Origin of the sequence: Flavobacterium ustbae (genome assembly GCF_003946915.1) — a bacterium.
In the GTDB taxonomy this organism is placed as follows: Bacteria; Bacteroidota; Bacteroidia; order Flavobacteriales; family Flavobacteriaceae; genus Flavobacterium; species Flavobacterium ustbae.
The window spans coordinates 173,015-230,685 of record NZ_RPOC01000005.1; the positions used below are offsets into that span (position 1 = coordinate 173,015).

The 57,671-nt window shown below is 37.3% G+C and carries 50 protein-coding genes (1 of these 50 cut by a window edge); 26 read left to right on the forward strand and 24 right to left on the reverse strand.

Annotation, left to right across the window (positions count from 1 at the left end):
- Positions 1-28 precede the first annotated feature (28 nt).
- Positions 29-2,281 (forward strand): ATP-dependent helicase, encoded by a 2,253-nt coding sequence (locus tag EG814_RS09390; protein ID WP_125721203.1) that lies wholly within the window; start codon positions 29-31, stop codon positions 2,279-2,281.
- A gap of 115 nt (positions 2,282-2,396) precedes the next feature.
- Positions 2,397-2,636 carry a hypothetical protein gene (locus EG814_RS09395; protein ID WP_125721206.1) on the forward strand — a complete coding sequence of 80 codons (240 nt, stop codon included), beginning with the start codon at positions 2,397-2,399 and terminating at the stop codon, positions 2,634-2,636.
- An 87-nt stretch (positions 2,637-2,723) separates the two neighbouring features.
- Here the strand turns inward: EG814_RS09395 and xseB are convergent, their stop codons facing one another.
- Both xseB and xseA read right to left on the reverse strand, forming a co-directional pair.
- A complete protein-coding gene (xseB, locus tag EG814_RS09400; protein ID WP_125721208.1) occupies positions 2,724-2,924 on the reverse strand; it encodes an exodeoxyribonuclease VII small subunit in 201 nt (66 codons plus the stop codon).
- Positions 2,902-4,338, reverse strand: a complete 1,437-nt coding sequence (gene xseA, locus EG814_RS09405) for an exodeoxyribonuclease VII large subunit (RefSeq protein ID WP_125721210.1) — start codon at positions 4,336-4,338, stop codon at positions 2,902-2,904. Before xseA ends, xseB begins: the two co-directional genes overlap by 23 nt.
- A 268-nt stretch (positions 4,339-4,606) precedes the next feature.
- Here xseA and EG814_RS09410 point away from each other — a divergent pair, with 268 nt between their 5' ends.
- The 5 genes from EG814_RS09410 to EG814_RS09425 are packed head-to-tail and all read left to right on the forward strand — an operon-like array spanning position 4,607 to position 7,169.
- Positions 4,607-5,038, forward strand: a complete 432-nt coding sequence (locus tag EG814_RS09410; protein ID WP_235830944.1) for a single-stranded DNA-binding protein — start codon at positions 4,607-4,609, stop codon at positions 5,036-5,038.
- A 44-nt stretch (positions 5,039-5,082) separates the two neighbouring features.
- Complete coding sequence (locus EG814_RS09415) at positions 5,083-5,442, forward strand: DUF7222 domain-containing protein (RefSeq protein ID WP_125721212.1); 360 nt, start codon at positions 5,083-5,085, stop codon at positions 5,440-5,442.
- 26 nt (positions 5,443-5,468) lie between these two features.
- Positions 5,469-5,858, forward strand: a complete 390-nt coding sequence (locus EG814_RS09420) for a Cas9 inhibitor AcrIIA9 family protein (protein WP_125721215.1) — start codon at positions 5,469-5,471, stop codon at positions 5,856-5,858.
- Positions 5,855-6,223, forward strand: coding sequence for a hypothetical protein (locus EG814_RS21190; protein WP_235830945.1), 369 nt, complete (start codon positions 5,855-5,857; stop codon positions 6,221-6,223). The genes EG814_RS09420 and EG814_RS21190 overlap by 4 nt, the downstream gene beginning before the upstream one ends.
- 4 nt (positions 6,224-6,227) lie before the next feature.
- Complete coding sequence (locus EG814_RS09425) at positions 6,228-7,169, forward strand: PcfJ domain-containing protein (RefSeq protein ID WP_235830946.1); 942 nt, start codon at positions 6,228-6,230, stop codon at positions 7,167-7,169.
- Between the two features lie 88 nt (positions 7,170-7,257).
- On the opposite strand, the gene EG814_RS09430 is transcribed toward EG814_RS09425, so the two are convergent.
- Positions 7,258-7,503, reverse strand: a complete 246-nt coding sequence (locus EG814_RS09430; RefSeq protein ID WP_125721217.1) for a hypothetical protein — start codon at positions 7,501-7,503, stop codon at positions 7,258-7,260.
- Positions 7,504-7,724: 221 nt separating this feature from the next.
- Between EG814_RS09430 and EG814_RS09435 the strand changes: the two genes are divergently transcribed.
- The 7 genes from EG814_RS09435 (at position 7,725) to EG814_RS09465 (ending at position 15,881) form a co-directional block, all read left to right on the forward strand.
- Positions 7,725-7,982, forward strand: coding sequence for a hypothetical protein (locus tag EG814_RS09435; protein ID WP_125721219.1), 258 nt, complete (start codon positions 7,725-7,727; stop codon positions 7,980-7,982).
- Between the two features lie 116 nt (positions 7,983-8,098).
- Positions 8,099-11,353 (forward strand): PAS domain-containing sensor histidine kinase, encoded by a 3,255-nt coding sequence (locus EG814_RS09440; protein ID WP_125721221.1) that lies wholly within the window; start codon positions 8,099-8,101, stop codon positions 11,351-11,353.
- Positions 11,354-11,398: 45 nt separating this feature from the next.
- Positions 11,399-11,791 (forward strand): response regulator, encoded by a 393-nt coding sequence (locus EG814_RS09445; protein ID WP_125721223.1) that lies wholly within the window; start codon positions 11,399-11,401, stop codon positions 11,789-11,791.
- 388 nt (positions 11,792-12,179) lie between these two features.
- The gene (locus EG814_RS09450) at positions 12,180-13,346 is read left to right on the forward strand and encodes an IS3 family transposase (protein ID WP_125721225.1); all 1,167 of its coding nucleotides are present in this window, start codon (positions 12,180-12,182) and stop codon (positions 13,344-13,346) included.
- A 19-nt stretch (positions 13,347-13,365) separates the two neighbouring features.
- The gene (locus EG814_RS09455; protein ID WP_125721227.1) at positions 13,366-13,983 is read left to right on the forward strand and encodes an IS3 family transposase; all 618 of its coding nucleotides are present in this window, start codon (positions 13,366-13,368) and stop codon (positions 13,981-13,983) included.
- 126 nt (positions 13,984-14,109) lie between these two features.
- Positions 14,110-15,267, forward strand: coding sequence for an IS3 family transposase (locus EG814_RS09460; RefSeq protein WP_125721229.1), 1,158 nt, complete (start codon positions 14,110-14,112; stop codon positions 15,265-15,267).
- A 23-nt stretch (positions 15,268-15,290) separates the two neighbouring features.
- Positions 15,291-15,881 carry an IS3 family transposase gene (locus EG814_RS09465; protein ID WP_164515303.1) on the forward strand — a complete coding sequence of 197 codons (591 nt, stop codon included), beginning with the start codon at positions 15,291-15,293 and terminating at the stop codon, positions 15,879-15,881.
- A 116-nt stretch (positions 15,882-15,997) separates the two neighbouring features.
- Here the strand turns inward: EG814_RS09465 and EG814_RS21355 are convergent, their stop codons facing one another.
- The gene (locus EG814_RS21355; protein WP_206430297.1) at positions 15,998-16,366 is read right to left on the reverse strand and encodes a DDE-type integrase/transposase/recombinase; all 369 of its coding nucleotides are present in this window, start codon (positions 16,364-16,366) and stop codon (positions 15,998-16,000) included.
- Positions 16,367-16,380: 14 nt separating this feature from the next.
- On the opposite strand from EG814_RS21355, the gene EG814_RS09475 reads away from it, so the two are divergent.
- Both EG814_RS09475 and EG814_RS09480 read left to right on the forward strand, forming a co-directional pair.
- The gene (locus EG814_RS09475; protein ID WP_125721233.1) at positions 16,381-16,626 is read left to right on the forward strand and encodes a ribbon-helix-helix domain-containing protein; all 246 of its coding nucleotides are present in this window, start codon (positions 16,381-16,383) and stop codon (positions 16,624-16,626) included.
- A gap of 7 nt (positions 16,627-16,633) precedes the next feature.
- Complete coding sequence (locus EG814_RS09480) at positions 16,634-16,897, forward strand: type II toxin-antitoxin system RelE/ParE family toxin (protein ID WP_235830947.1); 264 nt, start codon at positions 16,634-16,636, stop codon at positions 16,895-16,897.
- 546 nt (positions 16,898-17,443) lie between these two features.
- Here the strand turns inward: EG814_RS09480 and EG814_RS09485 are convergent.
- Together EG814_RS09485 and EG814_RS09490 are read right to left on the reverse strand one after the other, a co-directional pair.
- The gene (locus EG814_RS09485) at positions 17,444-18,376 is read right to left on the reverse strand and encodes an ISAon1 family transposase (RefSeq protein ID WP_125721237.1); all 933 of its coding nucleotides are present in this window, start codon (positions 18,374-18,376) and stop codon (positions 17,444-17,446) included.
- Complete coding sequence (locus tag EG814_RS09490) at positions 18,357-18,722, reverse strand: ISAon1 family transposase N-terminal region protein (RefSeq protein WP_125721239.1); 366 nt, start codon at positions 18,720-18,722, stop codon at positions 18,357-18,359. Before EG814_RS09490 ends, EG814_RS09485 begins: the two co-directional genes overlap by 20 nt.
- A gap of 137 nt (positions 18,723-18,859) precedes the next feature.
- Between EG814_RS09490 and EG814_RS09495 the strand changes: the two genes are divergently transcribed.
- A complete protein-coding gene (locus tag EG814_RS09495; RefSeq protein ID WP_125721241.1) occupies positions 18,860-19,411 on the forward strand; it encodes a biliverdin-producing heme oxygenase in 552 nt (183 codons plus the stop codon).
- A gap of 263 nt (positions 19,412-19,674) precedes the next feature.
- Here EG814_RS09495 and EG814_RS09500 read toward each other — a convergent pair whose 3' ends face one another.
- Positions 19,675-20,142: a response regulator gene (locus EG814_RS09500; protein ID WP_125721243.1), complete on the reverse strand. Its 468-nt coding sequence runs from the start codon at positions 20,140-20,142 to the stop codon at positions 19,675-19,677.
- 431 nt (positions 20,143-20,573) lie between these two features.
- Between EG814_RS09500 and EG814_RS09505 the strand changes: the two genes are divergently transcribed.
- Both EG814_RS09505 and EG814_RS09510 read left to right on the forward strand, forming a co-directional pair.
- Positions 20,574-21,101, forward strand: a complete 528-nt coding sequence (locus tag EG814_RS09505; RefSeq protein ID WP_125721245.1) for an RBBP9/YdeN family alpha/beta hydrolase — start codon at positions 20,574-20,576, stop codon at positions 21,099-21,101.
- A 246-nt stretch (positions 21,102-21,347) separates the two neighbouring features.
- Complete coding sequence (locus tag EG814_RS09510) at positions 21,348-21,986, forward strand: HAD family hydrolase (protein ID WP_125721247.1); 639 nt, start codon at positions 21,348-21,350, stop codon at positions 21,984-21,986.
- A gap of 66 nt (positions 21,987-22,052) precedes the next feature.
- On the opposite strand, the gene EG814_RS09515 is transcribed toward EG814_RS09510, so the two are convergent.
- From EG814_RS09515 to EG814_RS09570, 12 genes are all read right to left on the reverse strand, one after another.
- Positions 22,053-23,216: a PepSY-associated TM helix domain-containing protein gene (locus EG814_RS09515; RefSeq protein ID WP_125721249.1), complete on the reverse strand. Its 1,164-nt coding sequence runs from the start codon at positions 23,214-23,216 to the stop codon at positions 22,053-22,055.
- Positions 23,217-23,341: 125 nt separating this feature from the next.
- Positions 23,342-24,574, reverse strand: a complete 1,233-nt coding sequence (locus tag EG814_RS09520) for a DUF4374 domain-containing protein (RefSeq protein WP_235830948.1) — start codon at positions 24,572-24,574, stop codon at positions 23,342-23,344.
- Between the two features lie 25 nt (positions 24,575-24,599).
- Positions 24,600-26,993, reverse strand: a complete 2,394-nt coding sequence (locus EG814_RS09525) for a TonB-dependent receptor (RefSeq protein WP_125721253.1) — start codon at positions 26,991-26,993, stop codon at positions 24,600-24,602.
- Positions 26,994-27,060: 67 nt separating this feature from the next.
- Positions 27,061-27,738 (reverse strand): hypothetical protein, encoded by a 678-nt coding sequence (locus EG814_RS09530; protein WP_125721255.1) that lies wholly within the window; start codon positions 27,736-27,738, stop codon positions 27,061-27,063.
- The gene (locus EG814_RS09535) at positions 27,735-28,322 is read right to left on the reverse strand and encodes an RNA polymerase sigma-70 factor (RefSeq protein WP_125721257.1); all 588 of its coding nucleotides are present in this window, start codon (positions 28,320-28,322) and stop codon (positions 27,735-27,737) included. The genes EG814_RS09530 and EG814_RS09535 overlap by 4 nt, the downstream gene beginning before the upstream one ends.
- A gap of 479 nt (positions 28,323-28,801) precedes the next feature.
- A complete protein-coding gene (locus EG814_RS09540; RefSeq protein ID WP_125721259.1) occupies positions 28,802-30,805 on the reverse strand; it encodes a protein-disulfide reductase DsbD family protein in 2,004 nt (667 codons plus the stop codon).
- Between the two features lie 251 nt (positions 30,806-31,056).
- Entirely contained in the window at positions 31,057-33,846 is a 2,790-nt protein-coding gene (locus EG814_RS09545) for a M16 family metallopeptidase (protein WP_125721261.1), read from the reverse strand.
- 121 nt (positions 33,847-33,967) lie between these two features.
- A complete protein-coding gene (locus EG814_RS09550; RefSeq protein ID WP_164515304.1) occupies positions 33,968-35,101 on the reverse strand; it encodes a TlpA disulfide reductase family protein in 1,134 nt (377 codons plus the stop codon).
- A gap of 263 nt (positions 35,102-35,364) precedes the next feature.
- A complete protein-coding gene (locus tag EG814_RS09555; RefSeq protein ID WP_125721265.1) occupies positions 35,365-36,567 on the reverse strand; it encodes a TlpA disulfide reductase family protein in 1,203 nt (400 codons plus the stop codon).
- A gap of 65 nt (positions 36,568-36,632) precedes the next feature.
- Positions 36,633-38,036, reverse strand: coding sequence for a RagB/SusD family nutrient uptake outer membrane protein (locus EG814_RS09560; RefSeq protein ID WP_125721267.1), 1,404 nt, complete (start codon positions 38,034-38,036; stop codon positions 36,633-36,635).
- Positions 38,037-38,053: 17 nt separating this feature from the next.
- The gene (locus EG814_RS09565) at positions 38,054-41,653 is read right to left on the reverse strand and encodes a SusC/RagA family TonB-linked outer membrane protein (protein WP_125721269.1); all 3,600 of its coding nucleotides are present in this window, start codon (positions 41,651-41,653) and stop codon (positions 38,054-38,056) included.
- Between the two features lie 229 nt (positions 41,654-41,882).
- Positions 41,883-43,034, reverse strand: a complete 1,152-nt coding sequence (locus tag EG814_RS09570) for a FecR family protein (protein ID WP_125721271.1) — start codon at positions 43,032-43,034, stop codon at positions 41,883-41,885.
- Positions 43,035-43,314: 280 nt separating this feature from the next.
- On the opposite strand from EG814_RS09570, the gene EG814_RS09575 reads away from it, so the two are divergent.
- The 4 genes from EG814_RS09575 (at position 43,315) to EG814_RS09590 (ending at position 49,175) form a co-directional block, all read left to right on the forward strand.
- The gene (locus EG814_RS09575; protein ID WP_125721273.1) at positions 43,315-43,905 is read left to right on the forward strand and encodes an RNA polymerase sigma factor; all 591 of its coding nucleotides are present in this window, start codon (positions 43,315-43,317) and stop codon (positions 43,903-43,905) included.
- Positions 43,906-44,078: 173 nt separating this feature from the next.
- Entirely contained in the window at positions 44,079-47,387 is a 3,309-nt protein-coding gene (locus tag EG814_RS09580) for a CheR family methyltransferase (RefSeq protein WP_125721275.1), read from the forward strand.
- Positions 47,388-47,390: 3 nt separating this feature from the next.
- The gene (locus EG814_RS09585) at positions 47,391-47,813 is read left to right on the forward strand and encodes a response regulator (RefSeq protein ID WP_125721277.1); all 423 of its coding nucleotides are present in this window, start codon (positions 47,391-47,393) and stop codon (positions 47,811-47,813) included.
- A 354-nt stretch (positions 47,814-48,167) separates the two neighbouring features.
- The gene (locus EG814_RS09590; protein WP_125721279.1) at positions 48,168-49,175 is read left to right on the forward strand and encodes a mannose-1-phosphate guanylyltransferase; all 1,008 of its coding nucleotides are present in this window, start codon (positions 48,168-48,170) and stop codon (positions 49,173-49,175) included.
- Positions 49,176-49,277: 102 nt separating this feature from the next.
- Here the strand turns inward: EG814_RS09590 and EG814_RS09595 are convergent, their stop codons facing one another.
- Positions 49,278-50,690, reverse strand: coding sequence for an MFS transporter (locus EG814_RS09595; protein ID WP_125721281.1), 1,413 nt, complete (start codon positions 50,688-50,690; stop codon positions 49,278-49,280).
- Positions 50,691-50,935: 245 nt separating this feature from the next.
- On the opposite strand from EG814_RS09595, the gene EG814_RS09600 reads away from it, so the two are divergent.
- Positions 50,936-51,895 (forward strand): hypothetical protein, encoded by a 960-nt coding sequence (locus EG814_RS09600; protein ID WP_125721283.1) that lies wholly within the window; start codon positions 50,936-50,938, stop codon positions 51,893-51,895.
- Positions 51,896-51,940: 45 nt separating this feature from the next.
- On the opposite strand, the gene EG814_RS09605 is transcribed toward EG814_RS09600, so the two are convergent.
- Complete coding sequence (locus tag EG814_RS09605; RefSeq protein ID WP_125721285.1) at positions 51,941-52,318, reverse strand: SPW repeat domain-containing protein; 378 nt, start codon at positions 52,316-52,318, stop codon at positions 51,941-51,943.
- Between the two features lie 349 nt (positions 52,319-52,667).
- Here EG814_RS09605 and EG814_RS09610 point away from each other — a divergent pair, with 349 nt between their 5' ends.
- The gene (locus EG814_RS09610; protein WP_125721287.1) at positions 52,668-55,904 is read left to right on the forward strand and encodes a CheR family methyltransferase; all 3,237 of its coding nucleotides are present in this window, start codon (positions 52,668-52,670) and stop codon (positions 55,902-55,904) included.
- A gap of 111 nt (positions 55,905-56,015) precedes the next feature.
- Positions 56,016-56,189 carry a hypothetical protein gene (locus tag EG814_RS21010; protein WP_164515305.1) on the forward strand — a complete coding sequence of 58 codons (174 nt, stop codon included), beginning with the start codon at positions 56,016-56,018 and terminating at the stop codon, positions 56,187-56,189.
- An 88-nt stretch (positions 56,190-56,277) separates the two neighbouring features.
- Here EG814_RS21010 and EG814_RS09615 read toward each other — a convergent pair whose 3' ends face one another.
- The 3 genes from EG814_RS09615 to EG814_RS09625 form a co-directional block, all read right to left on the reverse strand.
- Positions 56,278-56,550 (reverse strand): hypothetical protein, encoded by a 273-nt coding sequence (locus EG814_RS09615; protein ID WP_125721289.1) that lies wholly within the window; start codon positions 56,548-56,550, stop codon positions 56,278-56,280.
- A gap of 111 nt (positions 56,551-56,661) precedes the next feature.
- Positions 56,662-57,279: a YciE/YciF ferroxidase family protein gene (locus EG814_RS09620; protein WP_125721290.1), complete on the reverse strand. Its 618-nt coding sequence runs from the start codon at positions 57,277-57,279 to the stop codon at positions 56,662-56,664.
- Between the two features lie 266 nt (positions 57,280-57,545).
- Positions 57,546-57,671: the 3' portion of a hypothetical protein gene (locus EG814_RS09625; protein WP_125721292.1), read on the reverse strand. Its footprint extends 201 nt past the window's final position; only the last 126 of its 327 coding nucleotides appear in the window; the start codon falls outside the window, past its right edge; it ends in the stop codon at positions 57,546-57,548.

The following is a 57,671-nucleotide window of genomic DNA, read 5'->3' on the forward strand; positions in this document are numbered from 1 at the left end:
AGGGTTCAAAAAAAAATCATCCTTTAAAATGAACGATCCGATTCTTGAAAACCTTAATCCGAGCCAGCTTCAGGCCGTAAAAACCACAGAAGGCTACGTGCGCGTTATTGCCGGCGCCGGGTCGGGGAAAACAAAAGCGCTTACCTCCCGCTTTGCCTACATTGTGGACAGGCTGGGCATCAACTCTTCCAACATCCTCTGTGTGACCTTTACCAATAAGGCCGCACAGGAAATGAAAAAAAGGGTCAAGGCGCTTATCGGGGATCTCTACGATGTGAGTTTCATCACCACCTACCACGGCTTCTGCGTGCGCTTTCTGCGTGAGGAAATCAATAAGCTGCACTATCCAAAGAATTTCATCATACTGGATGCAGAAGACCAGAAAACCATCCTAAGGGAAGTCTTCACAGAATTGGATATCAACTCAAAAAACCTGACCTTCAAACAGGTGCTGCGCTTCATCTCCAAACAGAAAAGCACCTCGGACTATCTGGGGTATATGATTGAAAACAAAAGCTTCACTTCCGATGAGAAGGACTCGCTTTCCAGCCAGGTCTATCAGAAATATCTGGACAAGCAGAAACGCAACTATGCGCTGGATTTTGACGATCTGATCCATTTCACGGCTTTTATCCTGGACAGCAATCCCGATGTGCTCTCCAAGTGGCAGCAAATGCTGCATTACATACAGGTGGATGAGGCGCAGGACAGCTCAGACAGCCAGTTCCATCTGGTGGAAATGCTTTCGCGCGTGCACCAGAACCTGTTCCTTGTGGGCGATCCCGACCAGACCATCTACGAATGGCGCGGGGCAAAGCCCGAGTATCTGGTGGAATTCGACCAGATGTTCCCTGATACCCAGACCATCTTCATGAACCAGAACTACCGTTCGACCCCCAACATCCTGAAAGTCGGCAACCATATCATCAAAAACAACACGGTTAGGGTGGATAAGGATATGGTCACCGACAATCCCGAAGGCGTTGAAGTGGTGCATTTCCACGGCAAAAATGATTTTGAGGAAACCTTTTGGGTGGCCTCGGAAATCAAGGAAATCATGAAGACAGAAAATGCCTCGTATTCCGATATTACCATACTCTACCGCTCCAACCATCTTTCAAGAAATATCGAGCAGGCGCTGATCAAGGAAAATATCCCGTATGCCATATTTGGAGGCATCCGTTTTTTTGAGCGCAGGGAAATCAAAGATGTGCTCTCTTTTCTAAGGCTTATCGTGCAGGGGGATAATTTCTCCTTTCTGCGCATGTTCAACCACCCGACAAGGGGACTCGGCAAAAAGTTCCTCGAAAGGCTGAGCCTGCTGGCAGGCGAACAGAATCTCCCGCTGCTTCACACGCTGGAGAATAATCTCCAGGATAAGAAACTCAATAAAAAAGGGGCTTCCGATTTTCTGGCACTGGTATCAGAATTGAAGAAAGATGCGCAGTCCAACTCTATTTCAGACCTTGTAAAAATCATACTTGATAAAAGCGGGCTTTCCGAACTATACCGCAAGGACGGAGACCAGGACAGGCTCGAGAATATCAAAGAGCTCGTAAGCTCGATGATGCTCTTGGAAAAAGAAAACAACGGCCCTGTAGATATCGTCGAATACCTGCAGGAGATAGCCCTGTACACGGATCTGGACAAAGACACCGAAAATCAGGACAAGGTGCGCCTGATGACCATACATATCTCTAAAGGCCTTGAATTCCCCTATGTCTTTCTGTGCGGCTTCACCGAAGGGGTGCTCCCGAGCGCCTTATCGATCAAAGAAAGAAGAAAGCGCGCCATAGAGGAAGAAAGAAGGCTGATGTATGTGGCGGTAACGCGCGCCGAGAAGCGGTTTTATATGACAGACTCCGAAGGGTTTAATTTCACTACCGGACTTAATAAATACCCGTCAAGGTTTCTCTTTGAAATCAAGGAGGAGTTTTATGTGCGTAAGGGAAAGCTGTCCCCGGAGATCCTTCAGTCCTCGCAGGCCACCGCAGCATCCTTGAAGAACACCCAAGAGACCGCTTTCAAAGAAGGGGATATGGTGGTGCATCCCGTATGGGACAAAGGGGAAGTTCTGGCAGTAGATATCGAAAAAAAACAGTATCTGGTGCATTTTTTTGAGATGGGGAAGGAAAAGCCGATTGATTTCGCTTTCCGATCTCTGGCCTTAGCGCCCGCTTCCGAGCAGCAAAGCGCTTCGCCCGATGCCCTATTGGATCTTCAGGAAAGCCTGAAGAATGCTCCCGATCCATTTGCAGATGATAATGGGCCTGAAAATTAAAAATAGGAGAAGCCATGTCAGCAAAAATGGAAATTAAATAACCTCCAGCTCTCTGCCTGTAAATAAATACCATCCGCTAGCCGTATTTTTATAATTAACTTTAAATTGATCAGTCATGGAAAATACAGCAGAAAATTACGATGATATCCAGAAATGTCCGTATCACAGTGCCCTAAAAGCGCAGGGATATCAAAATCCGCCTGAAAAGAGCAGCAATAAGGATGCAGATGCCAATACAGGGGACTGGGACGATCAGCGCGACGGGTCAGCAGCGGATGATTCCATCTATGATACGGGGCGCAATGATAATTCAGGAGGTGCAGGAAGCACCGCAAGCGCATCTTCTAACAGCTAGAATATGATTAAAACAAAAAAGAGCCTCGGGCTCTTTTTTGTTTTACAGCTGTCAACGTGTACAGGGCTGCTCTATTTTCAAGCCACATTATTCTTTTTCCATGCCGTCGATTATTCTGCCCACTTCAGTCTCTGCGGCCTTAAGCCTGCCCTGGCAGAAGGCGATAAGCTCAGATGCCCTTTTCACCTTAGCGGCAAGCTGGTCCACCGAAATGGTCTCGTTCTCTATTTCTTTTGAAATGGCGGCAAGCTCTTCCCAAGCCTGCTCATAAGTCAGTTTCTCTTCCATCGTATTGTATTTTTTCTTTAACGGTGCTTTTAAGTATGGTATCGTGCAGGATGACTTCTATATCGTCCCCTTCTTTTATATCCCGGGTGCCTGCGGCAATCTTCCCATTGGCTTTCACAATCGCGTAGCCTTTCCTCAGGATATTTTGCGGGGACATCAGTGCAATGCTTCTCTGCATATGCTCCAGATGAAGATTGCTGCTTTTCAGATAGCCTGCGGCAAAAAGCTTTAAATTACCTGTAAGATATTCCATATTGCTCCTTTTGCGGCGAAGCAGGTTCTGTGAAAGCTGCGCCGTTATCTGGGCTTTCAGTGAAAGCCTCCTCTGGTGCCCGTGCAGTATGTCTTTCACGTCCGCCGCGATTCTCTGGTTGGCAAGGGCCAGCTGCTTCTTGTGCCCAGAGAGTGCCTCCCTTGAATTTTTGGATATATTTCTCTTGAGCTCTTCCAGCCCTTTGGAATGCTGCAGCAGAAGCTGCTGGGATTTGATTACGATAAGCTGCTGCAGGGAAAGCAGCCCCATTTCAAAACTGCGGTTATGGGCAATAATGAACTCTGCCGCTTTGGTCGGTGTTTTGGTATGGGTATGGGCCATAAGGTCGGTGATGGTCACATTCTTCTGGTGCCCGATTCCTGTTATGATCGGGATCGGGAATTTAGCCACCGCCCGCCCGATCTGGTAATTGTCAAAGATCAGGAAATCCGACTGTGCGCCGCCTCCCCTTGTAATGACAATGGCATCATAAGGGATTTTTGTATTATAGACTTCAATGAGTTTGCCAAGGAAAAGCTTGGCATTGTTGTCCCCCTGCACTATGGTGTAATAATCGTCAATTTGGAAGGCATACCCAAAATCATTGTGCTGCAGGGTATGGCGGAAATCTTCATTTCCTGCCGAGTTGCTCGCTGAGATAACGGCAACCCTCTGAATGGCAAGGGGCAGCTGCAGACGGCTGTTAAGCGTGGAATAGCCATCGGCTGTTTTGGTGATAAAATCATTCTCTGCAGCAAGCCTTTTAAGGGTCACGTTGCGCTGCTGCTCCAAGACTCCGAGGGTAAAATTCACATCTATATCCAGCACATTTACAGAAAGTCCATACAGCGGATGATAATCCACGCTGACCTTTACCAGCACATGAAGGTTGTTGGTGAATCTCTGGCCGGTCTTCTTCTCAAAATCCGACAGGTGCACTGCCCCCTCTCCCCAAGCCTTTCCCATGATTTTGGCAGTAATGGCGCTGTTCTTCTCGCCTTTCTCCACCAGCTCAAAGTAATGGATCTTCTTATCGGCCTTAAAGGAATGGTTGGTGATATCAGCCACCACCCAGTGCGTCTTTCCCCTAAAACGGGAATTAATCGTGTCCTGGATCTGCTCATTGAGCTGTGAGAGTCTGATATACTGGTCTGGTCCCATAGTTTTTAAGGCCTGCGGTCTGTTTTTTTCTTACTAACCGCTAAGGTAGCTATTCTGTGGCGGAATCTCAAATGCGCAAAAAGCTGAGTTGTAAATTTTCAATTCAAAACGGGTTAAAAGGGCAGCCAAAGTAGTGCCCGCCCTCTCCTGCATGCGCATAACCGCTTTACGCGGCCCTTCGGGGCTTATAGCACTCCGGCTCGTTTCGCACACTGTTCTTCCGCTTTCTTTTTTCCCGTTTTTTCTTTTGAAAAATTTCTTGCGGGGCATGGAAAGAAAACTCGAACAAGTATTCATTTTAAAATTAGAAATCATGGAAATCACAGGACGAATTGTAAAAGATGCCTCAGTGGCGAAAGTAAAAGAAAACCGTGAGGTGGTAAACTTCTCCATAGCGGTCAACGACAGCTACAAACCCAAAGGAAGCACCGAGGTGAAAAAGATTGTAACCTATATCGACTGCTCCTATTGGCTCAGCGCAGGACTGGCGCAGTGGCTTCGTAAAGGCACCCTTGTGCAGCTCTTCGGGCGCATCGGGCTGAAGGTCTATATCGGAAATGATGCCCGCGCGCACGGGACATTGACCTTTCACACCTCGGATGTCAAGATACTGGTATTCGCGCAGTCGGATAACAGCAAGCCTGCACCCGCCCTCAAACAGCAGAAAACCACGGACGACCCCGAGGATCTGCCTTTCTAAACCTTACGCCTTTTAAAAATTATGCACGCCTAAAATATTTTATTATGAAAGCCTTACAAAAATCAAATTACAGCGATTATCGCGTAAGTGATGCCTTTAATGAAATTATCCTTAGAAGCATCACTTCGTATGACGGCAAACGCAGCGTACAGCTGAAATCCTTTTTCCTTGACCTGCAGACTGGCGGTTGCGTAAGCGGGATGATCTCCGAGTTTATCTACAATGCGGACTGCAAAGAATTTTACATCGGGCATATCGATGAGCTTGAAGATATGCGAACCCAGCTTGAAGAAGCGATTGGAGAACCTATCGAGAACCGATTTAGCGCGCCGCACTACACTTTTGTATGCTGGCTCTGTTTTGAAGAGTACTGCTACGACCTTTATTCAAGGCTCTTTGAGTGAAAATTTTCAACCTTAAATCCATTCTTATGAAAGCTTCTGAAAATTTTAGAAAAGCAATAGAGAATTACCTGAGCAGTCTCTCGCAGGGCGACAGCGCCTTTGCGCCCCATTACGCCAAAGCTTCCAAGAACGTCGAATCCTGTCTGCACTACATTGGCGCAGAGGTCAAAAAAACAGGCTTGTGCGCCTTTGACAATCAGGAAATTTTTGACATGGCAGTAAAGTACTACACCGATGATTCCATCCCAACGCCTGCCCCTATAGCCTATAAAGCCGTGGTGCAGACACCCGCCGCTGCCGACCTTTTCTCGCAGCCTGAAATTCCTGCCGCGAAAATCCAAACCCAGACTGTTATCCCCGTAAAGAAAGATGTAAAACCTGCGGCGCAGACCGCCCTGACACTCTTTGACCTATGACACCCAAAACACAAATAGAAAAACAGTTGATCGCTTTAAGCGCAACGCTTTCGCCCATAAATCCTGAGGTTTTTGTTTGGGCACAGAAAAATATCTTCCTGAAATGGGGCGTGCTATCACGCTCCAAATTCTATTGCCTGCAATGCACGCACGTATGGAAGCCCTCCTGCCCAAGTTCGTGCGCCAAATTTACCGCCTGTCCCACCTGCAAAGGCAGGCTTAAAATGATGCCCTATAATCAGGTGCATTTCAAAGAGACTGAATACTATGCCGTGGTGCAGCGCTGCGCAGGGTTTCAGGTGGTGCGCATGGCCATAGCCTATAAGCGCATGAAAAAGAATTTCACACCGACCTATCCACCATGAGGTCATGCAGCATTGGATTAGCCCCGCAGGGGAAGTGCGAACGCTCTCGCGCAGCACCAATGCGTTTTCACAGGCCTGCGATGCGTGGAAATTCTATTCCCCCCTTGAAATAAGGCCAAAGGATTTTGTTCGCAATGCTAAGTGCTTTATTAATCCCTACAAGGTCTTTCCGCAGATCAAAGTGCTGCCCATTTTGAAACGCAACGGCTTTAAGGCTTCGGTGCATGATATAGCGCCCCACCTGCTCTTTGCATCGCTTTTATCCGACCCCATCACCGAAACCCTTTTAAAAGCACGTCAGATAAAGCTTCTGCAGCATTATCTGCGAGTTTCAGGACAGGGCATCCGCCGAAACTGGCAGGCAGTCAAGACCGCCATCAGGAACAGCTACAAAATCGCTGATGTACAGATTTGGGAGGATTATCTCGAATTGCTTCGGCATTTCAAAAAAGACCTCTGCAGCCCCCTTTACGTATGCCCTGAAAACCTCAGCGGAGCGCATGACCGATTGGTGCATAAAAAGCGCGGGCTTTTACGAAAGAAAAAACTGCAGGACCTGCGCCTTGAAATCGAAAAAGCGCAGAGCAGGTACGCAAGCGATAAAAAACGCTTTTTCGGACTGTCATTTCAGGACAAGGAACTGAACATTTCGGTGATTGAAAACGTCAAGGATTTTATGCGCGAGGGCGATGACTTGGGGCACTGCGTATTCACCAATGAATATTATGGCAAAAAAGATTCGCTTATCCTATCGGCAAAAATTGCCGATAAATCAGTGGAAACCATCGAACTATCCCTGAGCCGCATGGAAGTGCTGCAATGCAGGGGGTTCAAGAACAGACCCTCAAATCACCACAAGCAGATACTGCGCCTGCTTTCCCAAAACCTGTATCAGATAAAACAGCGAATGAAAAAAAGAAACGTAAAAGCAGAAGCCGATAATTGAATCGGCTTTTTTTTATGGCCGCATTTTAAGGCTCGAAAGCCCGCCAGCCTGACGGCTGGCGGGCTGTGGATTTAAAAGAGCTGATTAATTATTTGATGCTGATTGCCCCCGAAAGGTTTTCCTGCTCGATGAACGCGGCAATATACTCCAGGGCTTCACCGCTTTTATCTCCATCTGTTTCAAAAGTATTGATATGGAACTGCTCGTCCTGGTCCAGGATATGGATAATCTCGGTATAGCCTTTTGAGATCAGGCTGCCTTTGAGTTTGAGGATAGTATGCTGCTCTCGGGCATCCAGATCTTTTCTCACCTTTAGCTGTATCTCTTTTTCCATTGTGAAATATTTGATATTGAACATCCGTAAATAGAGCATCAAATTTATAATTTTAAACCTTTCCTTAAACATCCCTCCCTGTTAAAAATGAAAAAGCGGCAAATGAGAATTTAACAATTACTCCCAAAAATTATGTAAAAGCCCCCAACCCAAAAGCATTACATTTATGTTGCCGCCGCCTGTAAAAAGGCAGCAGCGCTTAATCAATCCAATATAAGCTCATGACTCCAGAAAACTGCTATCACAGCCTCCCCCAAGACGGTGCCGCCGAATGCTATGAAGAGCAGCTCCTGATGCAGTACGACCACTACCTGCGCACAGGAATATCGGCACTGGCAAAAGCAAAAAGCCGTTTTAATACCCTGCTGGCCAACGCCCGTTTACAAACCGGTGAAGGCAGCCCTGATGAACAAGAAGAGCAAAGCGAGCAGCAGCAGCAGGAAGAAACCGCCTCGGATCCCGGCACATTTCTGATGTGAGAAAAAAATGCCCGCAGCATTACCAAGCCTAAAAACGGGCTCTTTACATTTAATTGGCTATATTTACCTAAATATGCCGCGCCAATATATGCGGCTGGCAACCTGAAAACAAACCTTTGAAACCAGACCTTTACAATTCCGACTATTATTTCCTTCACAATGGAGGTGAAGCTGCCAGAATCATCCAGAGTATCGACTGGGGCGCGCACATTCTCGGCACTCCTGAGAAGTGGCCCGAGAATCTGAAAAATACGCTATCCACACTTCTTTCGTGCAAGTTCCCGATGTTTTTGTGGTGGGGGGAAGAGCTCACCCAGTTTTATAACGACTCCTATTTCGGCATAATGGGAACTGCCAAGCACCCCCATGCAATGGGAGGAAAAGCGGCCGATTACTGGCACGAATGCTGGGACTTTATACAGCCACTGATAGCAAGGGTTCTAGACCAAGGGGAAAGCGTATGGTACGATGACCTTTTGATGCCCATTGAAAGGGACGGAATCCTTAAAGACTGCTACTGGACTTTCAGCTATTCCCCTGTGCGCGATGACAGCAGGCAGATCAAAGGCGTACTGGTCATTGCCACTGAGACTACAGAAAAAGTGCTTCACAGGCAGAAAATAAACCAGAGTAAGGAAGAGCTTGAATTTGCGATCAATGCCGCAGAGTTCGGCACTTTCGACTTGGACCCAAAGACCCAGAGATTCGCTGCAAACCCAAGGCTTAAGGACTGGTTTGGTCTGCAGTCCCAAGATGAAGTGCTCTTGGTTCATGCGCTGGAATCCATAGCGGCCTATGACAGGGAGCGTGTGGCGGATTCCATAAACAGGACACTGGATTACAGTTCTGGCGGGCGTTACGACATTGAGTACGATATCATAGATTCTAAATCTAAAGATATCCGAACGGTTCATGCCTTGGGAAAGGCGTGGTTTGACAAGGACAATATCGCGTATCGCTTTAACGGCACGGTGCAGGACATCACAGCCCAGAAAAAAGCGGCCGAAGAACTCTACAAATCACGCCAGCTTACCGATATTGCCATCAAAAGCATGGGGCTGGGAATTTTCAACGTCGACTACTCCCAGGGCACCATCGACTACACTGCTGAGCTAACCAGGCTTATGACCGGAAAAGTCCAGGCAGAGCTCACCATAGACCAGCTTTCAAAATACATTCATCCCGAAGACCTGGAGCTCAGGGTTCAGGCTCTTAAAGAAGGTATCAAAAGCGGCACTTTCCATTATACGCCCCGCGTGATCTGGGAGGACGGAAGCATCCATAGGATTGCTATATCTGCCTCAAGGATGTTTGATTCACATCGAAACGGTTCTGCATTCTCGGGAACCGTTGCCGACATCACCGAGCAGGACAACAGCCGTCTGGCGCTGCTGCAGGCCGAAGAGCAGCTTCAAATCAGCAAGCGCGAGGCAGATGCGCTGTTCCGCAATGTGACCGACAGCTCCCCTACAGGCTTATGGCTCTCAGATAAGGATGGTCGGATGACCTATTTCAATAAGACGCTCATCGAATTTACCGGGATGCCCTACCAGGAGCTGCTAAAAGGGAATTGGACCTACGCCATCGCGCCCGAAGACTACCACAGGGCTAAAGATGCCTATCTGGATGCCATTGCCTCGAAAAGGCACTTTGACACGCTTTTCAGGGCAAGAAAGCATACGGGGGAAACCATGTGGTGCAGGGCCGCAGGCGATCCATTCTATGATGCCGAAGGCCGATATGCAGGCTATGCAGGGTTCTGCATGGACATCGATGAAATCATCTCAGGCAGGCAGGCGGTCACCGAAAGCCAGCATAAGGTAACCTCAATGGTAGAGCAGTCCCCCGTTGGGATCTGCCTTTTCACCGGTGACGATCTGAAAATTGAAATTGCCAATGACATCATGATCGGCTATTGGGGAAAAGACCGCAACGTGATTGGAAAACCGTTCATCGATGCGGTTCCCGAACTACAGGGCCAGCCGTTTATCGATATACTTCAGGAGGTGTACCGCACCGGGGAAACATACTATGGGCGCGCTATGCCGGCAGATTTGCAGGTCGATGGAAAACTAAGCACCTATTACTTTGAATTCACCTATACGCCCATCCGCAATTCCAAAGGCGAGATCTACGGCATCATGGACATAGCCGTTGATGTGACACAGCAGGTCACCGCATCCAAAAAACTGGAAGAGACCACACAGGCGCTCGAAGGCGCAATCGAACTGGCCGAACTGGCCACTTGGGGCCTCAGTGCGGCCGACGGCAGCATTACCTGTTCGGACCGTTTCAAAGAGTGGCTTGGACTGGCCGATAACCACGGCAGCAGCGGCATATTTATGGAGCGTATCGAAGATCCTTACAGGGAAAAAGTAATGGAGGCATTTAAAGAGGCGTTCACAGCCGATGCCGAAGATTCCTATGATTACGAATTTCCCATTACCAACAAGGTTACAGGCCAAAAGCGCATCATACACGCCAATGCGCAGGTGCTGTACTCCAAGGACGGCACCCCTGAGGGCATCAGCGGAACAGCCCAGGATGTGACCAAAGAGCGTGAACTCCAGCACGAGCTCCAGTTCAAGGTCTCCGAAAGGACGTCCGAGCTCAATGCGGCAAATGCCGAACTGGAAGCGCGCAACCGCGAGCTTTCCCAGTTTGCCTATATCGCATCGCATGACCTGCAGGAGCCGGTACGGAAAATCAGCGTGTTTGCCGACATGCTGCAAAACAACCTGCATAAAAATCCTGAAAAAGCCGACCTCTACCTTGGCAAGATAACCGGCTCGGCCAAAAGAATGGAAAACCTGATAAAAGACGTGCTGCAGTTCTCCAGGCTCTCCCAGGCGGAAAAGAATTTTGAGCCTGTGGACCTGAACACCGTCATCCTGGAGACCCTGGCGGATTTTGACTTGGTCATCGAGCAGAAAAATGCTGTGATCCAGAGCGATGTGCTCCCTGAAATAGAAGCCATTCCCCTGCAAATGGCACAGCTCTTCGGCAACCTGATGTCCAATGCACTGAAATACAGCAGGCCAGATATCCCCCCGCTGATCTCCATCAGGCTAAAGCCCCTTTCCGAATCTGACAAGAACAGCCTGTCTGAGGGGCCGGATCAAGATTATCTTAAAATAGAAATCAGCGACAACGGCATCGGGTTCTCCCAACAGCATTCCGAACAGATATTCAATATCTTCCAGCGCCTGCATGGAAATGGCCAGTTTGCAGGCATGGGGATCGGGCTTGCCATGTGCCGGAAAATACTCCAGAACCACGGCGGGACCATCAGCGCCGTCTCAGAAGAAGGCCTAGGGAGCACTTTTGCAATGATACTGCCAAAATCACAGGCAAAAAAAGGGGAAGATTAAAATTATCGCGAAAAATTGTATATTTACATTCGCTTAACCCATTTTATGAAAACCGTTTTTTTAATTGATGATGATCCGGATGACCGCGAAATTTTTCAAGAGTCATTAGCTTTGGAGCATCCCTCAGTTTTGTGCCAGCAGGCCGAGAATGGCGCCGCCGCTTTTGAAAAAGTGAGATCCGGCTTCTTTGCAAAACCTGACCTTATCTTTCTGGATCTTAACATGCCCATCATGGACGGCAGGGCATTCCTAAAGCAGATTAAAGCGGATTCCAAGTTTAAGGATATCCCCGTGATCATCTATTCCACTTCCTCGAGTGAGGCAGATAAAAAGTTTGCTCAAGAAAACCACGCTGCAGCTTTCCTCTCCAAGCAATATTCGCTCAGTTTAATACGCCAGGACATACAAAAGGCAGTGCAAAACTTTCTGCAGCTTTAAAAAACTATTTAATTCCCTTACCGCTCTCTACCCAATAAACAAAAAATATTTAAAATTTATTTTGTGATACTGCACCAGAATAACTATTACTCTCCAATTAAAGCCCCAGCAAATTAATATAGAAAATGCTAAGCCAGCATCATGGCAAAATCGTAGCACATCCTTTTTCACAGAAGCTGACAACAATGATAATCGATACCTTATAAATTTAGGTTCGAATACTTAAAAATGCAGAAAGTTTTAGGACTTCCTGTTTTGCACTTGTATATTTTATTAAATTGTAGATATAAAATGCATTGGCTCATTTCAATCTACTTTCTATATTTTTTATAATATAAAAGATTAAATAAACTAACTTAACTATCTAAAATGAAATAAAAAAGCACTTATGCCCAAAAAATACAGAAAGTTTGATTTTGCTTTTAAAGAGAATGTTGTAAAGTTAAGCTATGAAAAAAAGTGCTTGCAAGACTTTGCCGACGAACTTAAAATATATGCCAGCACGATATGCAGATGGCGCCGTGAATATAATCGATTCGGATCAGGAAGTTTCCCTGGTCCCGGTTACCCAAGAGTGCATCCAGACCAAAAAAGACTCTTTGAGCTTGAAAGGGAAAGCCGAAAATCGGACCTCAGGTTGGAAATTTTAAAAATTGCGACTCCCTACCTTTTTCAAGGCAAACCGATTATTTATGAATTCATTAAAAACCATGAAGATAAGTATTCGATTCATCAGATGTGCAAAATTCTTGGCATTTGCAAGCGCACATATTTCAAATGGAAAAAAAACGGAATTCCGAAGAAGCACAGGGAGGTAGCAGAGCTGAAAGAAGAAATAGCCTCCATATTTTTAAGCTCTAAAAAATGCTACGGCAGGGATAAAATCACAAAAGAGCTTAACAGTCGGGGGTTTAAAATAGGTCCGCGGCAGGTTTCAAATTATATGTTCGCACTGGGATTACGCAGCAAAGCAAAAAGAAAATTCAAAACCACGACAGATTCGAAACACAGCTATAACACCGCTCCAAATATTTTAAACCAGGAATTCATTACTGATGCACCCTCCAAAGTCTGGGTCTCTGATATTACTTATATCCAAACTAAAACAGGATTTATATACCTAACGATTGTGATGGATCTGTATGACCGCAAAATAGTAGGCTGGAGTCTGAGCGGAAGCCTTTTAACCAAGGAAACCACAATACCTGCTTTAGAAATGGCGGTTAGGAACCGCAAAGTTTCACCAGGATTGGTATTTCATTCCGATAGAGGCGTGCAGTATGCCAATAGGTCATTTATTGACCAGATTGATGCGCATAAATGTATTAGAAGCATGAGCCGCAAAGGCTGCCATCTGGACAATGCAGTTGCTGAAAGCTTTTTCAGTTCATTCAAAAGAGAACTGATCTATAGAAGCGCTGAACTGCTAACCTCAGAAGCACTGAAAAAAGAAATATTGGACTATATAGAGAACTGGTACAACACGAAAAGAATTCATTCTTCATTGAAATATAGAACTATCGAACAGTTCAATTCTTCCAGCAGCGAATATTAAGAAAATCGTATCAGAATATATGAAAAAGACAGTCAGGATTTACGATCCCTCATTTAAGGAAGATGCCGTGCTGATGAGTTACAAAAAAAATAATTTAACAAAACTTGAACAGGAACTCGGAATATACGAAGGCGCTCTCAACACTTGGAGGAAAATATATCAAAGACAGGGACTAGCTGGTTTTAAAAGAACTGTTTCCAGAAAAAATAATTCTGAAAATTATAAACTTTCAGAGTTTGAAAAAAAGATAAATCAATCTAACTTAGCTTTTGAGATTCTTCATAGAGCGGGAGAATTGCTAAATAATGGAAAACTGAGTATTTTCCAATTTATGGAGAATAATGAAAATAGATACTCGGTAAGATTCATGAGTAAAGTTCTAGAGGTAAACAGAGGCACGTACATGAGATGGAAGAACCGGTTCAATACAGATGAATATAAAAGAAAGATTAGAATACAGGAAGAAATAAGCATCATATTTTCCGCATCTGCACAGTGCTATGGAAGAGATAGAATTGCAGCCGCGCTGCACAATACCGAATTCAGAATATCAGCCTCAACTGCTGGAAAATATATGAAGGAGCTTGGACTTCATGCTTCATTAAAGACCAAATTTAAAAAAAACGGATCCGTCTGAATAAAATAGTTTTCTAATGCTCTTGGCAGCTATTTCTTAAGCATTATCATTTTAATTAACATGCAGGTGCTTAAATCTTTTTTAATATTTTGGCTTAAATGCATCAATCTAGAATAATATCAGATAATGGTAAGAACACAAAGACGACACACGCCAGAATTTAAAAAAAACGCTGTTCTTCTCAGCTTTGAAAGGCAGAATGTTACGCAGACAGCTAAAGAGCTTGACATTTCTTCCAAATTACTCTCAAAATGGAGAACAATATATAGAGAATATAAGGAAGGTAGTTTTCCTGGAAAAGGCAGAAAAAGATTGTATTGCGAAGACTCGAAAATTTTTGAATTAGAGAAAAAGCTTAGGGAATCCGAACTAAGGCTGAAGATACTGCAGGAAGGCATCAAATTTAAATCTCAAGGCAAACAGGCAGTTTACAATTTCATCTATCGCAACAAAAAGAAATACCCTATTGGAATTATGTGCCGCGCATTAGGAGTTTCCACTTCTATGTATAATTTAAGGATACAGCAGCCATTGTCGCAAAGAGAAATTAAAGTATCCATGTTCAAAAATGCCATTGCTGCCGTTTACTTCGAATTCAAACAGTATTGCGGCTGTGTACTGATTGCCAGGGAACTAAACAGAAAAGGCATTCTTATATCTGAAGATCAGGTTTCATTTTTTATGAAACAGATGGGGCTTAAGAGAAAAATCAAAAAAAAATATAAAGCAACTACAGATTCCAAACACAATCTCTACACTTCTCCCAATATACTCAACAGGCAGTTTACCGCAGATAAAGCATCGCAAGTTTGGGTTTCCGACATCACATATATACAGATTGAAAGACGTTTTTTATATCTTACCGTAATTATTGACCTTTACGACCGTAAGGTTGTAGGCTGGAATCTAAGCTCGGGGCTTTCAACAGAAACCACTGTTCTTGTAGCATGGAAAATGGCTTTAGATAACCGCGGACTGCAGAAAGGCTTATTATTCCACTCTGACAGGGGCACACAGTATGCAAGTAAATTATTCGCAAATAGCCTCAAAGAGCACAGCTGCATTCAAAGCATGAGCCGCAAAGGTGACAGCTTCGATAATGCAGTTGCAGAAAGCTTCTTTAATTCTTTAAAAAGAGAATTAATAAAAAAGCAGAAGAGGCTGCTAACTCCAAAAGAAATGAGAACCGAATTGTTTGATTACATCGAAAACTGGTATAATAGAAAAAGAAGGCATTCGGCTCTTAATTACAAAACAATAGAGGAATTTAACGGATGCATTTGAATGGAAAAAAATGTAATGCACGTATGAAAGAAAACAAAAAATGCTACCACCGGGATTTCAAGCTCAAGTTGGTAAAGCTAAGCTTAGAAAAATGCAACCTTGAGGAATTAGCCGCAGAATTCAGTATTACAAGCGCTTCGCTGTTGCACTGGCGGAAAGATTATATAATAAACGGGGAAAAAAACTTTCATTTTAATGGAAAAACAAAATTAACGCCACTGGAAAAAAAAATATACGATCTTGAAATAAAAATTAGAAAATCAGATGCTAAATTCGAAGTTATAAGTGGTGCATCAAACTGCCTTCGTGATGGGCTGCCGGCAGTGTATCAATACATAACAGAAAATGAAAACAGGTTCTCAGCCTACCTTATGTGTTCAACACTAGGCATAAGTCTGGACAGCTACAAAAGATGGAAGAAAAATCACATTTCGGAAAGGAAAAAATGGAAAATGAAGCTCAAGGAAGAAATAACGTCCATATTTTTAGCGTCTAGAATGACGTATGGGTCGAAGCGCATATCGGTTGAACTTCAAAAATCGGGAAATCAGGTATCGGCAGACACCGTTCTTAAATGCATGCGAGAATTAAATCTTTATGCATCAAAAGTTTAAAATCGAAGTGTCAACATATAATCCTTAATGTAAAAAACGTTCAAACTGACCACACTTTCAGCATAAAGTGACCACCCGATTTCGGCTCAAAGTCACTATCAAACACTACTTCTTTTTCATGCTGTTAAACCATGGAGCTGTATAAAACTGCTCGCCAATTTAAAGAATGATTTAAAAATAGATATCCCTCGCCCTACCATTTGATTCTTTTTCAGAATATGCACTACTTCAATTCCGCTTAGCGTCCGTTTGGCCGATTCAAAACTTTTATAACCTAATCTATTTTGAATGCGCCACTTAATGAACCGATGGTCTTGTTCGACAATATTGTTGAGATATTTACACTCTCTAATTTTAATCTTTGAGAAAAGAACGCAGTTGATACCTTTTTTGCAAGTAAAAGCTAAGGCGCTTTTCGGAATACAAGTTTTTGACAGAATCTTTTTGTATTTTATTTTATTTGGTGTAAATTTACACCAATTCAAAAGCTTTTATTATTATGACACGACAAAGTATATCATTGACAGCTCCAAATGAAGAATGGTTAAAAAATCAAGTTAACTCAGAAGAGTTCAGCAGCAAAAGTGAAGCTATTAACTATTTAATCAAAAAAGCACGTTCGCAAGAAGAGTTTTATGACTTCGTTAGAGCTAAAATAGATAAGGGAGAAAAAAGCGGTTTCACAAAAAAACAAACTAGAGAGGAAATGTTAGCCGAGTTTAAAAAGGGTTTGGGAGATGTATAGCTATTATTTGAGTAGCGAAGCCAAAGAAGATTTAAAAAGAATTTATTACTATGGTGTCGGCAAGTTTGGAATAGATCAGGCTGACCACTATTTCAATATGTTTTACGATTGTTTTGACAAAATAGAACAAAATCCATTTTTATTTCCATCTGCCAACCACATCAAAAAAGGATATCGTTATTGTGTTTGCGGTGTAGATACGATTTACTACCGAATATATGGAGATGAACGAATAGATATTATTACTATTATTGGTAGGCAAGACTTTTAGAGTAGAAAAAGCTGGGTACCACATCTTTAAAACCACGTAGATCTGTTGGTAAAATAAAAAAACAGGACAAATCAATCAATTTTAAAATTTTACGCAATTATTGTAAAATCAAATTAAAACCACAAAAAAACAATACAAAAACTTTAAAATCAACACATTAAATAAAATATTCACACAACAAAAGTTTTATGGCAAAATCGTGGCACTTTAATTTTTAAAAATTATAAATGCAGGAAATATGCAGGTTTCAAGCGTTAGGTTCGAATCCTGCTCTCCCCACGGAAAGGCCAAAAAGGCGGAAAACTTAAGTTTTCAATCTTTTCAAAAAGCCCTAAAAAATGTCTTAAAGCCAGTAAATCCGATGATTTACTGGCTTTTTTGCTTTTAGAGCGTTTTGCATTCTTTTCAAAACTGCACAAAATTAAAGGATCAATACGAAAACCTGTGGAGCAAGACTAATTAAGGATCAATCCAAAAACCTGTGGAAGACTAAAATTATGCATAAAGATTAGTAAGTCTAAAGAGAAAGAATTCTACATTTCTAACTCATCTGAATTTTGCTCTAAAAGCTTTTATTTTTGCATTGAAAGATTCTGCTGAAGCATTTGTGCTTCTGTTGTCAAAATAGTTCAATATCGTCTGATAATGATTTGTTATAGTTCTGGATATTGCATTGAATGATTTAAATCCGACTTGATTTACTTTTTCATGCCATTTGGCGAGTCTGGCAAAAGCTATTATTTTATTACTTGTTTTCTCAAAAACAGTACGCAGATCTTGGGTCAGATTGTATGCTGTCTGAATATTGGGATATAATCCAAAGAGTATCTGAGCACGTTCTGCTTGATTTTCAGACCATTTACATTTGCTTTTGTATAAAAAATAACGGCTTCTTGCAAGAAGCTGTTTTAATGTGTCTCCGTTGCTAAGTATCTCAGGCTCGTATTTTCTGTTTGATTTCTTGGATTTCCCTATGGCTTCATTTTCAAGATCAATAGCCTGCCAGCGGTATTTAATCCTAATTTCCTGTAAAGCTTCCGTGGCCAGTTTCTGAACATGAAAACGGTCGGTAACCCGAACTGCATTAGGAAAACATTTTTTAGCAATCAGATTCATATTTCCAGCCATATCCAGAGTGATTTCTTTGACTTGGTTTCGCCGTTTTAAAGGTATTTTATCGATAACTTCTATAACTGATTCTGCTTTGGTTCCTGCCGCCATTGCTACAATTGTCCCCTTTCTGCCTCTTGCTGATTTATTGGTCACGATAGTATATAATTCTCCATTTGATAAAGAAGTTTCGTCTATTGATAAACGTCTGCCAATATTCTTAGGAAAAACAAGCCACTTTTTTGCGTGTTTCTTTTGATCCCAAATTTTAAAATCACTTAAAAAATCTTTATATTGATGAAGCAGATTTTTACCGTTTACTCCGTAAAAAGAAGCAATGGTGTTGCAATCATTTGGGCTGGAATCGATTGATTTCTTTTAAAAAAGAAGCAAACTCCTGGGTTACACGAGTTCCGTCTGCTACTAGATTCCAATCTCTGAAAACTACTTTTCCGGTATCTTCATTAAGCCATCTTCTGCGGGTAATGTGAAGATATACCTGATGTCCGCGGATTGGAAAATCCTGAACCGTTATTTCGTCAAAGAACACTTTTGAGCTTAATTTAGAAGCTCGATATTCTTTTGGAATCGAATTGATTTCTTTTAGATGCAAATGTAGAATCTCTTCTCCTTTTTCATAAGAAGTAAGTTCGAAATAATCAACGATAATTTCTGGCAACAATAACTTGAGAAGATCAATAAAAGAATCCTGCATTTTAAAAATATTTAAAATACAAAAATCGACTTTTTAATATTTCCCCACAACATTTAGACTTGATCCTATTTCTTCGAAAAAACATATTGTACTTAAAAGCTATTGCCTGTTGTTCAACTGATGTCAAAACTTGATTTATTTCCGAAGTAACGAAATCGGATAATCAGGAAACAGAGAAAAAAGTGGTACTTCGCATAAAAAACATTAGCAGTGACGCAGATTATATAGAACTTCTAAAATGCTTTTATGCTTATTTTAATGCGGTTGAAAAAGCAATAGCTCCTTACATCAATGCAGTATTATCTGATTACAGCGAACGTTGTGATTCATCCTACATCAAAACCGATATCGAAGAGTTAGGCGGCAGCATTGAAAATCTTCCTGCTGCTTCGGCGACTGAAATAAAAAATCCTATTCAGGCAATGGGCGCTTTATATGTACTTGAAGGTTCTATTATGGGTGGACCGTACATTGTACAGATGTTGCAGAAAAAAGGAATTGAAAAAGGATTTTCTTTTTTTAGCGGTTATGGAAATGAATCTGGCCAGAAATGGGCATCGTTCACCTCGGTTCTGAATATTCTTCCTCAAACTGAAACAGATATCGCAAATACAGTAGATGCAGCCCGCGAAACTTTCAAAAGGTTCGGCAATGTTTTTGAAATAGCAAGATCTATTGAGGTTCAATAACATCTCAAAAGAGCATAATAAATAAAAAGACAATTATAGTACCTTGATACCAAAGAAATAATACTTTTTTCAGGCGTTATACGATAGATAATCCAGCAATTGAATATCGAGCAGCTTTCAAGCCTCTCTGATCTTTCTATTAAATTATCTTTATCGCCTCTGAAAGAATCGTCTGTTACTGATATTAAATAATCGTAGCAAGGATTTTTTTAATTCTATTACGTAAATTGAACAAAACAGCTCCTGTGAAGGGGCTGTTTTTGTTAAAGTACATTCATCTTTTTGGCAACCAGAAGAAAGTTTTTTTTATTTCGTAGCGCCGTTTTCCAGTCTATCGCCAGTATTTCTGCAAGCATTTCTTTAAGATGTTGAAATGAGCCGGGTTTAACCGCATAAAAGTCAGCACCAAGTTTATAAGATATTTCAATATGCATCGTGCTGCTGCTGGTAGAAAACATAATTATTTTCATGTCGTGGTAACTGTCACTGTCCTTAATTTCTTTCAGGCATTCAAAGCCGTTTTTCAGGGGCATATTGATATCGAGAAATAAAATTTCTGGCTGATCTGTTTGGGATCTACGAAGATCGTCTAAAAGCTGCTGTCCGTCTTGGGAAACCTTGACCGTTATATCAGGATGCAGTTCTCTGACTACTTCCAAAAACAATATACTATCATCCTCATCATCCTCTGCCAGAAAAATAGTCATGGGAAAATTGCGCTCTTGTGCCATAGCTTAAAAAAATTATGCAGTTAGATAAATAATTAACAAATCCGCAAAAATTTATACCGGGGGGCAATATAAGCTTTTGTAAAGTGCAGCATTGGAGAACCTTCCAGATGCAAACCAACATCATAAATGTAAGAAAAATTTTCTTTACTCAAAACTAAAAAATACAAAAAGTTTGATTTTAAGATACTTATAAAAAAATAAAGTTTTCAAAAGTATTTCTCGATTATGCGGTAAAGATACAATTAGCGAAAGATTATTTATTTAAAGTAATTCGGCTAAGTGGCTTTCATTTTTTTATTTTAAGCAGTGGTTAAATTTAGCTATTGCGCCACTAAATCCCATTCTTTATTTTTACAGAAATTAAAAATGCGAATTTACAGTATTGCCTTGAGGCGTGCAAATATTGCTAAAACCAAAAAGAAAATTTATAGATGACTAATTACTTAATCGTACCCGGTTTGGGTAATTCAGGAGAGAATCACTGGCAGACCTATTTTGAAAATTCAGGAAAAAATTTCTATCGAGTTGAACAGAAGGAATGGGAAAAACCTGCTTGTGAAGACTGGATTGAGGCTATTGAAAAAAAAGTATCGGAATTTGATCCTTCATCAGTTGTGCTGATCGGACACAGTTTAGGATGTTCGACAATTGCACACTGGGCAGCAAAATACAAGAGGAAAATCAAAGGAGCCATGCTTGTAGCTCCAAGTGATCTGGAAGCTCCCCAGTATACTTTTCCCGCTACAGGATTTGCTCCGATTCCTTTAGATCAAATTAACTTTCCAACCATAATTGTGGCAAGCGCAGATGATGTATGGGTTTCACTTGAACGCGCGAGGTTTTTTGCTGAATGCTGGGGAAGTAAATTTATCAACATTGGAAATGCAGGACACATCAATGCGGCATCTGGACACACTAGCTGGGAGGAAGGTCGTCAAATACTAAAGACTATTTCCTAACTCAATTTATCTGTTTTTCTAAAACTAAAAATACGTTATAAAAGCAGAACAAAATCCTTGTGATTTTCTTCTGTTTAAATACAGACTATTTATTAGAATCAATTCTTAACATCAATAAAATAGGCTCTTAAAACGGATTTTGTATATTTGGATTCTAAATTTATATACTCCAATTATGAAATCCGCTTTAGGTCGCATTGTCATCCTTATTGAAGATTACGATATTAAATGATACTAAAGTAACATATGAAAAATAAAGAAGCTGTAATATTTGATATGGACGGCGTAGTTATAAATAGCGAACCTTTCTGGCTCAAGGCAGAGAATGAAATATTCAGTTCTTTAGGTGTAAAACTTTCTGATTCGGACTGCCAGCTTACCAAGACCATGACGACTAGAGAAGTAACAAACTTCTGGTTTGCAAAATATCCGTGGGATAATTTTTCATTAGAAGAAGTCGAACAAATGGTAATCAGAAGAGTTGTTGAATTAATAAACACAGAAGATTGTTTTATAGAAAATGTAAGACCATTTATTGAACATTTAAAAAAAATGAATTACAAAATAGGTCTTGCAACAAATGCACCTGAATCATTTATTTCTGTAAGCTTGGAAAGAACCGGAATTCTTGACCTATTTGACGCAATTTCTTCATCTGAACATGAAAAACAGGGAAAGCCTAATCCAGCTGTATACCTGACAACAGCAAAAAAACTAAACGTTTTACCAGAAAAGTGTATCGTTATAGAAGACTCTTATCATGGTATGCAGGCTGGTAAAAATGCAGGAATGACTGTTGTTGCATTTACCAATGGCAATGAAAACCTATCCTTTGATATAGCAGATCTCGTACTGCATCATTACTCTGTTGACAACTACTGGTAAGCTCTATAAGTAGGCTTTATAACTTATAAAATGATTTTTACGATATGGGAGTTTGATATCTTTTCTCTATGATTTCAAATTGTCTTTTGCCAAACTTTTCTTCTTGTTTCTGCCCCACCAAATTAAGAAACCGCTTATGGGAAGAAAGGCACAAAACAACGAAACTACAGAAGCTAAAATTTTAGTTGGCAATCCGTAAATACTTCCTGTGTGAATAGCATAATTACTATTTCGCCATTTTGCTCCAAGTGTTTTATCCTTATGCGTTACTGTAAAATAGTTTTCTTTAGAATGACTGTTATACGTATAACTATCAGATTCATCCCATCCTGAGTTTCCTTTGTGCTTTACAAAAGAGGTTATCGGAATTGGAGTTTGGTCTAGTTTTTCAGGAATTGAAAAGCCTAAATTTGTCCAATCAGTTACATTTGCTTTTGTATGCTGTACAATGTACTCAAAAGGATTAGTTGCTCTTTCAGAATTTGCAATACTAATTTCTGGTGGCTTACTCCATACCTTGTCCGGATCATTTCCTAAAATAATATAAATTCCATTAGTCCACCAATTAAAAGTCCAGACAAGTCCTGTGATAGCAAAAATTAATATAAACAAGAAAGTATAGATACCGCCTATGTTATGAATGTCATAATTTTTACGTTTCCATCTTGTTGTTCTTTTCCAGCGAAACCACATTCTTTGCTTCAAAGCCGCTTTGTTTTTGGGCCACCACAAATAAATACCTGTAAGAACTAGAACAAAAATAAACAAGGTTGAAAATCCTACTATGTAATGTCCAATATCATAAGCCAATAATAAATTCTGGTGAAGCAATCTGAGATTAAAAATCCAGTCGTATCTTAAATCTACTTCTCCCAATTCTTTTCCTGTATACTGATCAATAAAAAAGAGGCTGTATATTTCGTAATCTCCGGCCGCGGTCCAGTGCGGTTTGGTATTTTCTTTATAACTGCTAAAACAATAGCTCCTACGCTTATCGCTTTTTATTTCTACATAATTGGCTTCAGGATGTTTCTTCCTAACAATAGATACGAGTGTGTCAAGCGGCAGAGCATTGTTTTTAATCTCGGGTACAAAATACTTTTCATTATGGTACCATAACGAAAGTTCTTCGTCCCAAACAAAAATACTGGCAGCAAACATACTTAGAAAAACAACCAGTCCGCATATCAGGCCAAGCCACAAATGTATTTTATTAAAAATCTTCCTCATATATAAATAATCCGGTCGTTATAATTTTATAGCCAAAATTTGCAGGAAAAAATGCTTGATGTTAAACCAAAAAATAGTCAGAATCTCTTCTGACTATTTTGGTTTATTGAAAAATTAAATTCTTTTTATTTAGTAGGATGTGGTGCAATTAACTGCACGCTCACTGATCCTCCTCCATCTAGAGTAAGACCTTTTTTAAACGCTCCAGCAGCATCTACTTCATAAATTGAAGCAATGTCATCTACAGGCGAGATCGCTGTATAGTATTTTCCTTGATATACTAGTGGTGAACGAACCATTGAAACTGGACTTAAAGGTGTATTAATTAAAGAAACAGTTTTATTCTTTAAATCAATTCTTACCAACTGTCCAACGTTTTTTAAACGGTCTCTCACAGAAGTCATTAATTCTTCATATTGAACGGTTCCGATTGCAATTCCGTTACCCATGTAATTTATTCCCATTAAACAAGCTTGTTTGCCAAGTGGCGTTGTTACATCGACAAAATAATCTTTGTCAAAATCTGCCTCACCTTTTTTGATGCGGACAACTCCTGATTTTCCGCCCATACCTGTCCAAAATTTACCAGCACTTGCTACAAAATAGTGGTTCCCTTCTTCATCTGTATCTAATGAGTGTAAATAATCGTAGCCAATACCTGCATCAGTTACCGTAGTTCTGATCACTTTCATATTAGTCATTGCAGGATAATCGTAAACCAAAGCTTTAACTCCGTCTGCGATGTAGCCCTTTGATTCGTTGTCATAGAAATACCCTCCTAAAATTAGTTTTCCATTATCAACATATGCTTTACCTACTGAGAATTGAACTCCTGCTTTTGCAGCATCATAAGGTACCGTCATGGTTCCTTTTGCTTCAATTACAAAGTCATTCAGCTTAATTCTTGCCCATCCGATCGTACCGTTATTTAGGTCAAGTCCTCCTAGAACCAGCATTGTATTATCATCTACAATATTTAAAGACTGAAAGTAATTTGGTACAACACCATCTGTCAAAATTGAAGCTTTTTCTTTTAAACTTCCGTCTTTACCCATTTCGTACTGAATGAATTTTTTCTGCGGAAGATTCATTAGATAAACATATTGTTTGTGCCAGATATAACGAGAACCATTAGCCTCTAATCCTTTTCCTTTAAAACTGAGGCTTCCTTCTGTTAATGAAGAGGCAGAAGCAATATACTGCAAGTCCTGAGTCCAGCTGGCAATAGTAAAATGTTCTGCGCTTGGTTCTGGTTCTATTTCTGGATCATCTGATTTTGAACTGCAAGATGTAAAAACTGCAGAAAATAAAAAGGCCGATGCCGCAATAAATAGTCCTTTTTGCAAAAATGATTTCATTTTCATTTCATTTAAATTTAGTTGGTTATTGTAAAAAATATCTAAGTTTCAGACTGAAAAACCTACCCGGTTTCTGCAGTAAAAAGTTATCATAAACCTGTTTGTTTAGTATATTTCGACAGGACGCATTTACGCTATATCGTCCTTGCCCAAAAGCATAGCCCAGCCCCGCATCCTGAACAAATTGTGTCGGGATGTACATTTTCTGAGACGGATTGCCCAGACTCGGCCAACCCAGATAATACTGATGTACATAATGCGTGCTGGCAAAAAAGGAAACTTTGGGCTTTATGCGAAACATCTCGTCTAAAAACAAACGGACTTCAGCATTTCCCATAATGTAAGGCGTGTTGCGCAAGCGGTCTTTGTACACGTGATTCGGAGCACCGTTTGTTTCAAAACGCTGCATATTTCTGATATCTTGATACGTAAAGTTGACAGACGCTTCAAATCCTTTTTTTCTAGAATAGTTTGCCTCAGCTTCAAAGCCAATTGTTCGCGTTTTTCCTAGATTTTCATACTTGGTAGTTCCCAATTGGTAACCTTCTCCCAGCCAGATAAAATTTTCGGTATTTCTAAAAAACAGATTTAGACCAAGATCCAGATTCTGAAAATTCCCTTCTATATTTTTTTGGATAGAAGCGTTGACATTTAAACTTCTTTCAGGTTGCAGATTTGGCGAATTTAGAATTGTATTTCCATTTCCTAATACTTCAAGTGCTTCTGGAAGTCTAGCAGCATTTTCTAAAGAAAATTTTAAACTGTATTTTCGCGGAAGCAGAAAAGTCGATGCATAACCAAAAGCCCAGACATTATCGCTGGTATTTTGATAGAACAATTCTTTATCACTTCCTCCATTATAATCGAAAGAAGTCACCGATGCATCATAGGCAAAATATTTAGCAAAGAAAATATTCGTCCATCGCCTATCCAGAAGAGAAACTTCGTAAGACAAACCCGCAATATGTTTGCTCAAATCCTGAGGAAACCTCAAAGGAATAGTCCATTCTGCCGTTGCGATTGGATCGTTACCTTTTCTTGAAGTGCCACTAAACACATAATTCAGATTAATTTGCAGATTATTTTTAATCTGATAAGCGAAATTTGCTCGCACCAGCTGTGTATCATCTTGAAAAGAATATATTGATTTTGAAGCTTTATAACTATTCATTTCACCGTTTGCCGCAGTAGCTATAACTTTTCCCGACCAGTCATATTTATAGGAGCTGGTATCTGTTGTGGTTCCTCTTAATTCATTTATAGAGGCATACAGATCAACATTTAAATTAGAAAATAAAAAACCCTTTTTTGAATATCTTAAAGACGGCATTATAAATTTCTCCTGATAACGTACATCACCATACACGTGAGCCATTGTTGTTCCTGTTTGAATACCTCGATCCTGATCGGATAAAGTAAATCCTAATAAGAAAACATCCGCCCATTTCACATTGGTAAATCCTACATCGGCTCTTAAAGTGTATGAACGGTAATCGTCATTAAATCTTTTAAATTTTGGATTTCCTGGAATGGGTCTTCCTCCCTCTCCTGCAACTTGTACTCCCGGCCCCCAGACAGGGTAATTATTCTCTGAATAATTGAAAAAAGAATTGGTCTGCACAGTAAAACCCGAGCTGCCACGCCACTTTGCCGATAATGCTGTACGATACGTATTAAAAGAACCTGCCGTTTGTGATATATCAAGATAATTTTTAGATCGAGTTTTAGTCACAAGATTAATAGAACCGCCTAGCGCATCGCCTCCAAATGCAACCGGAGTAACGCCTTTGTAAATTTCGATTCTGTCAATGGTGTTGATTGCAAAATTGTTGATGCTGAATGACGAACCAAAATTCTCCATGGGAATACCGTCTACAAATATTTTTACTGCCTTACCTGATAATCCGTTTATCGAATAATTAAAATCTGAACCCATGCCTCCTGTTTCCTGCACTCGTACTCCGGATGTCCCGTCTAGTAAACGGTTCATATCTACGTCACGCTCAGCAAGTTTCTTGGCATTGATTACTGAAACTGCAAATGGCTGTTCTTTCACTTTTGTTTCGATAGTTTTTCCAACTAAATCAACAGATTTTAATGCCACTAAAGCAGATTTTAATATGATTATGATTTCTTCTTTCTTCTTTTCTCCTGCCTTAACTTCTATTTCTTCCTCTCGATAACCATCCATTGATACAGCCAATCGGTATTTTCCTGAAGTTATATTCTCAAAAGCAAATTGACCCGTGCCGTTTGTTTTCACTACACTACCAGTATTCAGAATACGGATTGTCGCACCATCCAAAGGCTGATTATCCTCTCCCAAAACATAGCCAATTATTGTAACATTATTCTGAGCATCTGCAGTTCCATAAACCGCTAAAAAAACAATCAAAAAAAAGAATCTGTAAAATTGCATAATCTGTATCTAAGTCGATAACTTCTCCATTATGGCAGTATCGCTCTGCTTATATATTTAAAGGCGTTTATAAATTAAATCTATTTGACAGTCTAGAGCTAAACACTCTTGGCAGACCTTCTGCTATTTCATCATTAGTTGCTGTTATTACATTATATTCATCATCTGTCATTGCAAGATAGGTTTGTCCTTTTCGCAATTTTACTTTATCTTGGTAGGTATCGTCACAGCTTGAAGTGCCGGTACCAATGTTAAATTCTTGCGTTGTAGCAGAATCACTGCTAACAGAAACAGCCCCGCAAAATTCTATGTTAGCCGCTTCTCCAAAAAAATCTGTTGAAATATTGCATTGGCTTCCTGGTTCAACCAAAAAAGAAAGACTGCCGATATTAATTTTCTTTACCTCCTGGCCATTCATATTGTTTACCAAAATATCTGATCGGAAGGATTCTGGACTAATGTAATTCGCACTTATAATTCCGAATAAAGCACATGCTGCCGTGCTAACCACTGCATAGAGAATTCTAACAGGGAATTTGGATTTGGCATGTATAGTTTGAGACGCAATTTCATTCCACATCTGCTCTTTTAGCTCTGGCTTTTGCAGATATAAAACAATCTCACTGTCAGAATCGGATACACTTAGCCATTGCTCAACCATTGCTTTTTCAGCGGCATCACATTCGTTACGTGCATACTTTTCTAATAAATTTGATGTTATTAAGACTTTCATGAGCTTTGTCATATAATTATATAGTTGCATAAGTCATCCGTAACCCTACATAGAGGAGTAAAAAAAATAAATAAAGTGCGGAAAACTTTTAAATGATTTCGGATATGTCTGAGCGCTCTGGTCATATTGCCTTCAACAGCTTTCTCAGTAATGGTGAGCGTGGCGGCAATTAACCGGTTATCCATTCCCTGTTCACGGCTCATTAAATAAACCTGCCGGCAGCGTTCTGGAAGACTATTAATCGCTGATTGGAGTTCCTCAAAGAGATTTTTGTGTAAAATATGCTCTTCAGTGTTATTCGATACTGTATCCAATTCGGCGGAATAAACAACATCAAACTTGGCCTTAGAAGCCTTCCTTCGATGATACTCTAAAATTTTAAGTTTGGCTGCACCGTAGAGATATCCTTTCATAGAAGTCTCTATCTGCAGCTCATCACGTCTTTCCCAGATACTAATAAAAATGAGCTGTACAATTTCTTTTGCTCCTTCTTCGTCACCGCAATGATGCCGGCAGAAGGAGAACAATTCATCCCAATACAAATCATATATCTCGGGAAAATTTTGGGCATTAATGCTAAGATATTTTTCCTTCATAAAAATTATTATATCTCGCAAAAATATTTTATTTAGACTAAATAAAATTAAAAAACATTAATATTATCCAAATAATAAATTAAAAATCTAACAATTACAAAGCTATTATACTAATTACAAAAATCTAAATTTTAAGGACAAAACAATCATTTGAACAAAATGCTGCCTATTTTACACTCAAAGCGGATTAAGTCTTAAAAGCAAAAAAACTATAAAGCCAACACTTTATATTTTAAAAATAAAAACAAAATTTTATTAGAATTACCAAGCATTAACGCTTTAAAAAACGGATAAATCAGAATACACAAGCATTCCAGAATTTAGATTCAAATCTTGCACTCTCCTCAAAAAGTTCAATATTTATATTAGGACTTTTTGTATAGTATTAGAAAAATAAAAAACCTGCAAATTATAGGATTTGCAGGTTTTTTTATTTTTAAGGCAATATTCAAAGCTATTACAATTTCATAAAAAAAATTTTACTTTTTAAAATTCTGAACCCCACTCTGTAACCAACTATAATATTCTTCAATATTCGGATTATAAGCTGACGGCTCAGTTAAATTTGCACTTTTATGATCAACAATCACGTAAAACGGCTGTGCATTGGCTTTATAGGTTTTAATTTGTAAATCGCTCCATTTATTACCAATAGTTTTGATTTTCTTTCCAGTTGTTTCAGAAACATATTGTTCGTTTTCTGGAAGCTCTTTTTTATCGTCTACATAAAGTGAAATCAAAATCACATCGTTGTTTAAAACACCCAAAACTTTTGGATCTGACCAAACCAATTCTTCCATTTTTCGGCAATTTACGCAGGCATATCCAGTAAAATCTAATAAAACTGGTTTTCCTACTTTTTTAGCATATTCCATTCCTTTGTTGTAATCATGGAAAGTGATAATATTCTGTGGACCGTGTTCTGCGCCTTCTGGTAAAGAACCTGTTATTTTTAATTCGGAATTACCCGAAACTCCGAGTCCGTTTGGAGATTCACTGTAATGCATTGGAGGTGGAAATCCGCTGATTAACTTTAACGGCGCGCCCCAAAGTCCTGGAATTAGATAGATCGTAAAACTTAAAACAATTAATCCGAAACCTAATCTTCCAACCGAAATATGATTTAGCGGAGAATCATGTGGCAATGTAATTTTTCCGAATAAATAAAAAGCTAGCATTCCGAAAACGGAAATCCAAACCGCCAGAAAAACTTCTCTTTCTAACCAATGCAATTGTAAAACCAAATCGGCATTGGATAAAAATTTGAAAGCCAAAGCCAATTCTAAAAATCCTAAAACTACTTTTACTGTATTCAGCCATCCGCCCGATTTTGGCAGTGCATTTAACCAGCCTGGAAAAGCCGCAAATAATGAAAACGGCAATGCAATGGCAATCGAAAATCCTAACATTCCGACAATCGGAGCGATTCCGCCTTTTGAAGCCGCTTCAACTAACAACGTTCCTACAATTGGCCCTGTACAAGAAAATGATACAATCGCTAAAGCTAATGCCATAAAGAAAATTCCAATTAACCCTCCTCTATCGGCTTGCGAATCGACTTTGTTGGCTAATGAACTTGGCAGAACAATTTCGAAAGCTCCCAAAAACGAACAGGCAAAAACGACCAATAGGATAAAGAAAATTAAGTTGAACCAAACATTTGTTGAAAGTGCGTTTAGCGAATCGGCACCAAAAACTGCGGTTACGATTGAACCCAATAAAACGTAAATAATCACGATTGAAAATCCGTAAATCATGGCATTTCTAATTCCTGCTGCTTTGCTTTTACTTTGTTTGGTAAAAAAACTTACCGTCATCGGAATCATCGGAAAAACGCAAGGTGTCAACAAAGCTGCAAAACCAGATAAAAAAGCTAAAATAAAAATGGTCAGCAATCCTCTCGATTCTGTTTTCTTTGGCGAATCTGTAATTTCTGTTGAATTTTTTTCTTGTTTCTCAGCAACCGTTTTTTCTGTAATTACAGAATCTTCTTTGACAATCGGAGTTTCTTCGGCGGAAGCCAATTTCTTTTCGCTCGGAATTTTAAACGTCAGTTCTTCTGTAGATGGCGGCAAACAATTGCTGTCATCGCAAACCATAAAATCTACTTCGGCAGCAATATTTGAAATATCGGCAGAAGTGAATTTGATTTTTTGAGTGAAAACGGCTTTATCTTCAAAATATTTAATTTTCATGTCGAAGATTTTATCGACCGTTTCGTGTCCCTTGTCTTCGCTCGTTTTTCCGATCAATTCGAATTTTTTCGGCTGATTCTTAAAAGTAAAAGCTGTTGGCGATGGGCCACCTTCTTCTATATATTGTCCGTACAAATGCCAGCCAGATTGTATCACGGCTTGGGCTTTTAAAATATATTCTTTATCTGAAATTTTTTCTACAGTTGTCGACCATTTTACCGGATTATACATTTGTCCGAACATGGAAACCGAGAACAATAACAGAATTGCAATTATGGTATTTCTCATTTGTTTTTTGGTTTGATTTGTTGAAAAAAAGAGCTGTCGGCAAAACAGCTCTTTTGGTCTTTCACAGAATTTGGCTTACTAATTCAGATTCTAAAAATGAAAATAATGAAAGACGACTATTAAAAATTTTAGATTGTTGATTTTAGATTTTAGATTATAACCTTTGTGGGTACTTACTGTAAAATAATCTGCCACAGATTATAAGATTAAAATGATTAATCAAAAAAATCCTTTAATCTGTGGCAAAAAAACTATTTCAAAGGCTCACCGTTTTTATCAAGCGAACCCGATTTAACAATAATCATTTTATCCAATTGAATGTATTTCTTAATCGCGTCGTTTACCTGCTGTAAAGTTGCTTTTTCGATATCTTTTGGATACTGATCGATGTAACTTGGCTCTAAACCTCTTTCGATAAAACTTAAAATCGTTCTCGCCATTCCGTTTGTGGTAGACATTCCTACTTTAAAACTTCCTATTAAGTTGGTTTTCTTGTTTTCCAATTCAGATGCTGTGATCCCTTCTTTTACCCATTTATCAACTTGAACCATAGTCGCATCTAAACCTTTTTCAAATAAACTTGGATTAAATGATGCGTTTACAAACCAGTAACCGCCTGTTTCTATATTTCCTCCTAAACCAGAAGAAATACTATAAGTTAAACCATCATTATCGCGTACAGTCTGCATTAAACGTCCTGCAAAACCTGCTCCTAAAGTATAATTTCCAATAAAAAACGGAATGTAATCTGCATCGGCTCTTTTTAATCCTGTAAACTGCCCAATGAATAATTCTGCACTTGGTTTTTCAGGAATGGTTACTAATTCTGTTTTTGCCGCAGCTTTTGTCGCTTCTTCAAATTTCAGTTTTTCAGTAACTCCTCCGTTCCAGTTTTTGAATGATTTTTTTAATGAGGCGTTTAAATTTGCTCCCTCCGTATCTCCTACAATTACGAGACGCATAGAAGCTGTTCCAAAATATTTTTTGTGGAAAGCTTTTACTTCATCCAAAGTTGCGTTTTTGATGTTTGCAATATTGTCTTCAACGCTTAAACTGTAATTTGGATTTCCTTTTGGATAAATGGCCTGAGATAAAGCAATGCTTCCTCTCTCGCCTGGATCATTCAAACCTTGTTGTGTATTTCCAATAAACTGCTGTTTCAAATTTTCGAATTCTTTAGCATCAAACAACGGATTTCTCAATTCTTCTGCTAATAAAGCAATTACTTGATCCAAATCTTTTTTCAGACATTTAAACCCAATATTTACTTTGAATGTAGAAGCATTTACATTTAAATTAACGCCTAATTTCTGCAGTTTTTCTGAAAATTTAAATTTGTCGTTCAGTGTTGTTCCTTTTGATAACATCGAAGCGGTTAAGGCTGGAATAATATCATTTTTAGTTTCGCTGGCATAATTTCCTAACGAAATGCTAGCGGCAACGGTAACGAAATCTTTTGCTGAAGTTTTAACTGAAACAACATCAATTCCAGATACTTTTTCTCTTTTGAAAGCAGAAGCTGATTTTTCGATTAGAATTTCCTCAGCAGTTATTTCTTCTACGGTATTTTTAATTGAGTTTGGAACTGATGATGTCTCTTCATGCATATGACCTTCCTCTGAATGTCTGTAATAAAACGGACCATTTTCTGGCATATAATTATTCGCTTTAGCTGAATCATTATTTTGATTTCCAGATTGTTTCGGAACAAAATATCCTGTTGTGCTTTGGTCTTCAACCAAATATTTATTGGCTACACGCAAAACATCTGCTGGAGTTACTTTTTTCAATCGGTCAACTCCTGTAACGTAATCTGTCCAATCTCCAGAAGCGATGGCTTCGTTTAGTTCTGATGCAATAACTCCAGAACCATCACGTGCTAAAATAGTTTGTGCGCTGATTTTTGCTACAACTCTATTTACCTCATCTTGAGTTACACCTTCTTTCTGAATTTTAGCTACGACTTCGCTAATTTTAGCATCGATATCTTCGTGTTTAGAAGTGGTTGGGAAACCAACGCCAATCGTGAAAAGTCCAACTTCTTTAAAGTTCGTTGCATTTGCATAAGAATAAATTCCTAAACGCGTGTCTACGAAAGTTTTATTTAAAATTGCTGAAGGTCCAACGCCAATAATCTCCCCTAAAATATTCAGTGCAGGAAGATCTTCATGTAATGCTCCCGGAATTTTATATGCTTTGTTTACAACGCCTAATTCTCCTGGTTTTTTTACGACAATTTTGCGAGCACCGTATTGTTCAGGCTCTTCTGTGTAAGGCTGAGGCATTACGTTTGGTGCTTTTGTGATTTTTCCGAAGTACTTTTCGATCAATTCAAAAACATTATCTTTTTTGAAATCTCCGATAATCGTTAAAGTAGCATTATCTGGCCAGTAATAGGTATTGTAAAAGTTTTTCAATACTTCAATCGGCGCTTTTTCGATATCCGATTTCCAACCAATTGTAGAATGATGGTATGGATGCGCGATATAAGCCGAAGCCCAGATTTCTTTGTCTAATAAACTATTCGGATTGTTTTCTCCACGCTCAAATTCGTTGCGAACCACCGTCATTTCTGCTTCTTTATCTTCTTTCAACAATAAAGAATTTCGCATTCTGTCGGCTTCAATTTGAAGCGCCAATTCAATTTTATCACTTGGCAAAGTTTCAAAATAATTGGTTCTATCGTACCAAGTTGTCGCATTTAATTGTGCTCCAGTATTTTGGAGAACATCAGTAATGGTATTTCCGTTTTTCTTGTTGAAAGTTGGCGTTCCTTTAAACATTAAATGTTCTAAAAGGTGTGTCGATCCAGTGTTTCCTAAAACTTCATGTTTAGAGCCTACTCGATATACAATTTGTACAGTTGCAACAGGCGAAGCATTGTCTTGCAAAAGCAAAACATTCATTCCGTTTGGCTGGTATAAATATTCTTCAATTCCGCCTAATTCTTTAACTTTCTTGAAGTTAACCGATTTGCCTTGCGCTGACATAAGGGCGCAGAATGCTAGTGAGCAATAGCCCAGAAAGATGTATTTTTTCATTTTTTTGAAGTTTTTATTGGAGTGTTCTGTATCTAGTGTTCAGTGTTCAGGTCTTTAGTGTTCAGTTACAATTCGGTATCGGACTGAACACTAAAAAACTGATCACTGAATACTTAACTATTTACGATTTGCTAAAAATTTCTTTCAATTTAGATTGCAATTCAGCTTCTCTAAGGTTTTTAGCTACGATTTTCCCGTCAGGTCCGATTAAGTAGTTCGTTGGAACCATTTTTACACCGTACAAAACAGCAGCTTCATTCTGCCATCCTTTTAAATCAGAAACATGTGTCCAAGTTAAGCCGTCTTTTTCGATTGCTTTTTCCCAAAGTTTCTTTTTGTCGTCTAGAGAAACTCCCAAAACATCAAACCCTTTGTCATGATACGTTTTGTAAGCTAAAACTACGTTTGGATTTTCTTTTCGGCATGGACCGCACCAAGAAGCCCAAAAATCTACTAAAACATATTTTCCTTTGTAATCTGATAATTTCACGACTTTTCCGTTAATATCCGTTTGAGAAAATTCAGGAGCAGCAACACCAATCGCTGTTTTTTCGTTAAGATCAATAGACGCTTTTAATTTTTTTCCGTAAAAAGATTTTTGCATTTCTGGAGATAAGATTCCGTAATATTCTTTTACTTTTTCAGGAGTTCCGTAAGACACAATTCGGTCTTCAATTACCAAAGCTCCTCCTAAATTATCTTTATTTTTTCTAATGAATTTGTCTGTTAGATCATCCGCGAAAGCGCCCAAATCTTTCCATTTTTTATCCATCATCGCTTGCTGTTCTGCAGTCAGTTTTACTTTTCCGCCTTGTGTCAATGAATCAGATAATTTGTAAATCGGACCAGCAATAGCTTGTATTTTTTTGAATTCGTTATCGTAGTACGATTTGTAGAATCCGTTTTGTGTAGCTCCTGTTACCTTTGCATTAAAAACAGAATCTTTTTTTGCCTCAAGTGTTATGTCTTCATTATCTAAAAGAAAATACGCTCCGTATTCCTGCCCTTTAATTTTTATTGTATGAAATAAAGGCTCTCCCGTTTTTCCAGTAAAAGAAAATGCACCTTCTTTTACCTCAGCAGAATCGATAATTTTTTTATCTCCTTTTTCGTCTGCATATTCTAGATAAACCATGCCTTTATCTAATCCGGCAATTTTACCATTGATTGTGTAGCCTTCATTTTTAGCGCAAGAAGTAAGCGCTGTCGCGATCGCTAAAGCGAATAGGCTCGATTTTAAAACTTTACTTTTCATGTTATATTTTTTTGTTTGTTTATTGCGATATTTTTTATTTAAACACATAGAATCATAGATTTTATAGGGCCATCAAAGGCGTTTCACTTATTAGAATAAACATAGCTTTCTATGTGTAGAAATAATTTTCTCTTTTTAGATCTTTTTATTTTTGAACTACAAAAACTATTTCTCTATGTGTTTCAAGATTATAGGTCAAGTTATATTGTAACTGAACACAAAAAAACTGACCACTGACCACTATAAATTGACCACTAAAATTCTTAAGATTTCATAAGTTCTTTCAATTTCGCGTCCAATTCTGCACCTCTTAAATTGTCTCCGATAATTACACCTTTACTATCCACTAAATAAGTTGCTGGAATGGTTTTTACATTGAATGCTTTGCTTACTTTATCATCATCATATAAATTTGGCCATTGCATATTTTCTTGACCTAGTGCTTTTTGCCACGCTTTTTCGTCACTATCAATCGAAATACTTAAGATTTCAAATCCTTTATTTGAATATTCTGTGTAAGCTGTTTTTAAATTCGGAATTTCTTTTCGGCAAGGCGCGCACCACGAAGCCCAAAAATCTACTAAAATGTATTTTTTTCCTGCAACAATATCTTTTGCATTTAATGTTTTTCCGTCTTTATCTTTTAATCCAAAATTGGCAATGCTTGTTCCGATTAATGATTTTGGATTCAAATCTTTATCCACAACCTGACCATAATAGCTTTGTTTTGCTGCTGGAGAAAATTGCTCGTAAATCGGTTTTTGTTCTGGAGTAAAATAGCTGTATTGCGTTATCATAAAAAATGGCCCCCACCAGTTTGTTTTATGTTTGGCAATAAGATCTAATGTTGTTTTTTCTACTTTAGCGAAAAAAGCTTTTTCTTTTACTTCAAAAGCTTTCCATTCTGGAGTATTTGCAATTGAATCCATTACTTTTTTATTTCCAGCAACTCTAGCATCTGAATACAATTTGCCTAATTCTTCAGTCCCTTTATGATATTCGGCATAATCATTATTCAATTCTTCTTTAAAAGCAGTTTGCTTCAAATAATAATCATGAGATTTTGATCCCGCAATTACTACATTTTTAAATGAAATCCATTCTCCTTCATTATCTGAAACTGATCCAGTCGCTGTAATTTTTATTTTTGAATTTTCGACCATTACAGAAATATTTCCTTTGTTTTTACCAAAGACAACATAGAAAAAACGAGGTTCCTTTAATTTTCCTTCAAAAGTAAATTTCCCGTCTTTTAATGCCGTTTCAGCAACTGGCAGTTCAGATGAATGTGTGGCGCCCGGAATCAATTTTACAGCTGTTCCGTCGGTTAAACCAGTAATATTTCCTTCAAGAGTATAAGAAGAAGATTGAGCTGGTGCCGTTTTTTTCTTTTGTGCTTGAATGTTTATCGAAACCATAAACAAGCAGATGCATAATCCTACTATTTTATTTTGAATTGCTTTCATTTTTGATTGCTATTTTTAGAAAAGCTTCCCTTTCGAGATTCCTAACCAGGAAGCTTTTTAAGTTATTATTTTTCTACGTTTTGTGTTATTGTTCCATTTCCTGGATTTTTCGTTGCTCCTTGCGGGAAAGGCGATGTCCATAAATGAGAATCTGATTTTAAAGTATATGTAGTTCCGTTTGCTGTTTTTGTGAAACTAACTGGATAGAGACCTTCCGCATTTAAACGGCGTGCATCTGCATAAGGAATCAACGTATTAATAAGTTCATTGCTTTTGGTTCTGTAAATCGCTTTTAAAGCCGTTGCTTTATCTGTAGTTGCGATGTCCTGATAAGAAGCTGGAAGAATACGCGTTTTACGAATTGCATTTAAAATTGCTAATGCTTCACTGATTTTATTATCACGTGCCAAACACTCGGCTTTAATTAAATAAACCTCAACAGTTGTAAGTCCGCCAAAATTGTACATTCCTGACAATATCGAATAGTAATACGTATCAGCACCTACGGTTCTTATTTTCCAACGAGATTTTAAACGTGCATCTCCAGTTTCAAAACGTGCTGCTCTTTCTACTGGTATGCTTGGTTCTCTTCCTAACGAACGACTTGAACCATGTCTAAAAAAATAGTTTTCGGTATAATTATAGCCCATTGGCGATACTGAAGTTGTATAGGAATTTGGCACATCTATAATACTTTTATTGGCTTCGTAAAAAGCTACCCAATCAAAGAGCTTATTATTTTCTGCCAATGCCAAATCGGCATATTTTAGAGCTTCTGTGTAGTTACTCATTTGTAGATAAACTCTTGAATAAAAAGCGTAACCTGCTCCTAAATTTGGATGCAAAGCGGTTTGAGAAACCTTTGGCAAATACGGTAAAGCTTCTTTGACATCATTCAGGATAAAATCATACATTTCCTGAATGGTTACTTGTTTACTAGGCGCGTTAATATCAGCGCTGGTAATCAACGGAACTGATAATTTTGTAGAAGCTGTAGAAGCAACATAAGTATCTGCATAAAAATTAGTCACATAAAAAAAGTTCATGGCACGCATTATTTTTGCTTGTGCCCAAACCAGTCTCTGTTCTTGCTCAGTCGCTTGAGTTGTCGAAAGCGCATTTTCAATAATTAAATTAAAAGCTGAAATTCCGCTATAAGCTGTATAATAATACGATTCGTCTGATACCTTTATTGCAATACGATCTGCATTTTCGTCCCACATATAGTTGGCATTATACAATCTATTGCTTGTTAATGAAGCGGCAGTTACAAATTGGTCATTTAGTACGTGTGTAGCTCCTAGAATATCCAATCTTGTGTTGTATTCATCGCGCAAAAAAGCTTCATAATCTGCTAATGTTTCTGGCGATTTTGCTCCTTTTGGCACATCGTTCAAATAGTCTTCGCAAGATGCCAAAGTCAATCCTAAAGCCAATAAGCACGCTACTTTTTTATATATATTTTTCATCGTCTAGTCTTTAAAAATTAGAAATTAACATTTACGCCCATAACAAAACTTGGAGATATGAAACCGCCCAACATGTATTTAGCATCTCTACTTTTGGCAAAAGTGTATACGTTCTCTGCGTTCAAATTGAAACGTACGCCGTCTAATTTTACTCTTTTAATAATGTCTTTTGGCATTTGATACGCTAACGAAATGTTACTTAATCGTAGATTTGACGCATCCAAAATATTTATATCTGCATAAGAATAAATGGTACGAGATTCTGAATTAAATTCTGATTCATATTCGTAAACCGCTCTTGGAACATTGGTAAAAGCTTCGTCTCCTGGCTGCATCCAACGATCTGCAATACGATTGTTTACCACCGAAATATCAGTTACATAACCACCAAGCGCGCCATTGTAATTATTACTCAACATCGGTAGGAATGTGTTTCTCACTTTATGTCCTAACTCATAAATTAAAAGAGCCGAAAGTGAGAAGTTTTTGTAATTGACAGAAGTATGGAAAGAACCACTGTGCGTAGGAACTGTTGAGCCATAATCTTTGATGGCTTCTAATTCTCCTGGATTGTATTTTACCGCTGTACCCGAAGCATCGTAAACCTGAGGCACTCCTGTATCGCTCAAGCCAGCCCATTGGTAACCGTAAATGGCGTTAAAACTTGTTCCAATTCTAGGATAAGCTTGTGGGTAATCTAATTGTAAATAGTATACAGGAGCTTTTACATTTACAAAATCTACTGTGTTTTTATTATAGGCATATAAAACAGATGCATCCCAAGCGAATGAAGGCGTTTTTACGATGGTTCCTCTTAAAGTCGCTTCGATACCTTTGTTGGTCATTTCTCCGTTATTAAGCGTGTAAGAAGAATATCCGAATCCTTCTGTTGGAATCCCTTGACTGGTCGCTAACAAATCCTGACCTTTTTTGTTATATAAATCTAGGGTTCCGCTTAATCTGCTTTTAAAGAATGAAAAGTCTAAACCAATATTTGTTGTTGTTGTTTTTTCCCAAGACAATTCTGGATTTGGTCTTTTACCAACACTTCCATAAGTTCCTCCAACATTTGGATTGGCATAATAAAAAGCGGTTAAATAAGGAGCAGAATCTTTAGCAATGTTTCCTGCAATACCATAAGAACCACGCAATTTAAGAGCATCAACCCAAGCAACATCAAAAAAAGATTCATTGTTAATATTCCAACCCGCACCTACAGACCAGATTGGTTTGTTTTGGTATTTGCTATCTGTTCCCCAAAGATTAGAACGATCCCAGCGCACACTTCCAGAAAGTGTATATCTTTTATCGTATGTGTAACCACCTGTTGAGTATATTGAAACATAACGATTTTGTAATTCTTTTTGTAATCCAAAGTCGTTGTCTTGTGACATGTATCCACCAAAAACAGATCCATATACTTTTAATAAATCGGCTTGATTTATTGCAGTAAAAGTTAAGGCTTGCGCATCGTAACCATAGCGCGTGTTATTACTATATTCTTGTTTGGAATGACGGATTTCCATACCCGCGATAGCAGAAAAATCATGCTTTTCTGCAAAAGTTTGATTGAAATTTAACTGCTGACGGAAATTATATGCATTAGAAAACTGATTGGTTTCTTTAATAATATCTCCATAAGGCAAGTTAAAAACCGCTTTGTTATTATCAATTGTCACCAAGCCATTTACTTTATTTCTTACATAGTACGAGTTTCTGTCAAATAATTGGCTTGCGCGATCTGAAGCAAACTCATATTGAAACATCGCATTATAAGTAAAAGCATTACTGAATTTGACATTAAACTTGGCAAAAGTTCTGTTTAAGAAATTTTTGTTTTCGGTTAAGTTTCTTCTCAACTCTTCCATTGGCGTAATATCCATGTTATACAAACCATAAGTTTGCATAGAATTAAGCGTGAAATCATTGTAGCGAGGGGCGGCAGTAGAAACAAAATTAGTTCCATCATTATTTACCAATTGGTTGTATGGTTGCCATTTATAACCCGGATTATCAGAAATACTAGCTGAGTTAATAGGCATATAATACTGCGTATCTCCTATTCCGTAATTTAAATAAGTTCCTAAATCTAAAGACAGCCAGCTATTAATTTGAGTTGAGTTTTTCAAATTAATCCCAATCGTTTGATTTTCAGAATACATATCTTCCAACTGATTGTCTTTGTAAGTGATCGAAGCATTAAAAGTATTGCTTTCGCTCGCTTTGCCTAAACTAAGATTGTGCTGCATAAAATACTGATCGCGTTTGGCATATTTGGCTACATCATCGTAGTATTTGTAACCTTGAGCTCCCAGTTGATTTAAACTATTGTTCATATCTGTTTGAGAAATGTTTCCTGCATATCCATTTAAAATAGTCTGCATTCCTAAACTTTGAAATACTGCATTATTCAATAAAGATTGTGCATAAGTAGTCGCATTAGGAGTTTTCAAGTTAGGATTTCCGTCTGCCCATCCTTTTTCTAAACCAATAATATCAGCAGAATTAGTAAGGTTTCCTGTGTAATTTCTGTAAGGAGTAACCGTTAAATTACTTGAAAAAGAAATATTTGTTTTTCCTGCTTTTGCTTTTTTTGTTGTAATTACAATAACTCCATTTGCTGCACGAGCACCATAAATTGAAGAAGCCGCCGCATCTTTTAAAACCGTAATCGTCTCAATATCTTCTAAGTTTAAGCTAGGAAGATTTTCTTCGATATTTGAATAAGGAGTTAATCTAGTATTTTCAACAGGAAAACCGTCAATAACATATAACGGAGCTGTAGCATTAGCATTCATAGATGTTGTTCCACGAATTTTTCCGTCTTGATAACCAACAATCCGTCCTTCTAAAATTTTGTCCAAACTACTCAAACGCTGTTCCTGAAAATCTTTAGATTTTAAGTTCGAGAAAGATCCTGTTGCTTTTTCTGCAGTAATATCTTGATATCCTGTTTTCAGAACCAGACCTTCTAATTCTAGCACATCTTCTTTCAGCACTACGTTGATAACACTTCTTCCTTCAACTTTAATTTCCTGTCTTACATATCCTAAATAAGCAAAAGCCAAAGTGGTTTCGCTGCTTACCGCAATAATCTGATAATCTCCATTAAAATCGGTCTGAACGCCTCTTCCTGAACCATTATCAGAAATCGCTGCTCCTACCAAAGGCATACCTTTTTCGTCGGTAACTCTACCTTTTACGATAAAATCGGCAACAGGTTTTTTCTCTTCCGCTGGTTTATCGGCAGAGACTTTTTTAGGAGTCAAAATAATATGGTTTCCAGATACTTTAAAATCGGTACTGGTATTATTAAAAATTCTATTTAAAATAACTTCTATTGAAGTTTCGTATGCATTTACGTCGATTACTCTGTTTAAATCTACAGATCGTATATTATAGACAAATCTATAATCTGTAGTATATTCCAATCTTTCAATCACTTTTGCAACGGTCATATTGCTGGCATTAAAAGAAATCTTGTTTTTTTGAGAATAAGTGGTTCCGGCGTGCATTACTGTTAAGGCAGTTAGCAGAAATAATGTGGTCAATTTCATTTTCAAATCAAATTTCAAAAAAGGCTTATCAAACCTGATTCTGTTCAAGAGTTTTTTCATACTTTTAAATGTTTTTTTAATGTTGGTTGGTTAATTAACTGACCGCATACTCTACCGGGAAATGTTGGCGCATTTTCCGGTTTTTTTATAACGATCCTTCATTTTGGATTTTTGTTACATAGGCTTTTTTTTATTTTAGATTTTAGATTTTAGATTTTTTCTGTGTGTGATAATTGATTTCTTAATTCTTACCCCCTAACTCTTAACTCTTAACCCTTAACTCTTAACTCTATTTAATAGTTATCTTATCTCGGTCAATAGTATAATCAATGGCGTAGCTGTCGCTGAAATATTTTAGAACCACTTCAATTGGTTCATTATCAAAACGGGCGTTGAAAATTTCTCTTCCTAAGGTTTTATTTCTATTAATGAAAGTCACATTGTATTGGCGTTCCAATTTTTTGATAATTTCATCAAAAGAAGCATTTTTAAAAACCAGACTTCCCTTTACCCAATCCGTATAATAATCCGTATTAACCTGTTCGATTTTGATATCGCTCTGACCTTTTAAACTCGAACCTTTAAAGCCTGGCGTTAAATAAACCTGATTTTGACTGGTTTTCTGATTTTTATAAAGCGAAACTTTTCCTTCAACCAACACAATATCAGTAGTGCTATTAGTAGTATACGAGTCTACATTAAATTTGGTTCCTAAAACCTCAACATTGACCTCCTGCGCATTTACTCTAAATGGATGGTTTTTATCTTTACTGACTTCAAAATAGGCTTCTCCCCTTAAAAATACTTCTCTGCTTTTGTTTTTGACAAATTGCACGGGATACTTAAAAGAGGTTCCAGAATTTAAATGCACCAAAGTTCCGTCTGATAGCTGAACATCAAATTTTTTCCCATACGGAATTTTCAACGTACTGTAAACCAATTCTCCTTCCGTAAAAGCCTTGGTATAAACCAATTTATTTTTGTCTTGTTTTGCAATAATATTTCCGTTTTTATCGGTTACCATTTTTTCTCCAGAAACATCAATCGTTTCAGATGATCCGTTACCTAATTGTAAAACAATTTCGTCAACCCTCGGAATAATAACGTTTTGTTTAACTTCTTCAGCAGCAGAATTTTTATAGAAATAAAATCCACCCAAAGCCACAACCAAAATCGCGGCATATTTATAATACGATGAAAATCTTCTTTTATAAAAAACATTATTTTCTTTCATAATTCTTTCTGAAAGCTGTTTTCTAACTTCTGTTGAATCAAAAGTGTTCAAAGCAGTATCAATGGCATAATTTGTTTTTACAAAATCCTTAAATACGAGCTGATTCTCTTCTTCTTTTAACCACTCCGTTAACTGCTCAATCTCTTCTTGAGAAGCCTGATTTGTGATAAATTTAACAATTAGTCGCTCTGACTTTTTTACTGTCATTTTAGTCGTTTTTAATATTATTACGAAGCTAAAAAACAAAACCCTAACAATTTGATAAAGTTTTTTTCATTTTGATGAATTTTTAATTTTTCACAAGTGTTTTCTTTCAACAAAACTCGACTAATTTGATAGATATTAAAAAGTAAATGATTTATATTTGCATTTTTATTGCTTTTTTATTTGTACTAATTTTCAAATAGAAAGGCAAAAATGAAGTCATTTTGAGCAAATTCAGTTCACTTTTTGACTTAAAAAAGTATTAATTTATATATTTGTTTTTATGAAGGTTGATGATTACAGCGATAATACTATTCTAATTGAGTCTCTCAGAAATGGAGATGAAAGCGCTTACACGTATCTTATAGACACGTATCATCATAAACTTTGCGTATATGCTAACAGTCTGGTTAAGAATATTTATAATGCCGAAGATATTGTTCAAAATGTTTTTATTAAAGTCTGGGAACAGCGCACAAGATTAAAAACAGACCATTCTTTAAAAAGCTTTCTTTACAAACTGGTTTATAATGAGTTTATCGATTTGTACAGAAAAAATCAGTCTTTGTTTTCTCTAGAAAAATCATATTATGATGCACTAAACGGAATTGTTCAGGAAGAAGATCCAGAATCTTTTGAAAGAGTTCTGAATGCTGTAAATAAAGAGATTCAAAATTTACCGCCAAAATGCAAAGAGGTTTTTATTCTAAGCAAAAAAGAAGGCTTAACCAATATCGAAATTGCAGAACATTTGGATGTTTCTATAAAAACCGTTGAAGCGCAGATTACTAAAGCTTTTTCTTCACTTCGCTTTTCTCTTGAAGATAAAGTAAAAACAATTTTATTTTTGTTCTTTAAAAAAAGTAGGTTATAATCTGTTTGGCTTTAAGGTCTTCTTCATTTAAAAAAAATGTTTTTCGTACCGTGAAAGCTATACTTTAAATTAAAAATCGTCGTCAAGATAGTTCTAAAGCAAACTATGTGGAATTTCGAAATTTAGTGTTAATTTATCTTTGATGCTGAATACTCAATAGTTATCTTTACAATATGGACAAGATCGCTGACAAAATTTTTGACTTTCGAGAACGCACTCTACCAGTAGTAGGCATTGCATCATCTAAAAACAACCTTGACGAGGTTAGAGCAGTTATAAAAAGCCTTACCAATGATAGCGGCATGTCTTTTATACTTTATTTGGAGAATCAGAATATACCTGATTTAAAACTAGTTGAAGAGCTTTCTAAAAACTCCAAATTAAAAATTAAGATTCTCCAAACAGACAGCTTATTAGAACCTAATACTATAAACATTTTAGAGTCTAACCAGACTTTATTACACAACAACGGCACATTAAGCATCACAAACCGACGTGAGCGTATTGATTCTTTATCTGCTTTGGATCACTTTTTTGTGTCGCTGGCACTGGCATGCAAAGAACTCTCTCGTGCAATTTTAATATCCGACGATCAAACGGATGGCCTTATGGGATTAAATTACATAAAAGAACAGGGCGGAACGGCATTAGCGACTGTATCAAAAAGTGGCAATGGGAATGATACAAATTATAACGAAGCTCTTTATGAATCTGCTGATTTTGTATTGGAGGCAGATGATATTGCTTCTCAACTACTTCTATTAGAATCTATATTTGAGGCTGACAATTCATTGAGCAACGAAAAAGAAAAACACATACTTAAAGGCGATGATGAAATTTACATTTCTATACTAAACCTTTTAAGACAAAAAACTGGCAACGATTTTTCGAATTACAGACAACCAACAATACGAAGGAGAATAGCTCGTAGAATGGTTATAGCAAAAATAAACAGTTCTCGTCTGTATTTAGATTTTCTGAGAAGTAATCCTATCGAGATTGATTTGCTTTTTAATGACCTGCTGATACCTGTTACGGACTTTTTTCGGGATTCAAAAATTTTTGAGATGCTTCCCAAGGTTGTTTTTCCTAAAATAATTGAAAACAAGAAAAATAACGATCCTTTAAGAATTTGGGTTGCGGGATGTTCTACAGGTCAAGAAGCTTATTCGATTGCAATTTCTCTGCAAGAATTTCTCTCATCAAAACATATAACATTAAAAATTCAGATTTTTGCTTCTGATATATCTGAACGAGCAATATCTAAGGCTCGAGCTGGTATTTACTCTCGCAGTGAAATACATCGTATATCTGAAGACCGACTTTCAAAATACTTTACAAAAATTGAAAGTTCGTACCATATCAATAAAGAGATTAGAGATCTCTGCATTTTCGCGTCGCACAATTTCGTTAAAGATCCACCCTTTGCAAAATTAGATCTTGTATCCTGCAGAAATGCGCTGATATACTTGGATTCTTATCTTCAAAAAAAGGCATTCAAAACTTTCCACTACGGTCTTTTGCCTACAGGTATACTCCTGCTCGGTAAATCAGAATCTACAAATTATACTCCAGGGTTGTTTGAACCCATGGCTAAAAACCTTAAAATTTTCAGTCGCGTGAATAGTGCTTATTCCAAAATTCCAATTTCTAGAGAAAAAATTGATTTTGGAACCATTACGAAGGCAAAAACAGTTAAGAAAGACCTTTCACTACCTAACTTTCAGGAAGCAGCAAAAAATCTTTTATACAATAATTATACACCAGCAGGAGTAATAGTTAATGAAAAAAAAGAAATTATTTACTTTCATGGAGATACAGGTCCGTTTTTACTGCCACCTCAAGGAAAACCTAACTTTAATATTTTAGAAATGGTTCGCGAGGGTCTTGCATTCGAAGTTCGTTCTGCGCTCTTAGACGCCCGTAAAACACAGCTAAAATCTTTAAAATTGGCAATACCTTTAAAAGGCAGAAAATATCTAGCCGATATTGAAGTAGTCCCTTTAAACGACAATCTAGAAGAAACACACTATCTGATTCTGTTCCGCAAAAGCGCTAAAATAATTGGTGAAGAACTAGACAGTGAAGGAATTAAAGGAAAAGCCGAGAAAAGAATCAATGCACTCGAAAAAGAAATTGAACAGCTGCGCGAAGACATCAAAAAAGTGAATGATGATCAGGAATTAGCCAACGAAGAACTGCAGAGTGCCAATGAGGAACTCTTAAGTACTAGTGAAGAACTTCAGACTTTGAATGAGGAATTGGAAACCTCAGCCGAACAGCTTCAGTCAAACAATGAAGAGCTGCTTGCCATGAACGAAGAATTGGTAGACAGACAAGAGCAGCTGGTTTTGTCGCGTCTATATGCAGAATCTGTTATTGAGAATATTAGAGAACCATTGGTTATAATTAATAATGAACTGCGTATTAAAAGTGCAAATGCCTCTTTCTACAGTCATTTTTCGACTAGTGCGGAGTTTATAGAAGGCAGAATTATATTTGATACTTTATTAGGCTCAGGAAATCTGGCAGATGCTCGCACGCAAATTGAACTTTCTATTTCTAAAGGTTTAAAGTTGGACAATGTAGAAGTTCGTATTAATATAAACAGTGACCTTGCAAAAACAATGATGATGAATGTAAGGCCTATCAATAATAATAAGCTTACAGAGCCTTATGCATTGCTTGCTTTTGAAGATATTACAGACCTTCTTCATACCAATAAAATTCTTGCACTTACAAATAATGATCTGGAAGACAAAAATAAACAGTTAGCCTCTTTTACGGCGGTTGCCAGTCACGACCTTCAGGAGCCTTTACGAAAAATCAGTATTTTTTCGGGGATGATTTTAAAAAATAAAAATAATGTTCTCTCTGAGGAGTCAGCAGGACATATGCAACGTATTCTTGTTAGTGCAGGAAGAATGCAGCATCTTATTGATGATCTGCTTATGTATTCAAAAGTCAGCAGTGCGAACCAAGGAGATTTTATAGTAACTGATATAGCTCAGCTGATTCGAGATGCGTGCGAGGAAATCGATGATCAAATCCTTAGCAAGAAAGCTGTTATAAACGTAGGCGAAATTGCGGCTATAAAAACTATTCCCGCTTTAATGCGTCAGGTTTTTATTAATCTTATATCAAACTCGCTTAAGTATAGTAAAGAGTCCGACATACCTGTTGTAAAAATTTCAGCATCTATAACCCCACTCCCTTCTATATTCTCATCTGGTGCTAAAGGCAATTTTATGCGTATTTCTGTTGAAGATAACGGGATAGGATTCCCTGAAGCTTCTAGATCACGATTGTTCGATCCTTTTTTCAGGCTGCATACAAAAGAAGAGTATGAAGGCACGGGAATTGGTCTGGCACTGTGCAAAAAAATAATGGATCTTCATTCTGGTTATATAACTTGTACTGGAGAAACTGGAAAAGGTTCTGAATTCGATCTTTATTTACCTATTTTAACCAACAAAAACTAAATTATGTCAAAATCTGGACCAATAGTGCTGCTTGAGGACGATCAAGATGATAAAGAATTCATGGAAAAAATATTTTCTGAACTTGGAATCGAAAATGAAAGGGTTTACCTTAAAAATTCCCAAGAAGCATTAGATTACCTTAATTCCACATCAAAATCTCTTTTTCTAATTTTATGCGATGTTAACCTCGCAGGAATGAATGGCTTAGAGCTTAAAAGGGAAATTGATAGTATTCCATACTTACGATTAAAAAGTATTCCATTCGTTTTTTATTCCACTTCAATACGTCAGGAACAGGTTATTGAGGCCTATTCAGAACTTACGGTACAGGGATTTTTCAAAAAAGAAAATGATTTTGATCAGGCAAAAACTGTAGTGTCAACTATACTCTCCTACTGGAAACTCTGTAGGCATCCAAATAAGTAAATCGATTTTTATTAGAGGTTTGTCTACATCTATCCTCTACAAAGTCCTGAATCTAGGGCTTTTTTTATATCTTTTATTTTTACTAAATAGTATAAATCTGCATCTTAGGATAAAAATATAGAATTTTAAACAAAATTATATAAGCTCTAACCTTAATTGTGTAAAATCATTTCTGTATTCAAATTCTATATTTGGTTGCTGTTACTTAAAAAACTATTTAAATTGATATAGTTATATCACTATTTCTTGAATTAAAAACAGCAAATATCATTATTAAAATACTAACAAGACCTAAAAATGGACAATACTATAAAAGGATATTATAGTTAAAAACCGTTTTTTATTTAGAACACCATGAAAACAAACAATACAATAATTCACGTAATTTTAACTGGCGGCGTGGGCAGCCGACTATGGCCTTTGTCTCGCAAAAGCCGTCCAAAACAATATTTAGAAATATTTGACGGAAAATCACTTTTTGAAATGACTGTTGACCGTAACAGTCATTTGGCAGATAAAGTAATGGTTGTCGGCAATGTAGACAATCATCATTTGAGTCAAGACGTGATGGATAAAACCAATACGCAATATTTAAACATTGTAGAAGCTACCCCTAGAAATACAGCGGCAGCGATTGCATTTGCTGCTTTTGCCGCCAATCCAGACGATATTTTGATCATTACGCCATCAGATCATATTATTGAAGGAAAGACCGATTACGATAATGCTATTCAGAACGCCATATCAAAGGCCAAAGAAGGTTTTATAGTAACTTTTGGAATCATCCCGACTAAACCAGAAACGGGCTACGGATATATCGAAGCTAAAGGTGACAACGTGGTTTCTTTTCGCGAAAAGCCAAATGAAACTACGGCTAAAGAATTTATGGCGAGAGGCAATTTTTTATGGAACAGCGGAATGTTTTGCTTTAAAGCTGGGGTACTTTTAGAGGAGCTGAAGAAATTTCAGCCAGAGGTTTACGAAAAATCAAAATCGGTTTGGGAAGCTAATAAAAATGGTTTTCTCGATCTAGAATTATCCATGCAAATTCCTTCTATCAGTATCGATTATGCGGTTATGGAACACAGTCAAAAAATAAAAGTTGTACCAGCCGCTTTTTCTTGGTCAGATTTGGGGTCGTTTGAGTCTGTTTATGAATATTTAGTTCTACGAAATCATCCTGTAGATGAAAACGGAAATATGACAATTGGCTGCGAAAAACATACGACATTCCTCGGATTAAAAAATACGATTTTCGTTTATACAGATACGGCCAATTTAATTTTACAAAAAGAAAGTTCACAGGATGTAAAAGATATTTACAGTGCGCTTGAAAAACAAAATTCAGAACTTTTACATTAAAATTTACTTTATTAAAAGGCCTTACACTGACAATTAAAACAATTCTTTCAAGTGAATTAACGTTTTAGAATTTATAGCGAGCCGCTATATTATAATAAATGATTACATATAACCTCTTCCGTCAGAATCGCTAAGTCTTCGAAAGGTTACACTTGAAAGAATCGTTACAATTGCTAAGACAATAAAGGTATACTGAAAGGATTCTGTAATACTGAATCCCATGTGTTCTGATCCAAAGAAAGATAGTACGAGACTTGCTGCAGAAACACCAAAACTAATGGAAAGCTGCTGCATGATGACCAGCATCGTATTACCGCCACTTTTGGTATTTTCATCTAAATCTACGAGCGTAATGGTATTCATAGCCGACATTTGAATGGAAGTAAAAAAGCCGTAGAAAATCATGAGCAGAATATAATAGCCTAAAGGAGTATCGCGATTAACAAAACCGAGGACAATCAAAACGATTCCTAAAAGTACTGTATTGCTTATTAGCACATTTCGATACCCTAAAGCTTTAATAATTCGAACCATAAAAGGCTTTATGGCAACATTGGCAAGCGCCGACGGCAAGAGCAATAATCCTGAAACGGAAGCCGAATATCCAAACCCTGTTTGCAGCATCAGAGGCAGTAACAAAGGCAGTCCGCCAATTCCTAATCTCGTTATAAGACTTCCAGTAAGTCCGACTCTCAAGGTTTTGATGTTTAAAAGCCTGAGATCGATAAGTGGTTTATCTGTTTTTTTATAATGATAATAATACAGAGCTGCAAGGGCATTAAAGAGAAACAAGCCACCCAAAATGATGACCCAATTGGTTAAACCGCTGCTTACTAACTCTAGTATCATGGTGATAACGATCAAAGCAAAGCTAAAATAAATCAATCCGCGAAAATCAAATTTTCCGACCGCTTTCTTGAAATTAGGCATAATTCTTTTTGCCATCGATATTCCAATAAGTCCTATTGGAACATTCACTAAAAAAATCCAATGCCAAGATAGATTATCAGAAAGAAATCCTCCAAGGCTCGGTCCCACTACCATACCCAAAAGACCAAAAATGGTGATAAAATTCATAGTCTTTAGAAGCTTACTTTTAGGATATTGATACAATATGGCGAGCCGGGCAATCGGCACCATCATCGATGCGCCAATGGCTTGCAATACGCGTGATAAATTGAACTGTAAAAGATTTCCTGAAAGTGCACAGCACAAAGATCCAGCGACAAATAAAGCTACAGCAATCATAAACATAGTTCGGGTGCCAAATTTATCTGCCAACCAACCCGAAAGCGGAATAAAAAGTGCTAGAGTAAGCGCATAGGTCACGATTACGGAGTGCATTTGAGTTGGAGAATATTCCATATCTCTTGCTATAGAAGGCAGCGAAGTATTCAAAATTGTACCGTCTAAAGATTGAATAAACATTGCCACCGCTGTAACCCACGGAAGCAAGTGTACAGCTGTTCTTTTTTTCTTCTCTTTAGCTATTTTCTTTTCTTCTTTGGTAATCATACTTAATAATTAAGGAAATGTAAATCGTTGTACTTTATAAATTTCGAGCAAAACAGCATTTTCGGGATTATAGCTTTTGATTTTTGTATGTAAAGATTAGCTTTCTGGTCTAGCAACTTTACATTATAAAAAGTTAGCAAAAAATTAGATGTGAATTACATAACGAACTAAGAAAATTATATAAACAATCAAAAGTTTCATTTATAAAATTTGCGTGAACACTATCATAACATCATATCATCCAAATGAGATTCAACATAAAAATTATTTTATTTTTATATCTATCAGTTACCGTCGCTTATTCGCAAACCAAGCAACATAGTCCAAAAACAGTTCTGGCTATTGAAACTTATGTATTTTTGAAGGGACAAAGTGCGGCACTTAAAGCCATATCTAACCAATTTCCAACTCTTCGTAGCGATGTTTCTGCTGTAGAAAAAAGATCAGAAAGTTCTTTTGGGAGAGCAGCATTCAATATTGAACAATTTCTTCAAACTGAATTGGAAAGTTCTCAATACAAACTATTGCAAAGTGAGATTGATCTTCTTTTAAAACAACAGTTAAAGAATCCTATTGAAAAGGAAAAATACGCAAAAGATTTTCTTAAGCTTGCTGATGAAAGATTGCATATTATGACAGATACTTTACTTTATAAAGGAATTATGGCCTTTAAGTATCACGACGCTCCCCATCAAGAAATTACTGACGGACATCATGACGTTTTTTCTAAAGCAAATCACCAAAAGGCTGGAGAAAATGAATTTAAAATTCCTATTCCAAAGAGCTGGGTCGCAGAAGAAGCCGAAATACCCGAAACTATCCAGCAATTTACCAGCTTTAACGGAAAAGGATTGGAAAAAATAATTCTCATGATTATTGACCTTCCAGATGAAAGCGCTAGTTTAATCTTAAATGAAAAATCTATTAAAGAAATGATTCCTCCTCAGTCCAAGCTTATAAGGAGTGAAACAGCAATAATAGACGACAAACCTGGAATGATGATTGAAGTGGAAGAAAGTATAAACACCCCAACCACAACAATGAAAATACGCATGCTTCAGTTTATGTGTATACACGAACAAAAACTATATTGCCTGCAAGGAAGCATTGGCCCAGTCACAGCAGAAAGAAATCTGGCTGTACATATTAAAAAATACGAACCTTTATTCCGTCTTATCGCTTCTAAAACAGAAATTGGATACTAATTTCATTTTAAAAAACGCTAATTTATATTCCAATTTTATGCAAAATCAATTTTTAATACTTCTAAAATTTAGAAATCTTTTAGTGAAAGTCTTAGTTGCTGCCGCAAGAAATATAGTAATTCCTCCAAAAAACAAATAAGGAAGGAATATTTTATTCGCAAAATTAAATATCCACGGAGAGAATGCGAAAAATAGACCACAAACAAGCTTAGTATAAATATGAACTTCCATTGGAAGCAGTTTATAGACGCCTGCCTTATAATCGGTTTGCAAGCTTAAAAAAATAATAAAAATTCCGAATAAGTAAAAAATAATGCTTTGTACTGTATTCGCTTCCAAGTGTAGAAGAGTTGGCATAAAAAAGAGTAATAGGGCTAACAAATAATCCAGAAACCCCTGAACTCTGGCTGTTAATAATTTCATGATAATAGTATTTTAAATTTTGTGTAAAATTACAAATCGAGAGACTGCCCACTTTTACATTCGCTCTGCTCTTCTTTACATAATTTAAATTGCCTAAGAGGATAACTTTCCGCTTAGATGGGAATTATGAAAATCGATTTCTTTATAATGTACGAAAAAAAGTACTTTATAAATTATATTTATATTCTCCATTAGAATCAGATTTAATAGAATCAGCAACTTATACAAAATTAAAGGACAGAATTTATTTTGTCTTTATACATACAAATTTATGTTCGATTCCGTTATTACTATTCTTCTCAATAAGGTGGCAGGGGATTTTTTTAGCTGCTGATAAAATAGTACGATTATGAATTCTCAAATAAAGGAAGAACAAATAGCCAAACGCTTTCCTATAGTCGGTATCGGAACGTCTGTTCAAGACATCGACATTTTAAAAACAGTGATTGGCACTATACCAGAAGATTCAGGAATGGCATTTCTCATTATTGAGCATCTTGCCGACCAGCAACACGATAATTTAGCGAGTATTTTAGAACCTCTTGCTAAAATACCCGTTATCGAAATTGTCAGTGTTCTAGATTTGGCTCCCAATCATATTTATGTAATCCCGCACAGTAATTTTTTAACCTTAGAAAATAGTGTCCTCACACTTAAGCCTTTTACAAGAAGCCATAAAACCAACAGCTGTTTTGATCTTTTTTATGAAGCTATATCAAAAAAATTCGATAGTTATGCCGTAGGGCTGCACCTCACTTGGTCTCTATTTGATGGAGCATCTGGATTAAAAAAAATCAAAGAAGCGGGCGGAGCCACCGTTTCTGCAACGTCGAAAGCAGGTTTTTCAGTTTCTAAAGGAAGTGCAGAATTTATAGACTATTTGGCTACACCAGAAAAAGCTATAGATACATTACTGCATATTAAAAAAAGCTATATAGCCAATCACGCTTATCAGGAAACTGAAACAGCAGAAGATGAAACTATTTTTAAAAGCATTATTAACCTGTTAGTGCTAAAAACGGGAACAAACTTTCATCACTATAAACCTCAAACCATCCGAAGGCGAATTGCAAAGAGAATGGTTATTACAAAGCAGGAAACAGCAGAAAAATACCATGATTTTCTTAAACAAAATGAAAATGAACAAGATTTACTTTTTAATGATATCCTAATTTCAGTAACTTATTTTTTTAGGGATTCTTCATTTTTTGACAGTCTTTCAAATATTGTTTTTCCTTCACTTATAGAAAATCTAGTCGACAATCAATTGCGAATATGGTCTGCTGGCTGTTCTACGGGAGAAGAAGTTTATTCACTCGCAATAGCCTTAGATGAATATCTTCAGAAAATAAAAAGAAATGACATCTCTATTAAATTTTTTGCTTCAGATCTTTCTGAGAAATGCATCGCAAAGGCTCGCTCAGGAATCTATACTATTCAGGATTTAAAGAATTTGAGCGAAGAAAGAATTGCCAATTATTTTACCAAAAGAGAAAACGGCTACCATATTAATAAAGCAATACGCGATAATTGTGTTTTTGCCGTACATGATCTTTCGCAAGACTTTCCGTTTTCTAAAATTGATTTTATTTCATGCAGGAATGTATTAATTTACTTTAACGCAGATTTACAACAGCGCGTGCTTTCGTCCTTTCATTATGCTTTACGTGATAAAGGATTCTTGTTTTTGGGAAAATCGGAGTCCTCTCATACGGCACAAAATTTATTTGCTGCAGTAGAAAGCAAAGAAAAAATATACATTCGCCAGAACAACGGCAGCCGAATCTTGGCTAATTTTATGCTTCCAAAAGAAAGGAGTAATCGAAATAAAGTTGCAGATACTGAAATTGCAGAAAACATAAAGGATTTTAAAAAAATTACCGAAGAAATTTTGGTAGAAAAATACTCGCCCGCAGCAGTACTCATTAAAGAAGATTTTGAAATTGTCTATTTTCATGGAGATACAAGTCCTTATTTACAGCCCTCTACAGGAAAACCAAGTTTCACTATTACGAATATGGTGCATGAAGAAATTCGTTTCAGCCTTAAAAATGCCATTCTTAAGGTTAGAAATGATAAAAAAAACTTTGAGAGTGCACCAATTGCTGCCACAGCACAATCTTTTTTAACATCTTTTGAAGTGGTATATCTCCCCAATCACAAAGAACTTTTACTGATTGTTTTCTGTAAAAAAACTCTTAATGAAAATTTGGGAGAAAAAACCCGAAATATAAAAAATGATTTCCATCATCTTAATGATGAACAGCAGATTTACTTTGAAGAGCTGCAGACCACTAACGAAGAACTACTTAGACGTACGGAAGAACTTCAATTTTTAAATGAACAATTAGAATCGTCTTCAGAAGAATTACGTTCTAACAACCAAGAACTTTCCTGTACAAACGATGAGTTACGCGACCGCAGAAATGAGCTTTTCTCAATGCGTAATTTTTATGAATCGATCGTAAAAACAATAAAAGAGCCACTTCTCATTATTGATAAAAACTTTGTTGTACACAGTAGCAATCCCGCTTTTTACAATTATTTTAAAACAAAAGAAGAAGATACTGAAGGTTTTTCCATATTCGAAATCGGAAATTCAACTTGGAATACAGCGGAATTTAAAGACTTAGTTTTAAAAAAAATAGGTCGTAACGAAACTGTAGAAAATGTCAAAATACAGTTTCATCTTAATTCTGGCAGAAAAAAAACAATGCTTGTTACGGCTGCTGCTATTGAAAATTCTGCACCTGAAGGAATGCTTTTAATTGCTTTTGAAGATATTACAGACACAGAAGAAACCAGAGAATATCTACAGGCTAAAAACGAAGAACTTCGCAGTTACAGTTCTCAACTAGAAAGTTTTACCATAGCGGCCAGCCATAATCTTCTGGATCCTGTTCGTAAGATATATATGTTTGGAAAAAAAATAATAGACAGCGAAGCTTCTATTACCGAATCTGGAAGAAATCAGTTGCATCGACTTTTAAATACGGCTGCTAATCTGAACAAGTTAATGGAAGATCTCATTAATTATTCTAAAATTAATTTTGCAGAAAAAAAATTCAAAAAAACTGATCTTAATTTACTGCTCAAAAAAGCATTACATGATCTTAAAAATGTCATTAAGGAAAAAAATGCCGTGATTACAGCAGATGATCTGCTTCCTATGAGTATTATACCGCAGCAAATGTTGCTTCTTTTTACGCATCTTGTAGAAAACTCACTTAGATATTCTAAAAAAGAAAGCGTTCCAGAAATTAAAATAAGTATGTACATTGTCGATAATGATGAGTTGGAAGGTTACAATTATGACGCTGATTGCGATTATATTAAACTTTCTGTAAGCGATAACGGAATTGGTTTCGGAAAGGATTTTGAGACCTTGATTTTCGATCCTTTTTATAAGCTCCAAAGTGATGAACAGCATTACAGTACAGGGCTGGGATTAACACTGGTTCAAAAAATAGTGTCTAATCATCGGGGTTTTATAAAAGCTTCGAGTACAATGGGTGAAGGTACTTCCATTTATATCTATCTTCCTTTTGAAGTTTCTTTTGCAGGACGCTGTTATAGTCCTAATTAAAAAGCAATCTCGGTTATAAAATTTATAGCATGTAATTCTATAAATGCTGTTTTTTAAAATATAAGATTTGTTTGCCTCGTTTTCCGAAATTTATTTAAAATAACAATTAGTATGAAAACAAAATTTAAGAAAGGACAAAATGTAAAACAGGAGTTTGGCGGACCAATTATGACCGTAATTGGCTTTGAACCAGAACTTATAGAAAACATTATAACCCAATGGGAAGACGAAGAAGGAACTATTATAACAGGAAAATTTATGGATTCTGTTTTAGTAAATGCCTGATCAAATTTTGAGGGATAAAAAAATCCGAATTGCAAGAATTGACATGATCTGTCAATTCTCGCAATTCGGATTTAAATTTTATACTTTTTTAACTGTTAGTAGAGGCGCTTCCAGAACTTCCAGCTCCGCCGCTATTATCATTTCCTAGATTTTCGTCTGTTTCCTTTTCCTCTCGTTCGTTTTCGTCATCCCAGTCTCCAGTATTTGGCTTTTGCGCTGGATCACGATAGTTTTCCCCTTTTTCGTCTTCTTCCTTTTCAGAAAAAAACAATTCCTCTCCTGGAATTGGAACCCAAGTCGGTTCCTGATTTTGATTACGATCAGATTGTTTCTTGTTGTCGTTGCTATTGAAGATTTCCATATTATTATTTTTTAAATGATACTAAATTAAAATGCTTTTATTATAATTTAAAAAACCTGTAAATATGATTTTACTTATTTACAGGTTTTACATATTAAGTGTCGTAATCCATTATTTTTCAGCCTCTTCATCTTCTTCAGAAGCATCGAAATTGATTGTGTTGTAAGCCGCTTCTGTTAAGATTGTATCTGCTTCTTTTTCTTCCTCTAAAGTCTCTTGCAATAAAGTTGCGGCTTCTTCTTCGTTCAATGTCAAAGCAAAAGCGGCTAGTGTACCGTATGAGGCAATTTCGTAATGCTCAATTTTTTGTGAAGCACTAATAATTCCAGCATCTCTAACAGGTCCTTCTTGAGTCTCCTCCATAATGCTTTCTCCTTCTTTGATTAAACCTTCCATGGCATCACATTTTTTTGCAGCAGCTTTTTCTCCTAGAATTTCAAAAACTTTTTCCAGTCTTTCAACCTGTCCTTCAGTAACGGTCAAATGTTCATTTATTGCCGTAATAAGATTTTCTGAGGTTGCATTTTTAGCCATTTTTGGAAGCGCTTTTGTCAACGCTTTTTCTGCCCAATAGATATCTTTTAAGGAATCTATAAATAAATCTCTCAATCCTTCTGCAGCATCAGATTTTGCTTTTACCGTTCTTCCTTTAGATGGTGTTTGTTTTGTTGCACTTTGTTTTGCAGGAGCTTTTTTTGTGCTCGCTTTCTTAGTTTCTGTAGTTTTCATAATAGTTTTTTTGATAATTATATATTCCAAATTTAGAATTCAAACTACACTAATTTTTATAAAATTGTGAGCTTGACTTACAAAAAAACCACCATACAATACTGTATATTAAATAGATACTATATAAATCTAAAAAAACATTTTATAAATACACTTTTGACATAGTTTGTATATTTTAAAATTCGACAGCAAAAAAGCTCAATCCGGTTGGATTTGAGCTTTTTTCTAATTCTGAGCCAGTGTGTTTAGCTTTATAAAACAATTTGTTACTTAAATATATTTTTATTAATTGAAGTTAACAACGATTCATCAAAATTAGGAATTGCAGTTTTTATAGCCTTCAAAGGTTCATTTGCAAAAAGTATTGCATTATTTGCATCTGCTTCCAGCCA

What these genes read in the sequence shown, in the direction of transcription:
- EG814_RS09390 (WP_125721203.1), top strand. Translation starts at nt 29, where the DNA reads ATGAACGATCCGATTCTTGAAAACCTTAATCCGAGCCAGCTTCAGGCC.
- EG814_RS09395 (WP_125721206.1), top strand. Translation starts at nt 2,397, where the DNA reads ATGGAAAATACAGCAGAAAATTACGATGATATCCAGAAATGTCCGTAT.
- xseB (WP_125721208.1), bottom strand. Translation starts at nt 2,924, where the DNA reads ATGGAAGAGAAACTGACTTATGAGCAGGCTTGGGAAGAGCTTGCCGCC.
- xseA (WP_125721210.1), bottom strand. Translation starts at nt 4,338, where the DNA reads ATGGGACCAGACCAGTATATCAGACTCTCACAGCTCAATGAGCAGATC.
- EG814_RS09410 (WP_235830944.1), top strand. Translation starts at nt 4,607, where the DNA reads ATGGAAAGAAAACTCGAACAAGTATTCATTTTAAAATTAGAAATCATG.
- EG814_RS09415 (WP_125721212.1), top strand. Translation starts at nt 5,083, where the DNA reads ATGAAAGCCTTACAAAAATCAAATTACAGCGATTATCGCGTAAGTGAT.
- EG814_RS09420 (WP_125721215.1), top strand. Translation starts at nt 5,469, where the DNA reads ATGAAAGCTTCTGAAAATTTTAGAAAAGCAATAGAGAATTACCTGAGC.
- EG814_RS21190 (WP_235830945.1), top strand. Translation starts at nt 5,855, where the DNA reads ATGACACCCAAAACACAAATAGAAAAACAGTTGATCGCTTTAAGCGCA.
- EG814_RS09425 (WP_235830946.1), top strand. Translation starts at nt 6,228, where the DNA reads ATGCAGCATTGGATTAGCCCCGCAGGGGAAGTGCGAACGCTCTCGCGC.
- EG814_RS09430 (WP_125721217.1), bottom strand. Translation starts at nt 7,503, where the DNA reads ATGGAAAAAGAGATACAGCTAAAGGTGAGAAAAGATCTGGATGCCCGA.
- EG814_RS09435 (WP_125721219.1), top strand. Translation starts at nt 7,725, where the DNA reads ATGACTCCAGAAAACTGCTATCACAGCCTCCCCCAAGACGGTGCCGCC.
- EG814_RS09445 (WP_125721223.1), top strand. Translation starts at nt 11,399, where the DNA reads ATGAAAACCGTTTTTTTAATTGATGATGATCCGGATGACCGCGAAATT.
- EG814_RS09450 (WP_125721225.1), top strand. Translation starts at nt 12,180, where the DNA reads ATGCCCAAAAAATACAGAAAGTTTGATTTTGCTTTTAAAGAGAATGTT.
- EG814_RS09455 (WP_125721227.1), top strand. Translation starts at nt 13,366, where the DNA reads ATGAAAAAGACAGTCAGGATTTACGATCCCTCATTTAAGGAAGATGCC.
- EG814_RS09460 (WP_125721229.1), top strand. Translation starts at nt 14,110, where the DNA reads ATGGTAAGAACACAAAGACGACACACGCCAGAATTTAAAAAAAACGCT.
- EG814_RS09465 (WP_164515303.1), top strand. Translation starts at nt 15,291, where the DNA reads ATGAAAGAAAACAAAAAATGCTACCACCGGGATTTCAAGCTCAAGTTG.
- EG814_RS09475 (WP_125721233.1), top strand. Translation starts at nt 16,381, where the DNA reads ATGACACGACAAAGTATATCATTGACAGCTCCAAATGAAGAATGGTTA.
- EG814_RS09490 (WP_125721239.1), bottom strand. Translation starts at nt 18,722, where the DNA reads ATGCAGGATTCTTTTATTGATCTTCTCAAGTTATTGTTGCCAGAAATT.
- EG814_RS09500 (WP_125721243.1), bottom strand. Translation starts at nt 20,142, where the DNA reads ATGGCACAAGAGCGCAATTTTCCCATGACTATTTTTCTGGCAGAGGAT.
- EG814_RS09505 (WP_125721245.1), top strand. Translation starts at nt 20,574, where the DNA reads ATGACTAATTACTTAATCGTACCCGGTTTGGGTAATTCAGGAGAGAAT.
- EG814_RS09510 (WP_125721247.1), top strand. Translation starts at nt 21,348, where the DNA reads ATGAAAAATAAAGAAGCTGTAATATTTGATATGGACGGCGTAGTTATA.
- EG814_RS09515 (WP_125721249.1), bottom strand. Translation starts at nt 23,216, where the DNA reads ATGAGGAAGATTTTTAATAAAATACATTTGTGGCTTGGCCTGATATGC.
- EG814_RS09520 (WP_235830948.1), bottom strand. Translation starts at nt 24,574, where the DNA reads ATGAAATCATTTTTGCAAAAAGGACTATTTATTGCGGCATCGGCCTTT.
- EG814_RS09525 (WP_125721253.1), bottom strand. Translation starts at nt 26,993, where the DNA reads ATGCAATTTTACAGATTCTTTTTTTTGATTGTTTTTTTAGCGGTTTAT.
- EG814_RS09530 (WP_125721255.1), bottom strand. Translation starts at nt 27,738, where the DNA reads ATGACAAAGCTCATGAAAGTCTTAATAACATCAAATTTATTAGAAAAG.
- EG814_RS09535 (WP_125721257.1), bottom strand. Translation starts at nt 28,322, where the DNA reads ATGAAGGAAAAATATCTTAGCATTAATGCCCAAAATTTTCCCGAGATA.
- EG814_RS09540 (WP_125721259.1), bottom strand. Translation starts at nt 30,805, where the DNA reads ATGAGAAATACCATAATTGCAATTCTGTTATTGTTCTCGGTTTCCATG.
- EG814_RS09545 (WP_125721261.1), bottom strand. Translation starts at nt 33,846, where the DNA reads ATGAAAAAATACATCTTTCTGGGCTATTGCTCACTAGCATTCTGCGCC.
- EG814_RS09550 (WP_164515304.1), bottom strand. Translation starts at nt 35,101, where the DNA reads ATGAAAAGTAAAGTTTTAAAATCGAGCCTATTCGCTTTAGCGATCGCG.
- EG814_RS09555 (WP_125721265.1), bottom strand. Translation starts at nt 36,567, where the DNA reads ATGAAAGCAATTCAAAATAAAATAGTAGGATTATGCATCTGCTTGTTT.
- EG814_RS09560 (WP_125721267.1), bottom strand. Translation starts at nt 38,036, where the DNA reads ATGAAAAATATATATAAAAAAGTAGCGTGCTTATTGGCTTTAGGATTG.
- EG814_RS09565 (WP_125721269.1), bottom strand. Translation starts at nt 41,653, where the DNA reads ATGAAAAAACTCTTGAACAGAATCAGGTTTGATAAGCCTTTTTTGAAA.
- EG814_RS09570 (WP_125721271.1), bottom strand. Translation starts at nt 43,034, where the DNA reads ATGACAGTAAAAAAGTCAGAGCGACTAATTGTTAAATTTATCACAAAT.
- EG814_RS09575 (WP_125721273.1), top strand. Translation starts at nt 43,315, where the DNA reads ATGAAGGTTGATGATTACAGCGATAATACTATTCTAATTGAGTCTCTC.
- EG814_RS09580 (WP_125721275.1), top strand. Translation starts at nt 44,079, where the DNA reads ATGGACAAGATCGCTGACAAAATTTTTGACTTTCGAGAACGCACTCTA.
- EG814_RS09585 (WP_125721277.1), top strand. Translation starts at nt 47,391, where the DNA reads ATGTCAAAATCTGGACCAATAGTGCTGCTTGAGGACGATCAAGATGAT.
- EG814_RS09590 (WP_125721279.1), top strand. Translation starts at nt 48,168, where the DNA reads ATGAAAACAAACAATACAATAATTCACGTAATTTTAACTGGCGGCGTG.
- EG814_RS09595 (WP_125721281.1), bottom strand. Translation starts at nt 50,690, where the DNA reads ATGATTACCAAAGAAGAAAAGAAAATAGCTAAAGAGAAGAAAAAAAGA.
- EG814_RS09600 (WP_125721283.1), top strand. Translation starts at nt 50,936, where the DNA reads ATGAGATTCAACATAAAAATTATTTTATTTTTATATCTATCAGTTACC.
- EG814_RS09605 (WP_125721285.1), bottom strand. Translation starts at nt 52,318, where the DNA reads ATGAAATTATTAACAGCCAGAGTTCAGGGGTTTCTGGATTATTTGTTA.
- EG814_RS09610 (WP_125721287.1), top strand. Translation starts at nt 52,668, where the DNA reads ATGAATTCTCAAATAAAGGAAGAACAAATAGCCAAACGCTTTCCTATA.
- EG814_RS21010 (WP_164515305.1), top strand. Translation starts at nt 56,016, where the DNA reads ATGAAAACAAAATTTAAGAAAGGACAAAATGTAAAACAGGAGTTTGGC.
- EG814_RS09615 (WP_125721289.1), bottom strand. Translation starts at nt 56,550, where the DNA reads ATGGAAATCTTCAATAGCAACGACAACAAGAAACAATCTGATCGTAAT.
- EG814_RS09620 (WP_125721290.1), bottom strand. Translation starts at nt 57,279, where the DNA reads ATGAAAACTACAGAAACTAAGAAAGCGAGCACAAAAAAAGCTCCTGCA.